At 64.0% G+C, this 56076-nt stretch carries 58 protein-coding genes and 1 riboswitch (1 of these 59 cut by a window edge); of the genes, 28 read left to right on the top strand and 30 right to left on the bottom strand.

Translation table 11 applies throughout. The features are described 5' to 3' along the window. From P9273_RS18310 to P9273_RS18300, 3 genes are all read left to right on the top strand, one after another. Nucleotides 1-1307: the 3' portion of a tetratricopeptide repeat protein gene (locus tag P9273_RS18310; protein ID WP_278050161.1), read on the top strand. The gene continues 2308 nt to the left of window position 1, outside the view; only the last 1307 of its 3615 coding nucleotides appear in the window; the start codon falls outside the window, past its left edge; its stop codon occupies nucleotides 1305-1307. Nucleotides 1308-1478: 171 nt separating this feature from the next. Continuing rightward, nucleotides 1479-1591, bottom strand: a riboswitch (TPP riboswitch). A gap of 216 nt (nucleotides 1592-1807) precedes the next feature. Continuing rightward, nucleotides 1808-2152 carry a hypothetical protein gene (locus tag P9273_RS18305; protein ID WP_041001459.1) on the top strand — a complete coding sequence of 115 codons (345 nt, stop codon included), beginning with the start codon at nucleotides 1808-1810 and terminating at the stop codon, nucleotides 2150-2152. Between the two features lie 150 nt (nucleotides 2153-2302). After that, nucleotides 2303-2512, top strand: coding sequence for a hypothetical protein (locus P9273_RS18300; protein ID WP_041001461.1), 210 nt, complete (start codon nucleotides 2303-2305; stop codon nucleotides 2510-2512). Between the two features lie 201 nt (nucleotides 2513-2713). On the opposite strand, the gene P9273_RS18295 is transcribed toward P9273_RS18300, so the two are convergent. From P9273_RS18295 to P9273_RS18285, 3 genes are all read right to left on the bottom strand, one after another. After that, nucleotides 2714-2968 (bottom strand): DUF2934 domain-containing protein, encoded by a 255-nt coding sequence (locus P9273_RS18295; protein WP_041002713.1) that lies wholly within the window; start codon nucleotides 2966-2968, stop codon nucleotides 2714-2716. Between the two features lie 103 nt (nucleotides 2969-3071). Further along, on the bottom strand, nucleotides 3072-3281 hold the full coding sequence (locus P9273_RS18290; protein WP_041001463.1) for a hypothetical protein: 210 nt from the start codon (nucleotides 3279-3281) through the stop codon (nucleotides 3072-3074). Between the two features lie 125 nt (nucleotides 3282-3406). After that, the gene (locus P9273_RS18285) at nucleotides 3407-3706 is read right to left on the bottom strand and encodes a DUF1236 domain-containing protein (RefSeq protein ID WP_041001465.1); all 300 of its coding nucleotides are present in this window, start codon (nucleotides 3704-3706) and stop codon (nucleotides 3407-3409) included. 213 nt (nucleotides 3707-3919) lie between these two features. On the opposite strand from P9273_RS18285, the gene P9273_RS18280 reads away from it, so the two are divergent. After that, nucleotides 3920-4270, top strand: a complete 351-nt coding sequence (locus tag P9273_RS18280; RefSeq protein ID WP_278050160.1) for a DUF982 domain-containing protein — start codon at nucleotides 3920-3922, stop codon at nucleotides 4268-4270. A 184-nt stretch (nucleotides 4271-4454) separates the two neighbouring features. Here the strand turns inward: P9273_RS18280 and P9273_RS18275 are convergent, their stop codons facing one another. Beyond that, nucleotides 4455-4676, bottom strand: coding sequence for a hypothetical protein (locus P9273_RS18275; protein WP_041002718.1), 222 nt, complete (start codon nucleotides 4674-4676; stop codon nucleotides 4455-4457). 216 nt (nucleotides 4677-4892) lie between these two features. Further along, nucleotides 4893-5192, bottom strand: a complete 300-nt coding sequence (locus P9273_RS18270) for a DUF1236 domain-containing protein (protein WP_278050159.1) — start codon at nucleotides 5190-5192, stop codon at nucleotides 4893-4895. Nucleotides 5193-5441: 249 nt separating this feature from the next. Here P9273_RS18270 and P9273_RS18265 point away from each other — a divergent pair, with 249 nt between their 5' ends. Continuing rightward, complete coding sequence (locus P9273_RS18265; RefSeq protein WP_041001470.1) at nucleotides 5442-6371, top strand: DUF1236 domain-containing protein; 930 nt, start codon at nucleotides 5442-5444, stop codon at nucleotides 6369-6371. A 288-nt stretch (nucleotides 6372-6659) separates the two neighbouring features. Beyond that, entirely contained in the window at nucleotides 6660-7007 is a 348-nt protein-coding gene (locus tag P9273_RS18260) for an exopolysaccharide production repressor protein (protein WP_278050158.1), read from the top strand. 269 nt (nucleotides 7008-7276) lie between these two features. Here the strand turns inward: P9273_RS18260 and P9273_RS18255 are convergent, their stop codons facing one another. Further along, the gene (locus P9273_RS18255) at nucleotides 7277-7684 is read right to left on the bottom strand and encodes a hypothetical protein (protein ID WP_041001474.1); all 408 of its coding nucleotides are present in this window, start codon (nucleotides 7682-7684) and stop codon (nucleotides 7277-7279) included. A gap of 491 nt (nucleotides 7685-8175) precedes the next feature. Here P9273_RS18255 and P9273_RS18250 point away from each other — a divergent pair, with 491 nt between their 5' ends. Further along, nucleotides 8176-8718: a J domain-containing protein gene (locus P9273_RS18250; protein WP_278050157.1), complete on the top strand. Its 543-nt coding sequence runs from the start codon at nucleotides 8176-8178 to the stop codon at nucleotides 8716-8718. Nucleotides 8719-9378: 660 nt separating this feature from the next. On the opposite strand, the gene P9273_RS18245 is transcribed toward P9273_RS18250, so the two are convergent. From P9273_RS18245 to P9273_RS18225, 5 genes are all read right to left on the bottom strand, one after another. Beyond that, entirely contained in the window at nucleotides 9379-10230 is an 852-nt protein-coding gene (locus P9273_RS18245) for a hypothetical protein (RefSeq protein WP_278050156.1), read from the bottom strand. A 322-nt stretch (nucleotides 10231-10552) separates the two neighbouring features. Continuing rightward, nucleotides 10553-10837, bottom strand: a complete 285-nt coding sequence (locus P9273_RS18240; protein ID WP_278050155.1) for a hypothetical protein — start codon at nucleotides 10835-10837, stop codon at nucleotides 10553-10555. A 247-nt stretch (nucleotides 10838-11084) separates the two neighbouring features. Beyond that, on the bottom strand, nucleotides 11085-11501 hold the full coding sequence (locus tag P9273_RS18235; protein ID WP_278050154.1) for a TadE/TadG family type IV pilus assembly protein: 417 nt from the start codon (nucleotides 11499-11501) through the stop codon (nucleotides 11085-11087). Beyond that, nucleotides 11491-11931 (bottom strand): TadE/TadG family type IV pilus assembly protein, encoded by a 441-nt coding sequence (locus P9273_RS18230; protein ID WP_278050153.1) that lies wholly within the window; start codon nucleotides 11929-11931, stop codon nucleotides 11491-11493. The genes P9273_RS18235 and P9273_RS18230 overlap by 11 nt, the downstream gene beginning before the upstream one ends. A gap of 5 nt (nucleotides 11932-11936) precedes the next feature. Next, the gene (locus P9273_RS18225) at nucleotides 11937-13118 is read right to left on the bottom strand and encodes a pilus assembly protein TadG-related protein (RefSeq protein WP_278050152.1); all 1182 of its coding nucleotides are present in this window, start codon (nucleotides 13116-13118) and stop codon (nucleotides 11937-11939) included. 347 nt (nucleotides 13119-13465) lie between these two features. On the opposite strand from P9273_RS18225, the gene P9273_RS18220 reads away from it, so the two are divergent. Continuing rightward, nucleotides 13466-14683, top strand: a complete 1218-nt coding sequence (locus tag P9273_RS18220; protein WP_278050151.1) for a TadE/TadG family type IV pilus assembly protein — start codon at nucleotides 13466-13468, stop codon at nucleotides 14681-14683. A 25-nt stretch (nucleotides 14684-14708) separates the two neighbouring features. On the opposite strand, the gene P9273_RS18215 is transcribed toward P9273_RS18220, so the two are convergent. The 3 genes from P9273_RS18215 to P9273_RS18205 all read right to left on the bottom strand — a co-directional run bounded on the left by P9273_RS18215 (nucleotide 14709) and on the right by P9273_RS18205 (nucleotide 15780). Then, entirely contained in the window at nucleotides 14709-14945 is a 237-nt protein-coding gene (locus P9273_RS18215) for a hypothetical protein (RefSeq protein ID WP_278050150.1), read from the bottom strand. Nucleotides 14946-15017: 72 nt separating this feature from the next. Beyond that, the gene (locus P9273_RS18210) at nucleotides 15018-15233 is read right to left on the bottom strand and encodes a hypothetical protein (protein WP_278050149.1); all 216 of its coding nucleotides are present in this window, start codon (nucleotides 15231-15233) and stop codon (nucleotides 15018-15020) included. A gap of 355 nt (nucleotides 15234-15588) precedes the next feature. Beyond that, nucleotides 15589-15780, bottom strand: a complete 192-nt coding sequence (locus P9273_RS18205) for a hypothetical protein (protein WP_278050148.1) — start codon at nucleotides 15778-15780, stop codon at nucleotides 15589-15591. A 406-nt stretch (nucleotides 15781-16186) separates the two neighbouring features. On the opposite strand from P9273_RS18205, the gene P9273_RS18200 reads away from it, so the two are divergent. Then, a complete protein-coding gene (locus P9273_RS18200; protein ID WP_278050147.1) occupies nucleotides 16187-16567 on the top strand; it encodes a cupin domain-containing protein in 381 nt (126 codons plus the stop codon). Between the two features lie 268 nt (nucleotides 16568-16835). Further along, complete coding sequence (gene dinB / locus P9273_RS18195; RefSeq protein ID WP_278050146.1) at nucleotides 16836-18101, top strand: DNA polymerase IV; 1266 nt, start codon at nucleotides 16836-16838, stop codon at nucleotides 18099-18101. 13 nt (nucleotides 18102-18114) lie between these two features. On the opposite strand, the gene P9273_RS18190 is transcribed toward dinB, so the two are convergent. From P9273_RS18190 to P9273_RS18160, 7 genes are all read right to left on the bottom strand, one after another. Beyond that, entirely contained in the window at nucleotides 18115-18981 is an 867-nt protein-coding gene (locus P9273_RS18190) for an aldose 1-epimerase (RefSeq protein ID WP_278050145.1), read from the bottom strand. A 3-nt stretch (nucleotides 18982-18984) separates the two neighbouring features. Further along, on the bottom strand, nucleotides 18985-19740 hold the full coding sequence (locus P9273_RS18185) for an SDR family oxidoreductase (RefSeq protein ID WP_041001494.1): 756 nt from the start codon (nucleotides 19738-19740) through the stop codon (nucleotides 18985-18987). Nucleotides 19741-19750: 10 nt separating this feature from the next. Continuing rightward, nucleotides 19751-20482, bottom strand: coding sequence for an ATP-binding cassette domain-containing protein (locus P9273_RS18180; protein WP_278050144.1), 732 nt, complete (start codon nucleotides 20480-20482; stop codon nucleotides 19751-19753). Between the two features lie 3 nt (nucleotides 20483-20485). Then, nucleotides 20486-21463: an ABC transporter permease gene (locus tag P9273_RS18175; RefSeq protein WP_041001498.1), complete on the bottom strand. Its 978-nt coding sequence runs from the start codon at nucleotides 21461-21463 to the stop codon at nucleotides 20486-20488. 143 nt (nucleotides 21464-21606) lie between these two features. Then, nucleotides 21607-22584 carry a sugar ABC transporter substrate-binding protein gene (locus P9273_RS18170; RefSeq protein ID WP_041001500.1) on the bottom strand — a complete coding sequence of 326 codons (978 nt, stop codon included), beginning with the start codon at nucleotides 22582-22584 and terminating at the stop codon, nucleotides 21607-21609. Between the two features lie 22 nt (nucleotides 22585-22606). After that, nucleotides 22607-23809 carry a mandelate racemase/muconate lactonizing enzyme family protein gene (locus P9273_RS18165; protein WP_278050143.1) on the bottom strand — a complete coding sequence of 401 codons (1203 nt, stop codon included), beginning with the start codon at nucleotides 23807-23809 and terminating at the stop codon, nucleotides 22607-22609. Nucleotides 23810-23824: 15 nt separating this feature from the next. Further along, nucleotides 23825-24544: a FadR/GntR family transcriptional regulator gene (locus tag P9273_RS18160; RefSeq protein WP_278050142.1), complete on the bottom strand. Its 720-nt coding sequence runs from the start codon at nucleotides 24542-24544 to the stop codon at nucleotides 23825-23827. 100 nt (nucleotides 24545-24644) lie between these two features. Between P9273_RS18160 and P9273_RS18155 the strand changes: the two genes are divergently transcribed. Both P9273_RS18155 and P9273_RS18150 read left to right on the top strand, forming a co-directional pair. Further along, nucleotides 24645-25544: an SMP-30/gluconolactonase/LRE family protein gene (locus P9273_RS18155; RefSeq protein ID WP_278050141.1), complete on the top strand. Its 900-nt coding sequence runs from the start codon at nucleotides 24645-24647 to the stop codon at nucleotides 25542-25544. Between the two features lie 169 nt (nucleotides 25545-25713). After that, the gene (locus tag P9273_RS18150) at nucleotides 25714-26418 is read left to right on the top strand and encodes an SDR family oxidoreductase (protein WP_041002727.1); all 705 of its coding nucleotides are present in this window, start codon (nucleotides 25714-25716) and stop codon (nucleotides 26416-26418) included. Between the two features lie 37 nt (nucleotides 26419-26455). Here the strand turns inward: P9273_RS18150 and P9273_RS18145 are convergent, their stop codons facing one another. Further along, on the bottom strand, nucleotides 26456-26731 hold the full coding sequence (locus tag P9273_RS18145) for a hypothetical protein (protein ID WP_278050140.1): 276 nt from the start codon (nucleotides 26729-26731) through the stop codon (nucleotides 26456-26458). Between the two features lies 1 nt (nucleotide 26732). Further along, complete coding sequence (locus P9273_RS18140; protein ID WP_041001510.1) at nucleotides 26733-27176, bottom strand: SRPBCC family protein; 444 nt, start codon at nucleotides 27174-27176, stop codon at nucleotides 26733-26735. Nucleotides 27177-27577: 401 nt separating this feature from the next. On the opposite strand from P9273_RS18140, the gene P9273_RS18135 reads away from it, so the two are divergent. Genes P9273_RS18135 through P9273_RS18125 form a run of 3 tightly spaced genes read left to right on the top strand, consistent with a single transcriptional unit; the run spans nucleotide 27578 to nucleotide 32083 of the window. Continuing rightward, nucleotides 27578-29005, top strand: coding sequence for a family 16 glycosylhydrolase (locus P9273_RS18135; RefSeq protein ID WP_278050139.1), 1428 nt, complete (start codon nucleotides 27578-27580; stop codon nucleotides 29003-29005). 12 nt (nucleotides 29006-29017) lie between these two features. After that, nucleotides 29018-30763 (top strand): type I secretion system permease/ATPase, encoded by a 1746-nt coding sequence (locus P9273_RS18130; RefSeq protein ID WP_278050138.1) that lies wholly within the window; start codon nucleotides 29018-29020, stop codon nucleotides 30761-30763. 3 nt (nucleotides 30764-30766) lie between these two features. Beyond that, nucleotides 30767-32083, top strand: a complete 1317-nt coding sequence (locus P9273_RS18125; protein ID WP_278050137.1) for an HlyD family type I secretion periplasmic adaptor subunit — start codon at nucleotides 30767-30769, stop codon at nucleotides 32081-32083. A gap of 334 nt (nucleotides 32084-32417) precedes the next feature. Here P9273_RS18125 and P9273_RS18120 read toward each other — a convergent pair whose 3' ends face one another. Then, nucleotides 32418-36263, bottom strand: coding sequence for a BTAD domain-containing putative transcriptional regulator (locus P9273_RS18120; protein ID WP_278050136.1), 3846 nt, complete (start codon nucleotides 36261-36263; stop codon nucleotides 32418-32420). 154 nt (nucleotides 36264-36417) lie between these two features. Between P9273_RS18120 and P9273_RS18115 the strand changes: the two genes are divergently transcribed. From P9273_RS18115 to P9273_RS18060, 12 genes are all read left to right on the top strand, one after another. Further along, the gene (locus P9273_RS18115; protein WP_278050135.1) at nucleotides 36418-37476 is read left to right on the top strand and encodes a class I SAM-dependent methyltransferase; all 1059 of its coding nucleotides are present in this window, start codon (nucleotides 36418-36420) and stop codon (nucleotides 37474-37476) included. Nucleotides 37477-37522: 46 nt separating this feature from the next. Then, nucleotides 37523-37966 (top strand): nuclear transport factor 2 family protein, encoded by a 444-nt coding sequence (locus P9273_RS18110; protein WP_278050134.1) that lies wholly within the window; start codon nucleotides 37523-37525, stop codon nucleotides 37964-37966. A gap of 105 nt (nucleotides 37967-38071) precedes the next feature. Next, the gene (locus P9273_RS18105; protein ID WP_278050133.1) at nucleotides 38072-38959 is read left to right on the top strand and encodes a class I SAM-dependent methyltransferase; all 888 of its coding nucleotides are present in this window, start codon (nucleotides 38072-38074) and stop codon (nucleotides 38957-38959) included. 139 nt (nucleotides 38960-39098) lie between these two features. After that, nucleotides 39099-39977 (top strand): ABC transporter permease, encoded by an 879-nt coding sequence (locus tag P9273_RS18100; RefSeq protein ID WP_278050132.1) that lies wholly within the window; start codon nucleotides 39099-39101, stop codon nucleotides 39975-39977. Next, on the top strand, nucleotides 39974-40816 hold the full coding sequence (locus P9273_RS18095; protein WP_278050131.1) for an ABC transporter permease: 843 nt from the start codon (nucleotides 39974-39976) through the stop codon (nucleotides 40814-40816). Before P9273_RS18100 ends, P9273_RS18095 begins: the two co-directional genes overlap by 4 nt. Beyond that, nucleotides 40813-41955: an extracellular solute-binding protein gene (locus P9273_RS18090; RefSeq protein WP_278050130.1), complete on the top strand. Its 1143-nt coding sequence runs from the start codon at nucleotides 40813-40815 to the stop codon at nucleotides 41953-41955. The genes P9273_RS18095 and P9273_RS18090 overlap by 4 nt, the downstream gene beginning before the upstream one ends. Next, nucleotides 41948-43105, top strand: coding sequence for an ABC transporter ATP-binding protein (locus P9273_RS18085; RefSeq protein ID WP_278050129.1), 1158 nt, complete (start codon nucleotides 41948-41950; stop codon nucleotides 43103-43105). The genes P9273_RS18090 and P9273_RS18085 overlap by 8 nt, the downstream gene beginning before the upstream one ends. A 203-nt stretch (nucleotides 43106-43308) precedes the next feature. Continuing rightward, nucleotides 43309-43557, top strand: a complete 249-nt coding sequence (locus P9273_RS18080) for a DUF1127 domain-containing protein (protein WP_278050128.1) — start codon at nucleotides 43309-43311, stop codon at nucleotides 43555-43557. 245 nt (nucleotides 43558-43802) lie between these two features. Beyond that, entirely contained in the window at nucleotides 43803-44381 is a 579-nt protein-coding gene (locus P9273_RS18075) for an OsmC family protein (RefSeq protein ID WP_278050127.1), read from the top strand. A gap of 65 nt (nucleotides 44382-44446) precedes the next feature. Further along, entirely contained in the window at nucleotides 44447-45673 is a 1227-nt protein-coding gene (locus P9273_RS18070; RefSeq protein WP_278050126.1) for a flavin-containing monooxygenase, read from the top strand. Nucleotides 45674-45685: 12 nt separating this feature from the next. Next, a complete protein-coding gene (locus tag P9273_RS18065; protein WP_278050125.1) occupies nucleotides 45686-46981 on the top strand; it encodes an NAD(P)/FAD-dependent oxidoreductase in 1296 nt (431 codons plus the stop codon). Then, entirely contained in the window at nucleotides 46978-47433 is a 456-nt protein-coding gene (locus P9273_RS18060; RefSeq protein ID WP_278050124.1) for a MaoC family dehydratase, read from the top strand. The genes P9273_RS18065 and P9273_RS18060 overlap by 4 nt, the downstream gene beginning before the upstream one ends. A gap of 18 nt (nucleotides 47434-47451) precedes the next feature. On the opposite strand, the gene P9273_RS18055 is transcribed toward P9273_RS18060, so the two are convergent. The 6 genes from P9273_RS18055 to P9273_RS18030 all read right to left on the bottom strand — a co-directional run bounded on the left by P9273_RS18055 (nucleotide 47452) and on the right by P9273_RS18030 (nucleotide 54876). Then, nucleotides 47452-49011 (bottom strand): alpha/beta fold hydrolase, encoded by a 1560-nt coding sequence (locus tag P9273_RS18055; RefSeq protein ID WP_278050123.1) that lies wholly within the window; start codon nucleotides 49009-49011, stop codon nucleotides 47452-47454. A gap of 151 nt (nucleotides 49012-49162) precedes the next feature. Next, nucleotides 49163-50119, bottom strand: coding sequence for a DMT family transporter (locus tag P9273_RS18050; RefSeq protein WP_278050122.1), 957 nt, complete (start codon nucleotides 50117-50119; stop codon nucleotides 49163-49165). 103 nt (nucleotides 50120-50222) lie between these two features. Next, a complete protein-coding gene (locus P9273_RS18045; protein WP_278050121.1) occupies nucleotides 50223-50504 on the bottom strand; it encodes a hypothetical protein in 282 nt (93 codons plus the stop codon). 204 nt (nucleotides 50505-50708) lie between these two features. Then, nucleotides 50709-51860: an NAD(P)/FAD-dependent oxidoreductase gene (locus tag P9273_RS18040; RefSeq protein ID WP_278050120.1), complete on the bottom strand. Its 1152-nt coding sequence runs from the start codon at nucleotides 51858-51860 to the stop codon at nucleotides 50709-50711. A gap of 18 nt (nucleotides 51861-51878) precedes the next feature. Then, on the bottom strand, nucleotides 51879-53198 hold the full coding sequence (locus P9273_RS18035; RefSeq protein WP_278050119.1) for an aspartate aminotransferase family protein: 1320 nt from the start codon (nucleotides 53196-53198) through the stop codon (nucleotides 51879-51881). 130 nt (nucleotides 53199-53328) lie between these two features. Further along, nucleotides 53329-54876, bottom strand: a complete 1548-nt coding sequence (locus P9273_RS18030) for a winged helix-turn-helix domain-containing tetratricopeptide repeat protein (protein ID WP_278050118.1) — start codon at nucleotides 54874-54876, stop codon at nucleotides 53329-53331. Between the two features lie 119 nt (nucleotides 54877-54995). On the opposite strand from P9273_RS18030, the gene P9273_RS18025 reads away from it, so the two are divergent. Further along, a complete protein-coding gene (locus P9273_RS18025; RefSeq protein WP_052458891.1) occupies nucleotides 54996-55715 on the top strand; it encodes a class I SAM-dependent methyltransferase in 720 nt (239 codons plus the stop codon). Nucleotides 55716-56076 lie beyond the last annotated feature (361 nt).

The raw sequence follows: 56076 nt of genomic DNA, 5'->3' as shown, positions 1-56076 counted from the left end.
ATGCCGGCGCCATCGCCGACTTCGACGAGGCGCTCAAGCTCGATCCCGGCAATACCGACTACGGCGTTGCCCGCAAGGCCGCAGTAGCGGCGAAAGGCGAAAACGAAGCGGAGACGGCCGAAGTCGCTCCGGATCCAGCGGCCTTGGTAGCGGCGCTCGAGCGCGGCGACGCATTCTACAAGAAACGCAAATACGATCGCGCCGCCGCTGAGTATAGCCGCGCCGTGGCACTCGCGCCAAACGAACCGTCGACCTATTCGGCGCGCGCCAGGGCGCGCCTGCAAAAGGGAGACTATGACGGGGCCATGGCCGACCTCAGCCGAGCGCTTGAGATCGATCCATCCTACGCCCCAGCCTATCACGGCCGCGCTCTTATACTGGTGAAGAAGCGCGAACCGGAAAAGGCTATCGCCGATTTCAACCATGCGATAGAGATGAAACCGGACTACGCCCCGCTTTATTTCGGGCGCGGCGGCGCCTGGTACTCTATCGGCGACTTCGATCGCGCCGCCGCCGATCTCGACAGGGCGCTCGAGCTCGATCCTAAATCCGACATGGCCCGCCAGGGTCGAAAATTGGCAGTGGCTGCGAAGGAGAAAGCGTCTCGCTCGAACAAGTCCGGCAAGCTCGCGAGCCAAGCCGGCAAGCAGACGCCCCCGCCCCATGCGTTGACCCGCGCCGACATCGACGCCGAGGTTCAGAAGCAGGACTCGCAGATATTGAAGGCAATCGCCGAGGAGTTCCCGGATGACTACGCCGCGTTGATCGACAACGTCTTGGTCGCGGCGCGCTTGGGCGGCAAGCAGGCGGTGCGAAACACCAGCCGTGTTGCGGTCGCCGAACTGCGGCGTAGGTATGCGCCGCTGTTGCCTTCCACTCCGGACAACGAAGCTTCACAGGCGCTCTCGGCCCAGCTTGCCATGCTCAACTACCTGATGGCGCGACAAACGCCAGCCACCTGCAACAACTACCTGCGCAACGGACCGGACGCAGTCAGCGCGCCTGATCGTGAGTTTCTGGTACATCTGGACAAGATCGGTGCAACGCTGTTCCACGCATTCGGCGCTGCCAAAAGAAGCGGCCTGCCGGCTGCCGGACCTGAGGATGAGGACTGGTCGCTCGTCGCCCAGGCCTTTACCAAAAGCGGCGGCACGCCGGTCGAGATGGAGGCTATAGCGAACGCCAGTCAGGATTTCGCGGGCCTGTGCCCCGCAACCGTGAAATTGTTTTCGGCGGCCCTCTCGCTGCCGGGCGAACCTGGACGACATGTCAAAACCGCCCTGCTCTACGCCATTGTGAAGGATTAGGCGCCGCACGGAATTTTCCGGCAAGGTACCGGCGTGACGCCGCGTTCCTTCGCGCCTGACCGTCCCCTACCCCAGAAACTCATTCGTGAAATACGCGGCCAAATCCGGCTTCTCCTTCAGCGTCTGGCCTTTGCCGTCGAGCAATATCCCCGAGGCAAACAAAATCTATGCGCGGAAAACATGCCCGCCTCGCTCCGCTGGTATTATCCAGATCAGCTTTAGGGTCCGGAGGCTTGCCGCCACCATCTCAGCCCCGACCGTACGGAGCACCCCTGTGGGTGGCGGGGTTAAAGCAATGTTCGAGCGAATGGAGAAGCGGTTTTTGCAAGGCCAATCGGGCCAGAAGCCTCATCTCCCTTTGGGGAGATGGCTGGTCAAAGATTTTTGCGGATTTTTTATAGCCGCTTTTCACCCGCTTTGTCGTTCAAATTGTACGAATCCCGCTTGATTGCTATTCGTACATAAAGTACGATACTTCTTTTCTCTTTGAGGGGACTTGCTTGGACACCGCGAACCATGCCGCTTTCGCCGACCTCTCCCGCCCCTTGCTGTCGCCACTGCCGCTCGCGGAGCGCGAACGTCTTGCCGGCGCCTGGCGCATGGCCAGCCAGGATATCGCCGACGACATCCGCTTCATCCGGCAATATCTGAAAGTGATCGCAGAGAAGGACGAGCGGCTTTCGACCGGCACGCTGGTGCATGGCCGCGCCTATGTGGAGGCTTGCGCGGCCTGGCTGCCGGAGACGGTGGCGCGGTATTCGCGCAATCTGAGGCTGATCAGCGAATGTGAAAACGCGATGATCGCGGCGGGGGTGAGGTTTGCCCGGTCGAGCGACGCGTGGTGAGCCCAGACAGTCGCTACAACCCTTAGGCCACCTGCCGAAAAATGCATCGTTTCACACAATTGCCAATTGGTGGACGCGCGCTAGCGGCCGGTGATTAATTCCTCTCAGGCGAAGGAGGGTAAGCCGCACATCAGGGAGGAATTCGTTTTAATGGACCAGCGCATCGACATCGGCATACAGCCCGACGATCAACCCTACGAAGTCACCTCATTCGCCCGCAAGCACGGCCTGACGATCCCCGTCGCGGACGCGGTTCTTTTCGCCAAGGGTCCCTCGCCGTCGCGGGCCGCCTGCGACACGGCCGCGCTGGCATTCCTGTGCGCGGTCGCGCGATACGCCGGAAATCAAGGAAGGCGATAGCCTCCCCCTACCAGTTGACCTGCAGCCCGGCATTGCCGCCGACCTGGCTGCCGGCCGCCCTGGCGCGCTGACGAAAGGACGCTGCAAATCGGCACGTCAGAAATCAGCGCGACCGGGGGATACACGAAGGGACGCCCTTGCCTCGCCTTCACCTTCCGAGGATCGAATAAAGCTTGGCGGTCAAGCGGTCGCCTAACGGACTCAGCCCTTGGTTTTGGGCTTGGTCGCCTTGGCCTTGGCGGGCTTGGCCGGCTTTTCGGCCTTAGCCGCTACTTTTGATTTTTCGACTTTCGCGGCGGCGGCCTTCTTCGGACTCTTCGCCTTCGGCTTGCCTGCCGCGTCGATCTCGGCCGTCGCCTGATCCCAGTGCTCGAGATGCGCGCCTTCCGGCCGACCAGCCTGCTCCCAGATCTCGTGCGCCCGCTGGCGAATGCGTTCGTGCCTGTCGTCCGTCACTGTCGCCTCCTGATGTCGGTTCCCCGGCGCGAACATTAGCCGAATTTTCGCGCGGCGTCTTCGCTATCACGCATATAGCGACCGACTTTGACGGCAATTTCGCTCAGTGTCTGTCGACGACAACTGCGACGCCCAGATGCGCTGCCTTCTTTGTAATCAACCCGGCCAAATCCGCGTCAGAGCGGTCGGTCCCTGTACGCTGGCGCAGCAGGGAAATTGCCTCTTGCATCGACAGTAGGCCGGTCCTGTGTTCGGCCAGCAGCTTGTCGACCATGGCGGCGATACTCGGTGATTCGACGTGTGGATGATGCATGGCAACGACTCCTTCCGCGCTTCGTTGCCTCCCAAACCGCTGACCATTTTAGCCGTTAAGCCCGGATGCGAGAAGAGCCCGATCCTCCGTTGACGCGAGGATCGGGCTCTTCAGGAAAGCAGGTGTTATTGGATCACCTGGACGACACGGCGCGTGCCGGGGTCGATCAGCACCGTGTGGTCATTGACGACCGCATAACGGTACTTCACATCCGGAACCTCCTGCAGTTCGACAGTATCCGGCACGGTCGAACCGACGCCGAGCTCAAGACCAAGCACGTTCACCGAGGCGATCGGGTGCTTGTGGACATATTCCTTGACCACAGTCTGCTGCTCAGGCGTGACGATTACCTCGTCCGCGGCCGCGACGCCGATGCCGGCCATTAGAGCCAGGCCGGCGACAGCTGGAATGAGGGTGGTTTTCATCGTTTCTCTCCTGTTGCGTTGGGGAGCTCCGCCCTGCCACCGCGGGGGCGGAAACACTGGCAGGTCGAACATTGGAGCTCCCGGGGCAAACGCCCCCGGCAAGGTGTTGTTCCGTCAGCGACGACTAAGTTGATTTAGCGGAACCTTCGCATCCGCCCCGCATTGGAAGGCATTGAAACTCCCAAGACTTTGAAATCCATAGGGCGGCGAATTATGCGATCAGGTTCCATCAGAAGCGACATCGAACTTCGAGCCCCGGTAGCGATCGCGGTCGGCGCCGGTTTCAAGCGCGAGATCACCTCGCTGACCGCGATGCAGAACTTCCTCAAGGAATGGCCGCCGGCTGCTCGGGACGAGAGCTATGTCACGGCGCTGCGTTCCTGCGAGGCGGCGCGGGCCGGAGAGATCGAGCTGGACAAGGCGCGGCAGGCGTTCCTGATCTTTGCAAAGAAGGCGGGGATCGAATGGACCGGCGCCGATCCGGTCGTAGTACTGCGCGAAGCAAAGATCAGGCGCAGCCGGGCGCGCGAAAACCGAGCGCAGAACAGACACGTGCCTGGATAGGCACCAGCGCGCCGAAGCGGCGCAAGGCTGGCTCCTTTTTGGAGTGGTCGCCTGCGCCGCTCTGCGTTGCGGTGGCGCATTAAAAAGACATTGCGGCAGCCGTGCGGCTGCACACCTGCAGACCGCCGCCTTCCGTCTGACGGTCGATTGCATCACTGAACATTTTTTCGGCTGGTAGCCGCTGTCAGGTCGGCGTCGATTCGCCCGGCGCCTCGGCGACGAAGGATGCGGCGATCAGATCGTCCGCCTCGATGCGTAGGGAGCCCTCGCCGCCCCCCATGATGGCCGCGACCTTCTGGAAGGTCTTCATCTCATGCTCAGTGATCCGGGCGTCTCGCATCCTGGCTCTCAGATCGGCGACCCGCATCCCGAGCGAACGGGATGTTCCGATTTCTCGTTTCGACATGTCGGTTAGTCTCCTCCTCGCCCGCCCATACTTGTTCGCCGCCGCCCGAATCTCCACCCTGCCATCGATTTGTGTTGTCTATGAGACAGCGCGGATCCAGAGCCGCTAACTCAAGCGCAGAGGGAAGGTTCCGTTAGCATATGGTAACAAAATAATAATCGGTTAACGGCCCGCCGCCGGACCGGCGACGGACCGTCTGATTTGACGCGATGTCAATTAATCGAGAACCTTGATGATCTTGCGCGTGCCCGGGTCGACGATAACCGTCCGGTTATCGACGACAACGTAACGGTATTTCACGTTCGGTACCTCGTGCAGCTCGACCGTATCGGGAAGCGTGCTGCCGATATTCAACTCGACCCCCGGAACCTTCACTGAGGCCAGCGGCTGCTTGTGCACATATTCCTTGATAACGGTTTCCTGCTCCGGCGCGATGACGACATCCTGCGCGGCAGCCGCGCCAATGCCCGCAAGAAGCAGCAAGCCGGCGGCGGCGGAGGTGAGGTGCATTTTCATTGGTCGTCTCTCCTATGTGGATTTGAATCATCGCCTTGATGCTGGGCCTGCGATTTTCCACAGCGGGTCGGCATTGTCGTAACGCCATTCGCCTGCCCTTGTTCCTGCAAAATTGGACTGGCGCTTGCAAAACAACTGCCGCCGTCTTCCGCGAAATCATCGTCTTTGCCCGGCGCGGCAATTTCGGAACAATGCGTTACGGGCGGGGTTACCCATGCGAAGGGACCGACTTTCCGAGGAGAAAATCCAATGAAACACCTGCTGATCACAAGCATGATCGCGCTCGGCGTCGGTTGCGGCGCCGCGATGGCGCAAACCGAATCCGTGCAGCCGAGCGGCGGCGATAACAATTGCGCGGCCGGCGCGGCCGACTGCCAGAAGGGCGGCAAGGCCGGCGGCCAGGCCCAGGGCGAGATGAAGTCGCAAACTCAGCAGAACGCCCAAGGCAAGGCCGGCGCCAACGCCGAAGAGCAGGCCCAGGGCAAGGCCAAGATGAAAACCGATGAACAGGCCCAGGGTCAGGCCGGCACCAGCACCGACCAAAACGCCCAGGACAACACGCAGTTGAAGAAGAAGCAGCAGGCGCAGGGCAAGACCGGCACCACCGAGCAGAACGCTCAGGGCAGCACCAAGATGCAGACCGAGCAGAACGCCCAGACCAAGACCGGCACGACCACCCAGCAGAATGCCCAGGACAAGACGAAGACCCAGACCGATCAGCAGGCCCAGGGTAAGACTGGCACAACCACCGAGCAGAACGCTCAGGGCGGCAATACCAAGATGCAGACCCAGCAGGACGCCCAGGGCAAGACCGGCACAACCACCGAGCAGAATGCTCAGGGCACTACCAAGATGCAGACGGAGCAGAACGCCCAGGGCAACACCAATGTCGAGACCGACCAGAACAAGACGGCCTCGATCAACAATGTGACGGTGGAGCAGAAGACGCAGATCACGCAGGTCATTCATGAGACCCATGTCGAGCCGGTTCGCGATGTCAGCTTCGAAATCTCCGTCGGCGTCGAGGTGCCGCGCCACAAGGTGCGTCTGCATCGCCTGCCGGCCCGTATCGTCAAGATCGTTCCGGCTTACGAGAGTTATGAGTATTTCGTGTTGGCCGACGGACGCATCGTCATTGTCGACCCGGACACCTATAAGATCGTCGTGATCCTGAGCTGATCCGGCCAGCATAGCGAATAGGGGCCCGCCCAGCCGGCGGGCCTTTTGCGTGGGAGAAAGACATCCGAATACGCCCGGCATCCGCCTGCACATGCACTGCAGTTTGTTAGATATGCGTTGAATCCCGTTGCCGAGGGAACGATCCGGCGCAATTCACAGTTGTCACAACGGAAGTCTTGCGTCCGTCGTCCCTATCGGGGCCGGACGAAAGGGCGATAGGCCCGCCGGCAAATCGTTCAAGCTTGCGGTCCTCCGGGAAAAGGTGCATGGGTCACGATGGGTAGAGACATGGGCGAGATCGTCGACGATCGGATTTGGTCGGGGCGCTCGGTTGGGCAAATGTATTTTCCGCAGTTTCTTGTGGGAATGGTGGCAACGCTTCTGGTCATCCTCGGCTGGACCTTCATGTCCACGGGATCTGTCTGGGTGGCGATCAGCTGGACGTTCCTGGCGGCCGTGGTTCTGCAGGCCGGTTATTTCGTGGCCGTGCTCTGGCTCGTGCACGACGAGACCCGCGTGAGCGACGAAGGCAAGGCGGAAGCAACCTCGGCGCCTGCGAAGATACCCGGCCCGTTCGAACGCGACGGCATCATCCACGCTCTCATCTTGCGGCTTTTCCCGAAACTGCTTCCCTAATCACTTGCGTGGCACCTCGCGGCCGCGACCTATCCACCTTTTTTCCTTTCGAGAGACGGCCGCGCTGCAATAGCCGGCACGTCGTATTCTTTGCTCGAACGCAGGAGCCGGTCTACGGCTCGGCGTCAAGGCCTCGAAGCGCCGGCAACCTGCACGCCGCCGGCGGCCGCCTTTGCCGAAATTACTGCGGCGCAACGCAACGGCAGGCTTGCAGTCGCCGGAACTGCAGCCCGGGCTGGCTGCAATCCTGCCAGGTTTGCCGAGCTAGGCTAGCGCGCGGCAGCCGGTGAGGCTGAGCGCACCGTTTCCGAAGACGAGAAGACGACGAAGCCAAAGACCAGCACTGCGGCGGCGACGATCAGCGAGCCTGTTGCCACGACCGGCTCGATCTCCGGATGGCCTGCCGCCAGCATCCAGTAGAGCGCCGGCAACATGATCACGATGCCGACCGTATAGAGGCCATAATGGATCATGGCGATGCGGCGCTCGGCCTTGGCCGGGTTGAGCGCGTAGTAGCCGCCGAAGATGGCGCTGGTGACCCAGCCAAGAAGGTTGATGTGAGCATGCGCCGGGAAGGCGCCGTGATCGCCCGAAATCGCCATCTGCAGCCCGGCGGCGACGCCCAGGATGAGAAAGACGATGGCCGTCTTGAAGAAGAGGTCCGATACGCGTGGCATTTGTTGTCCTCCCAATGCCTCTGTAAACCCGACTCTACGAAGTCTACATCCTGTAAGCCATATTAGCCATGGCGCACCTAAGTCGGTGCCGCTTTCGGGCGAAAGCTGCAAGGCGGGTCGGCGACTTTGTGAAAAAAGGCTCGCCTCTCTCGAGGCGAGCCAAAAAGAGAGCCGGGCTTGAGATCGGCTCCCATCCAGGTTGCCACCTGAATTTCAAACATGGTTAACGTAGCAGAGTGCGGGATTTATTCCACCGCGATAGCGATTCGATCCCGTAAGCCTTCCAATCCGCGCGGCAGAGCAAGCCTTTCGCCGATCGGGCGCCGCGAACAAAACGCGCCGACCAGGACATCCCTTCCCGTCCGGCCGGCTGGCGAAAACACATGCGCTTCAGCGTCCGGTCTTCAGCCCAGGCGCGCCTTGCAAGCGCGCGACATTTGGGCAATGCTTGGCATGGGGAGTGGTTTCCGTAATTTCGGAAGCACGATTACATGTTCATCGACTACTACGAACTTCTGGAAATAAGCCCGAACGCCAATTCTGAGACCATCGAGCGGATCTTCCGCTACTTTGCCATGCGCTATCATCCCGACAATCGGGAAACCGGCAATGAATCGCGCTTCAGCGAGATCGTGGAAGCCCACAATACACTTCGCGATCCGGTCAAACGGGCACAGTACGATATCCTTTATCGCGAGCATCTGGGCCTTCGCCACGAACTCACGGAAGGAGCGCGCGACGGCGGCGGCATGGAGAGGGATAGCGTTATCCAGGCCAATCTGCTGTCGCTTCTCTATGTGAGGCGCCGGCGGGACGTCAACAATCCGGGCATCGGCGACGAAGAGCTCGAACGCCTGTCGGGCTGCCCTCGCGAGCACCTGGAATTCCATCTGTGGTACCTGAAGGCGAAGGGCTTCATCGGCAGGACCGAGAACGGAACATTCGCCATAACCGTCGAAGGCATCGATCACGCCGGGATGAAACGCGGCGGAGAGCGAGCCGATGCCACCCGCCTCCTCGATCACGCCGATTAGACCGACCGTCAAAAGCCCGCCTACTGGCGCTGAACCAGTGGCGGGCTCGATGAAGGACAGCTACATCCCCCGAGGAATCGACTGTCGTCTTCTTAACTCCCCATAGCTGGGCTCGGTTCGCCGGGGGCGGGGTCTGAAGCCATGCACCATGGCGGGCAAGAACAGGGAGCGCACGGTTACATTGGCGTTCTGCTTCACTAGACTAGATACACGGCGATTGAGGTCCGACGCGCCGACGCATCGGGCCGGTGCTGAGCCCGTCAAGGGTGATTGCGAGAACGCCCCGCCGAGGGCATGACGCAATCCCGTCTGGCTGGCGGCTCGAATATCAAAGGTGTTGCCGGCCGGCCACGTCAACGATAAGTGTATCGGAATGCGATACTTTTGGCGAAAGAAAACCAGCAACGCCCGAACACCCGCACTGCAAGGCCGGAGTCTTGCTTTTCATCGTCCAAGAAAGCACCGGCCATTCGTGAAAACAGGTGGCAACCTGTAGCGGGCACCGACACCCAACAATGCGGCTCCCGCTTTGGCTCCCCTCGTCCGAGGCGAGCCGTTTTTCTTTCTGAGACCGCGAATTCGCGGTCGCCGACATACCAAAAAAGCCGCCGGGCGAGGCCCGGTGGCGTCTTCGTTCACCCTCTGGTCGGTTCGCCCCGCCTATGGGGTTGTCGTCGTTGTGGTCGCCGTGGCGGCGGCAATGGCGTCGATCTTGCCTGCCAGCGTGTCCTTGGCCCAGGCGGTTACGTCGGCATCGACCGGCTTGTTGGCCATGTCGGTGAGAGCTGTATCCAACGAGGCGTCGGTGGGGGCGGGCGCGTTGTCAACCGCAGTCTGAGCATCGGTGACCGCTTGGTTGTCGGCCGTGATTGCCGTGTTCTGCGCGTCGATCTGCGCCTGAACGTCAGCAATCTGCGCATCGAGGGCCGCCTGCTGGTCGGGCGTGAAGCCCGTTGTGTCCGTCGCATTGAGATCAGCGAGCTGCTGAGTGAGGTCGGCGAGCTTGCTCTGGTCGGCGGCCAGTTGGGCGTTCGCCGCGTCGAGCGCGGCCTGAGCGTTCTTGGCCGCCGCGGCCTGTGTGACGTAAGCCTGGATGCCGGCGAACTTCTTGCTCTTGGAATTCATGTAGGCGTTGATGTTGCGCTGCAGCGAGTTCAGCCGGCCGAGCTTGGCGTGGATGTTCTTTTCCTTGGGCGTGGCGGCCGTTGTCGTATCGTCAGTTGTCGTGTCGTCGGTCGAGCTGTCATCCGACACGCTGGCATCGGCGCTCTTGTTGTGGCCCGGAGCCGACGCCGACTTGCCGTGCGAGGCGCCGCTCTTGCCGCTGCCCCCGCCATTTCCATTACCACCGTTGCCGTTGCCGCCGTTGCCGTTGCCGCCATTGCCATTGCCGCCGCCATGGCTGCCGCCATTGCCGTGGCCGCCACCATTACCGCCGGCGCCGGCAAGCGCCGGCGCGGCCGCGAGCGCAAGAATGGCAAGGGATGCCAGGAGTGTCTTTCGCAACGTCATTGTGCTTCTCCGCAGATGAATCGACGCATGGCCCAACCGCTAGGTAGCGTCTTATGAGAATTTCCTAACGGCGTCGGATAAACTTTAAGCAATCGCGGTCGTGAAATGAGAGCATAGCAGCCATCGGTTGGCAGCTTTCGCGAAAAATCGCTCTAACTGCTTGAAATCTAACGAAAATACAAAGGGCTTAGCGCCCTTGGGCCGTTTGGAACAATGAGGGCCCTTGTCCCGCCGGACCATGGTCCGAAGAGGTAAGTGCAGCCGCGAAATCCCCGCGTTCGGGAACATATACATCACCCGGAACTCTGCCCGAAGGTCAGGGTTAAACAAGCGAAGGGACATTTCCAAAAAGGATTGTCATCATGAGCCGAATTCTTCTCACCGCCGCCTTCGTTGCTTTGTCCTGTGGCCTGGCCACAGCCCAGTCGGGCACGTCGTCGGGCACCTCGTCTTCATCGTCCACCACGACCACGATGCCTAGCAGCCAGGGCACGGACCAGACGACGACGAATTCGACCAACCCGAATTCGGCGAAGGATTGCGCGCCCGGGCAGCAGGCCGGCAGCGCAAAGCAGGCAGCGCCTGGGCAGCAGGACACAAGCGCCAAATCGAACGCTCCCGGCCAGATGAAAACGACAACGGAAGGCTGCTAGCCTGAGCGGGCACAGCTAAACAATTCCAGAAAAAGTGCCCAGCGGTTCTGCCCGGAATTGCGCAAAAAGGCTTACAGCGGTTCGGCGATCCTGCGTGTGCCGGACCGCTCTGGCCCTTAAAGCTGTATTCGACGGAAGGAGTCAAAGCTTCGCGCAGTCGGCATCTGGCCTCGACCGCCCATACGGTTTTCCTGGAATTGCCTAACTGCCCACCAGCGGCACGGTCACCGAGGTGGTGTAGCTGATCGGGAAATTGCTGAAATAGGGGAAGCTGATGACGAAGGCATAGCTGGCGTTGACATGCGCCATGCGGAAGCCGCCGCTCGCCGGATCGGTGGTGATGGTGACATTCACATTCTGCAGTCCGAGCGCCTGCAATTTCTGCGTCGCGACCGCCTGGATGTCGGCCTGCGTCAGCGTGTTGTTGAGCTGCAGCGAACGCGCGGAAGCTTCGAGGGCGTAGCGCACGCTTGATATGCTGTTCATCGACCAGCCGAAGGCGAAGATGCCGAACAGGAGCATGATGAGGAAAGGCGCAATCAGCGCGAATTCCAGACCGGCGCCGCCCGCTTCATTAGCCGCAAATGCCGAACGCCGGAGTCTTCGTTCAGCGCACACGGACCACCTGCACATGGCCGATTGCGGTATTGTCTGGGTATGGGCCGAAGGTGAAGGGCGGAATCCAGGTGCCGGACGCCTGAATCTGAACGTAGACGGACGGCGCTTTAGGTCCACTGCATAAGGTCGATGCATCGACCACGGTGGTGCCGCACTTATAGATGCGACTGATCGTGACCTGCGCGTCGGAAGGCTTGTTCTCCCAGCTCGCCAGCGCGACAGTCTGGGTCGCGCTGTCATCGACGGATCCTGCCATCACAAAGTTCGCTGCCGTCTTCACGCCGGCGCGCATCGATAGCGAACTGGCGACATAGGACCAGCCGTCTATGATTCCGAGCAACACTGCACATAGGACCGGTAGGACCAGCGCTAACTCCACCGCGGCTATGCCCGTCTTGTCGCGAACGGCCGTAAGGAGTTGCCTGGCCACAGGTTTCACTCGACGACCGCGACCGACTGTGCCGCCGGAATGTCCTTCATCCCAAGGCTCGAGCAGTCCTGATTGATGGTCGAATTGCCTGACCATTGGATGGTGTCGGCAACGACCTGGGTGCAGCCGTTCTGACCCGAGAAGTTGCCAAGATAATTGACCTGCTGCTTGGGAAAATAGATGGCACCGGTCAAAAGCGAGGTCGCGGTCCCGTTGAAGGTGCTCTGCGCCGCGGTTCCCGTCCTGTCGCCGTAGAACAGCACACCCGAATAGGTTCCCGAGGTCGGCGCGCTCAGTGTCACGGTGGCGTTGCCGTTCATGCTGACGGTGTTGCTGCCGGCCATGTAGATGGTTACCCCGTCGCCCTGGACAACCGCGCCCGCGTTGATTTTCAAATTGCCCTGGACGACATAGACGCCGGGAGAAAGCGTGACATTGCCGTTGAGGTTCATGCCATTGCAGTAGGTTCCGGGCTGGATTGTTTGCGTCGACTTACCACTGTTGACGTTCTGGCAGGAGCCGCTACTCGCGGGCGCCGGCAGACTGGCGAACGGATCGGCCGCCGGCAGGGCCTGAGTGATCGGGGCCTTGCATACCGTAGTCACCGGGTTGTTCAGCACCATGCCGCCGGCCGAAATTAGGCAATCCGCCTGAAGTCCCGCCGCGCCCTGCACTTTGATGGCGTCGTTCGCAATAGAGTTCGACATGATGACGCAGCCGGTCAGCTTGACGCTAGTGCTGCCGGAATAGAGCACTGCCTGCGAGGCCGACTGACTGAGCGCCAGGTTGCAGGCCTTCGAAGCGTCGGTGATCACGGCCACCGCCCTCGCCCGCTCCGGCACCTTTGTCTGCGTGAAGATGGAGGTGAACATCCGGTCGAGATTCTGGTTAAGGATGACCTCCACTGCCTTCTTGGCCGTGTTCGGCCCCGAAGTGGGCGGCGTGTTGACGACGATGGTGCCCCCGCCCAGCCCGTTCGAGGCGGCCGATGACGTGGCAGCCGCCGTGATCGCCGCGGTGTCGGACCCCTGGACCTTTTCCAACGCCCCAGCATAAGCTGCCGCGTCGGCGATCGCCTGCAGCTTCAGGCTCGAATAGTACCAATAGGAGGTTTCGACGCCGAGCCCCGCGCCGCCGACGACGACCGGCAGGGTGAGCGCGAATATGGTCGCGACATTGCCGCCCATGCCTTCGCAAAAGCGTCGAAAAGAAATTCGAGAAAAAAGATGTCTGAAGAAACGACCCGAAGAGGCCATGGCCGAGCGCACCCAAGCTATCCCAGCCGCCACGTCACCATTGCGATGTGAACGAATGCCTAATTATTTCGCTCGATTTGCGCCGGTGGGCCTCCAGCGCTCCCTTGTTCCTACCTTGCGCCGCACGGACTCAGACCTAAGGCCCAACACATATCGGACTTAAGGCGTAACCATCTGTAGAAGCTAATGTTTTAGCATTTTCTGCATTTTATCTTTTTTGCAAATCGCTCGTTGAGACGGCGCGCATATCACATACCGCGTATCGGCGAGGATGACTCATGTTGGGACGTTTTTTGGCATCGAGACGCGGCAACTTCGCGATCGCGGCCGCAGTCGCCATGGTGCCGCTTATGCTTGGCGTCGCGGCATCCATCGACCTGATAGGCACGAGCGACGACGCCGCGCAGTTGCAGAACTCGCTGGACGCGGCTGGCCTTGCGATCGGCACGAAATATCAGGCGAGCATGTCGGCGAGCGACGTGCAGCAGCTCGGCCAGACCTTCTTCGCCGCCAATATGAGCGCAGCCGACGCACAGGAGCTGTCGGGCAGCCTCGCCGCCTTCCAGGCCAGCGCAAGCGGCGGTCCGGGCGCCTATTTCATCTCGCTGTCGTCGAGCATCAGCCGGCCGGCCTTCGTCAGTGGCATGCCGGCCTGGCAGGCGACACGCACCGCCTCGGTCAAGCTCAAACCCGGCGCGCAAGCCTGCGTGCTCGCGCTCGATCAGCACGCCGACGGCGCGGTCAACCTGCAGGGCTCGACCGATGTGACGATGAACGGCTGCGTGATAGCGGCCAATTCGGACGCGCCCGACGCCGTTAGCCGCGGAGGTTCGGCGATCCTCAGCGCCGGCTGCGTCTCGACGGTCGGCGGCACGCAGGGGCTGACGCCGCCCAACGCCACGCTTTCCTGCGGCGCGCCGCAAGAGAAGCAGTATGCCTCGTTCGATCCGCTGGCCGATGTCGTTCCGCCTGCCTACACGCTCTGCCTGCCGGTGCCCAATGGCAAAACGGTGACCCTCTCGCCGGGCACCTATTGCGACAAGACCTTGTCGGGAAAGGTCACCCTCAATCCTGGCACCTACATCATGCGCAACGTCACCATAAAGCCGGGCGGCAACGGCAGCCTGAGCGGCCAGGGCGTGACGATCTTCCTGATGGAGAACTCGCAGCTCACCATCAACGCCAACGAGCAAGTGAACCTCTCGCCGCCGACGAGCGGTCCTTACGCCGGCATCACCATCTTCCAGGCGCATGGCAATACTCAGCCCCTGTTGCTCAACGGCGGATCCGGCTCGGTGGTGAGCGGCTTCATCTATGCTCCGGACGCCGCCATCACCTATACCGGAAATTCGGATATGACAGCCCAGGGCAGTTGCCTGCGGCTGGTCGGCGATACTGTAGCGATGATAGGGAACTCGGCCGTAAAGTCGGATTGCACGGCCGAACTCGGAGGCCGGGCGGCCTATGCGGGCCGGATGATCACCCTGGCGAAATGAGCGCCAGTCTCCCGTCTGCAGGAGATTACGCCTGGTCCACGATATCCGCGCCCGCCTGCTCGTCGAAGAGCACCGCGCAGCCGCGCTCGAGCGCGACCTGTGTCAAGGCGTTGGTCGCGTCCTCATCCGACGAGACGAAATCGCCGGTCAGCACGCGCAATTCCTCGACCGCCTTCGACATCGGCACGACACGCCCGGCCAAAGGGTCGCTCGCGCATGCATCGATGACGCACAAAAGATCGATGAGTTCAAAATTGCCCATGGCGGCCTCCGCCAGCGCCATCCCTTCGCTCAATCAACGGCATGAGCCGCGGACTGGTTCCCCCGCCCGCCTTCATCGGGTGACCTGACGGGCGCGAGCTTGAGATCGAAGCGGGCCGGCAGGCACGGCTCGACAGGCCCTGCGCACCGAGCCTGTCGCGGTCGCGTCGATCGGAAGGAGGATCACCATCTCGGCATCGCGTTGTGGCCAGAGCGACCTGCCGAAGAGGAGGAAGACGCCGCCGATCAATACCGCCAGAAGCAGCGCGGCAAACAGGTTCGCGATCATGTTGCCGGGTTCACGAGGGAAGGAGTGCCTGCCATATCGCAGGAAGTGGCAGGCACTCCGTGGTCAACCGCCGATGAAGGGACTTTGTCCGGCGGCTTGCTACCAAATGAAATTGATGTCCTCTTGTTTCTTACAAATCGATGTCTCGGGCCTCTGCGTTCGATGGGTGAGACTTCAGTCTGAAGATGGTTCCAGACCGTTGATATGCATGCAGCCGAGTGCCCGGCGAAGCGTTGGTTTTCGCTGCTTCACTCTCGGTCCGCGTGTTCTTGGGAACCGCAGGCCGTTTCCTGAACGGTAGATCTCACACCGAGCATCTAGTCGCGCCGTATGTCCGAGCGATTGAGCCCGATACTCAGTCCTCGACGTCCATCTGCTGATGGCCGGGCTGCTGGTGCCATAGCACCTGGCGATAATCCTTCAGTTCGACGACCTGGCTGCAGACCGGACAGACATAGCTGTCGCAGCATTGGCGAAGCGCCGGCGGGCCGCGACGGGCGGCAATGACCGGCGGGCGCGAATAGCCTTTCACGGCTGGATCAAGCATCGGTTTCCTCCTGGTGGTGTTGATTATCCCCGCCCAAAAGTTTGTCCCCTCGCCCGCTATGTCGCGCCGGCGCGGCGTTCGGCCAGCGCTGGAGCAGGTGGGCGTCATGCTGATGGGGATTGCGAAAAGCCGCGACGGTATCGCCTTGATCGTTGCCGAGGGTCGCATCGAATTCTCCCTGTCGGGCGAGAACGGATGGGTCCCTCAACCACCGCCGTGCCAGCGCGAAAACAGGAAAGCACCCGGCGATCAGGTCCGCAATAACTTTCGACAAGAAGCGCCAAAATCTTCAGGGCCGAGCGTGCCTCCAATTATATTAGCGAACCCTCATAACAAGGCGTATGTATGAGACAGCGGTCGCCGACGATCGCAACGTCAGGCGCCGCTTCACACATGGGAGGATGCCGTGGCTGAAACTGCTGTGAATGTGACGAAGCTCGAATCCAAATCGCACAACAATCCAGACGAGGTCCGCGCGCCCGCCAAGACGCGTGTCGAGATCGTCCGGCTGCCGGGCTACACGCTCGCGCGGATGAACATGCAGCCGGGCTGGAAATGGTCGGAATGCGTGAAGCCGGTGGTCAAGACCGACACTTGCCAGGTCTCGCATGTCGGCTATGTCGTGTCCGGCTCGATCACGGTGCGGCTGACCGACGGCACGCAAAAGACCTTCGAGGCCGGCTCTTCCTACACCATCCCGCCCGGCCACGACGCCTGGGTCGAAGGCAACCAGCCGTTCCAATGCATCGAGGTCTTCAGTGCCGAACAATATGCCAAGCCGGCGTAGGACGACTCATAGACCGGCCGCTAAGGCAGGCGATGCCGTGGGATCGGGGCGAGCCGTCGCTCCGATCCCTTTCGCAGGTGCAAACGCCGTTTCATTCATTCGAATGAAGCACCTCATTCGTTTGCCCGTAGACAAACGAAACGGCCTTACGTGTGCTTGACACGAGACTTCTTTTGTTCTCTGTCTGTTCCTGAAATCCGCCCTGTTCCAACAGAGAAATCTAATGCTGCAACGCGGCAGGGCGGCGGGCCGCAGACAGGAGCGCGGGATGCTCGGGACGAACGCCGCTTCAGTTGCCCCCACCATCCTGCATGCCGATCTCGACGCCTTCTATGCGTCGGTCGAGCAGTTGCTCGATCCTTCGCTGCGCGGCAAGCCGATCGCCGTCGGCGGCGGCGTGGTGCTGGCGGCCTCCTATGAGGCCAAGGTCTTCGGCGTACGCGGCGGCATGCCCGGCCGCAAGGCGCGCGAGCTCTGCCCACAGTTGATCTTCGTGGGCGGACGCTTCAGCGAATACCAGCGGCTCGGCGACGCGGCGATCAAGGTGCTTGACGACTTCACGCCGCTGGTCGAGCGCATCTCGATCGACGAGGCTTTCGCCGACGTCGCCGGCTGCACGCATCTGTTCGGGCCGCCGCAAGAGATCGCGCGAAAAATCCGCGAGCGGGTGAAGGCAGAGCTCGGCCTGCCGATCTCGATCGGCGTGGCGCGGACGAAGCATCTCGCCAAGATCGCCTCGCAGGTGGCGAAGCCCGACGGGCTGGTGATGGTCGAGCCCGGCGGCGAGCTCGCCTTCCTGCACGACCTGCCCGTCACGCTGATGTGGGGCGTCGGCCCGGCGACCAGGGCAAGGCTCGCCGAGATCGGCATCGAGACGATCGGGCAACTGGCGCGCACCCATAGCGGCGCGCTGGAGCGGCTGATCGGCCATGCCGCCGGCCAGAAGCTCGCCGCCCTTGCCTGGAACCGCGACCCGCGGAAGCTCGAGAGGCATCGGCGAGCGCATTCCGCCGGCGCGCAGTCGGCGCTTGGCCGCAAGCCCGCGCTGCCGCGCGTCTTCGTGCCGACGCTCCTACATCTGGCCGACCGCGTCGCCAGCCGGTTGCGCGCCAAGGACCGGCCCGGCCGCACGGTCACGGTGCGCGTGCGCTTCGCCGACATGCGCGCGGTCACCCGCTCCGTCACGCTGGAGCAACCGATCCAGGCGACGGCAATGCTCGCCGAGATCGCCGAGGAGCTGGTTCGGGGCGTGCTCGCCGCCCATCCGGGCGAGAGGGACATCTCGCTGCTGGCGATCTCCGTCTCGCATCTGGAGGAAGGAGCCGAACTGCAGCTCGAACTGCCGCTCGGCCTGGCGGACGAGAAGCTGAAGCCCGGCAGCCGCAAGGGTCTCGCCCGCTTCGGCGCCGACCGCGCCATCGACAAAATCCGCCAGCGCTTCGGCAGGGAGGCGGTTGGCTATGGCACGGTGGCGCTGGAAGGCACGCGCTCGGTGCCGGACGGGTTCAGGAAACTGGCGGAGAAGGAGCTGTGAGGTCGGAGCGCCCTCAATTGGTTTCCGCCCACTCCAGCCCCATCGCCGCGCTCATCGTCTCCCCGTGCCCGAGCACCGTCAGCCCCTCGCCGTGATGCGCATCGACGGTATGCGAGACCGGCTCGAAGCAGAAGAAGCCGGCATCCGGCGACGGCGAATAAAGGACGTAGACGTCGAGCTCCGGCGAGGCGGCGAGCGTGACCGCGACGCCCTGCTCCGGCTGGGCGATGGTGGCGCGCCCGTCCCAGCCCTCGAAGGCGTTGTTCACCCAAGCCGGCGGCAGCGGCGTGGCTTGCGCGAAATCCCAGGTCGGGCGCTCACTCACCGGCACGACGCCGACGGGGAGATGCCGCTCGTCCTCCAGCCAGACACGCCTCGCCTTCGCCTGCAGCGTGGTTGTCTCGCCGCGCGGAAACCAGGGATGGAAACCGAGACCGTATGGCAGGCGCAGGCCGGCGCGGTTCTCGACACTGAGGCGCGCCTCCAGCGCGCCCTCGCGCAGCGCATAAGTCACGGTGGCCGCATAACGGTAAGGCCCGATAGCGCCCTCGTCGAGCAGGAGCTCCGCCTCGGTGTCGGTGCGGCGGGCAAGCCGCCAAGGCTTCTGAAAACCGTCGCCATGGATCGGAAAGGCTTCGCCGGGCACATTCGGCGCGACGGCATGGAAGCGGTCGTCGAAAGTGAAGCCGCCGCCGGAGATGCGGTTCGACCACGGCACAAGGAGCTGGCAGCCTGAAGCGCCACCGCCATCCCCCGGCTTCAGGAGCGGAACCGGCGCGGCGCCGGCGGCGAGCGCGTCATAGCGGGCGATCGCCGCGCCCGTTTCAGGCGCCACGACCAGCCTCGCCTGCCCGTCATTCAGCTCGATCACGCCGGCCATCTCTCACCAGCCGCCGTCGACGGCGATGTTCTGGCCGCTGATCATGTCGGAGGCAGGCGAGACGAGGAACAGCACGAGATCGGCGACATTGTCCGGCTCGATGCGTTTCTTCAGGCTCTGGTTCGCGAGGATCCAGTCATTGTATTCCTTCAACCGGTCGCCGAAGACGCGCTCCTCCGCCTCCGAGACCACCGCGCCCGGCGACACGGCGTTCACCCTGATGCCATGCGGGCCCAGCTCGCGCGCCAGCGATTTGGTGAGGCCAAGCATGGCGCCTTTCGACGCGACATAGGGCACGTAGCCATCCCAGCGGCCGTTGAGCGTGATCGAGCAGAAATTGACGATCTTGCCGTAGCCCTTGGCCTTCATGCCAGGCGCGCAAGCCCGCGCCAGCGCGAAGGCGGCCGAGGAGTTGACCCGGATCTGGTCCTCATACTCGGCGAGCGAGAATTCCTCGAACGGCCGGTTGATGATCAGCGCCGCGTTGTTGATCAGGATGTCGATGCCGCCTTGCTTCGCCGCCAGCTCGGCAACCGCGGCTTCCGCCGCGGCCAGATGGTTGAGATCGCAGCCGACGAAGGCGATATCGCCGCCGGCCTGACCGGCCAGCCCGGCGACGATCTCCACCGCATTCGCGGCATCGGGACGGTCAAGCACCAGAACGCGCGCTCCGGCCCGCGCCAGCGTCACAGCCTGAGCCCGGCCAAGCGAGCCTAGGCCACCCGTCAGCAGCACTTTGCGACCAGCGAGCATCGTCATCGGCTCCTCCTCACAAAACGGAGTGGACTTCGTCGATCGAGGTGTCCGCGACGCGCTTGTCCAGCACCACTTCGCCGCGCGCCATCGCCACGACGCGGTCGCAGCAGTCGAAGACGTGGTGCATATTGTGGCTGATGAAGACGCCTGTCACGCCCTGCTCCTTCAGGCCGCGCACGAAGCCGATCACCTTGTTCGTCTCCTTGACCGAAAGATGGTTGGTCGGCTCGTCGAGGATCATCACCTTGGACTTGAAATGCATGGCTCGCGCTATGGCGACGCCCTGGCGCTGACCGCCGGACAGCTCTCCGACGAGCGCGTCGGGAGAGCGCAGATGCAGGTCGACATTGGCGATAGCGCGGATGCTCTCATCAGCCATCTTTTTCTGGTCGAGGATGCCGACGCCGAGGATCGAGAACCGGGTCGGCTCACGGCCGATGAACAGGTTCCTGGCGATCGACATGGTGGGGACCATGGAGTTGTACTGGTAAATGGTCTCGATGCCGAGATCCATCGCGTCGCGCGGGGTTGCGATGCTGACTTCCCTGCCCTCCACCTTGATCTCACCCTTGTCCGCCCGGTGGACGCCGGACAGGATGTTGATCAAGGTCGACTTGCCGGCGCCGTTGTCGCCGACGAGACCGAGCGCCTCGCCGCGCCGGAAGTCGAGAGTCACGCCCTTCAGCGCATGCACGCCGGAATACCATTTGTGCAGGTCGCGCACCGAGATGATCGCGTCACCCACGGCTTAAGCCTCCATCTTGATGGCCTTGGCGCGCTTGCGCATCCAGGCATTGGCGACGACGGCGAAGATGGTCAGGAAGCCGATGGCGAATTTGAACCAGTTGGCGTCGACATGGCTGAGCACCAGCCCGTTGTCGATGACCCGGATCAGCGTCGTGCCGATGATCCCGCCCATCACGGTGCCGATGCCGCCGGTGAGCGACGCGCCGCCGATGACAGCGGCGGCAACCGCCTGCAATTCCAGCCCCTCGCCGATCGAGGGCAGCGGCGAGCCAAGCCGCAGCACCTGCAGCATGCCCGCGAAGCCGGAAAGCACCGAGCACAGCATAAAGCAGACGATCTTGACCCTGGCGGTCGGGATGCCCATCGAGGCGGCGGCCGGCAGGAAGCCGCCGGTGGCCTTGATCCAGTTGCCGAAATTGGTGCGCGAGAGCATCAGCGAGGTCAACACGGCAACCGCCGCGAACCACAGGAACGACATGCGGAACATGTTGCCGGGGCCGACAAAGGAGGTAAACAGCCAGTTGGGCAGGTCGATGGGCAGCAGCGGCGGGAAACCGCCGGAGACGACGACCGTGAGCGAGCGCGCCATGAACAGCATGCCGAGCGTGGTGATGAAGCTGGGGATCGCGAAGCGGATGGTGACGTAGCCGTTGATGAAACCGATGGCCGCGCAGACCAGCAGCCCGGCGAGCAACGCCAGCGGGAACGGGGCGCCATGCACCATCAGCACCGCCATGGTCATCGGCATCAGCGCGAAGACCGAGCCGACCGAAAGATCGAACTCGCCGCTGATCATCAGGATGGTGACGCCGATGGCGACGAGGCCGGCCTCCGGCAGGATGCCGAGGATGCCGCGCAGATTGTCGGCGTTCAGGAACACGCCGTGCGAGCGCACCTGGAACAGGATGATGAGCAGCACCAGAAGGATCAGCCCGGCCAGCTCCGGTTTTTCGAGATAGGTCTTGAACAGGCGCTTCAACGAAAGGCTCCGGTGCGATGATTGAGAAAAGTACTGTGGCGCCGCGTTCCTTCACACCCCCTCTGTCCGTCCGGACAGAGGGGGTGCTGTCCCGCCAGCGTTTCGGTGACGGGCGTCTCGGCCAATCTCAAAGCCATGCGATCTCAGCGCATACCCTGGGCAGACAGCGCCATGATGCTGTCGGCTTCCTTCGGCCGCACGATGCCCTGGCCAGTGTCGATGTCCGAAGGAGCAAGGCCGATCTTCTTGTTCAGATAGGCCTCCATCACCGGCATGAAGCCCTGCATGTAGGGCTGCTGGTCGACCAGCGCCTGGACATAACCCTTCTGCATCTGCTGCAGCACTTCCGGAACGAGGTCGAAGCCACCGAGCAGCACCTTGCCCGGCGCCACGCCCCGATCGGCCAGCACGCGCGCCACGCCGGCGCACCAGAAGCCGGTGTCGAAATAGGCCGTGGTGTCGGGATGGGCGTTCAGATAGGCGCCGACGCGGTCGGAGGTGATGGCGAGATCGGTGCCGCTGTCGATGCGCTCCCACGACACGTCACGGTCTTTATGCGCGGCCTTGTACTCCTCGAGAAATTGCATGATCCCGGCGCCGCGGCTCTCCGACCAGTTCTGGCCGGGGGCCGAAATGCCGACCAGAACCTTGATCGGGCCGTCCTTCGGGAAGCTCTCGGAAATCGCCTTGGCGAGCGAATAGCCGGCCGGCTTGAAGCCCTGGCCGACGAAGGCCTGGCGCGCATTGCCCTTGGCGCCCTCGGTGTCGTCGACATTGACGGCGATCACCAGCACGCCGGCGTCGCGCGCCTCCTTGATGACGTCGTCGAAGGCGTGGTCGTCGACGATGGAGGTCAAAAGCGCGTCAGGCTTGGCGGCAAGGGCTGCGCGCATGTTCGCGACCTGCTGTTCGACCGAGCCCTCGGTCTGGGTGAAGACCATGTTGCAGGTCGCCTCAACCTTGCCGCAGGCATCGTCGAAACCCTTCTTCACCGCCTGCCAGAACGTGTTCGAGGCCGACGAATGATGGGTGAAGACGATGTTGAGCCCGTCGGCGCGGGCAACGGACTGGCCGCCGATCAGGGCGACGCCGAGCAATAGCATTGCGGTGAGTTTCTTCATATCTGTTCCTCCCTTTGGATCTTCAGATGCTTGTCCTGTCGCTGACGCGACGGTGGACGGTGTAGGCGCGGCCGAGGTCCGGATTGAGCGCCAGTCCCAAGCCCGGCCCGGGCGGCACGGTGATCATGCCGTCCTTGACCTCCGGCAGCACGGTCACCAGGTCGCGGTACCAGGTGCGGTAGAAGGCGCGCACGCTTTCCTGGACGAGCGCGTTGGGCGCGTTGAGCGACAGATGCGTCGAGGCGGCGAGCACGACCGGACCGGTGCAGTCATGCGGCGCGACCGGCAATCGCCAGGCCTCGGCCATCGAGGCGATCTTGCGCGCTTCCGAGAGGCCGCCGCACCAGGAGATGTCGAGCATGACGATGCCGGCCGCTCCCGTCTCCAATAGATCGCGAAAAGCCCAGCGGCTGCCCAGCGTCTCCGAGGCCGAGATCGGCGCCGGGCTGGCGGCTGCGTAGCGCTTGAGGTCGCCGAGGCTGTCCATGCGGATCGGGTCCTCATGCCAGTAAGTCGCGTAGGGTTGCAGAGCGCGCGCGATCTTCATGGCCGGCAGGAGCTGCCACATGGAGTGGAACTCGACCATGACGTCCATCTTGTCGCCGACGGCTTTGCGAATCTTTTCAAATGGTTCGAGGGCCGCCTTCAGGTCGGCGGCCGAGATGTCGTTGCCGCGCGCCTTTTCGGCCGCGTGGTCGAACGGCCAGATCTTCATGGCGCTGATGCCGTCCTCCAGCAGTTCCTCGGCCAGTTCGCCGGCGCGGGTGAGGAAGCTGTTGAGGTCGTCATAGTCCCGCCCGCCGCCGATGCCGTAATTGGCCGTCGTCTGGCCCTTGGCGTCCTTGATGTATTCGGTGCCGGCGCAGGTGTTGTAGGTGCGGATCGAACGGCGGCTGAAGCCGCCGAGCAATTGCGCGACCGGCTGGCCGGTCGCCTTGCCGAAAATGTCCCACAGCGCGATGTCGAAGGCCGAGTTGCCGCGCACCTCGGCACCGCTGGACCGGAAGCCGAGATAGCCGACGAGGTCGGCTGCGAGCAGGTCGATCTGCAGCGGATCGCGGCCGATCACCCTGGGCGCGACATACTCGTGCAGATACTCCTCGACGGTGCGCGACAGAAAGAACGTCTCGCCGAGCCCGGTGATGCCCTCGTCGGTATGGACCTCGACCCAGAGCAGGTTCGGTCGCTCCTCGATGCGGATTGTTTCGATGGCGGTGATCTTCATCGGGCTGCCCCCATTCTAGGCGATCCCCGCATCGATGAGCGCCTTGACGCTCTTGTCGAAATGCTCGGCCATGTGCTCGGCGGCCAGTCGCGGATCGCCCTTGAGGATGGCGTCGGCTATGTCCTCATGGCCCTTGATCATCTTGAGTTGGGCTTCGTCGGAGGAGCGGGTGCGCCACCCGATCACCCAGGTGCGGCGGGTGACGCCGCTGAAGGCGGTGACGATCAGCGAAAAGACCGGATTGTGCGAGGCCGCCGCGATCGCCTCGTGGAAGGCGATGTCATGCTCCATGACGGCTTCCGGGTTCCTGAAATTCTCGCGCATCAGCCGGGCCGATCGGCCAATGGCCGCCGCCTCATGGTCGGTGCGGCGCAGCGCGGCAAGCGCAACGGTGCGCATCTCGATGGTGCGCCTGACGTCATAGACCTGCTGCACGCTGATCTGCTGGGTGGTGATGCCGTGCTCGATCACCATCGACATCGCGCCGGTGTCGAGCTTGGCAACGGTGGCACGGCGCCCGGCGCTCATATCGATCAGGCGCATCGCCGACAGCGAGCGGAAGGCCTCGCGCACGACGGTGCGCGAAACATTGAGCTGGCGCGTCATGGCGGCTTCGCTGGGCAGCGGATCGCCTGGCGCAAGGCCCTCGGAACGGATGTGCTGGGTGATCGCCTGAATCGCGGTGCTGACTAGGCCAGGGCTCGGCTCATCCGGTGGGTCCGTCTGCTCTTGCATTCCGCTCCCTCGAAAACCTGTATGACAGGTTATTATTGAATTGCTCATAATTCACGCAAAAGATATGTGTCAAGCGTAATTCCAGACCTGGAGGGACTCGATGAGCGGAACGGAAGCCCGCCTTATGTTCGACGCGCGCGACGTGGTCGGCGAGAGCCTGGTATGGGACGAGCGCGTCGGCAGGCTGGTCTGGGTCGACATCATCGGCCGCCGGATCCATCGGCTCGATCCGGCAAGTGGAGCGCATGAAAGCTGGCCGACGGGCGACCTCGTCACCTCGATCGGATTGCGCGCCGATGGCGGCGCGCTCGTCGGGCTGCGCAAGGACATCGCGCTCTGGGATTTCGGCGGGCCGTTCCGGACGTTCACGACGATCGAGGCCGACCGGCCGGCCACGCGGCTCAACGAAGGCGTGGTCGCGCCGGACGGGTCGTTCTGGGTCGGCACCATGGCCAACAATATCGGGCCGGACGACGCACCGGTGGCGATCACGAGCGATGAGGGCCAGCTCTACCGGATCTGCCCAGACGGCGATGTGAGGCTCCTCAGCGAGGACCGGTTCGGCATCACCAACACGATGGTGTGGCTGCCCGACGGACGCTTCATCACCGCCGACACGATCAAGAACGCGCTCTATAGCTATGACTGGGACCGGAAGGCTGGACGGCTCGGCGAAGCGCGTCCCTTCTTCGCCGGCTTCGAGCGCGGCCTGCCGGACGGCTCATGCCTCGACGCCGAGGGCTATGTCTGGAACTGCCGGGTGGTGGGCGGAAGCTGCCTCGTGCGCATTTCGCCCGACGGCAGACTCGACCGGATCGTCGAGCTGCCCTGCAGCTGGCCGACGAGCTGCGCTTTCGGCGGCGCGGACCTCGACACGCTGTTCGTCACCTCCGCGCGCTTCACCATGAGCGCCGAGCATCTTGCCGCCAACCCTTTCGAGGGCGGCCTGTTCTCGCTCAAGCCCGGCGTGCGCGGCGTTCCGGCCAACCGCTTCGGATGATCTCCCCCGCATGTGACTGTCGAAGGCGGCGATGAGCGCCATTAGGATGTGAGCGGTGCGCGATCCGCCCATCGCTAAGACCGCGTTGGCGCAATCCAATCCAGTTCGCGCCCTCCCCGCTCCATGCTAACAGAAGCACTTTCGGGAATTCCAACACATGGACAGCAACATGGCAGGCGAAAAAGTAGCTCTGGTGACGGCGGGCGGCAGCGGCATGGGGGCGGCGGCGGCGAAACGGCTGGCGGCGGATGGGTTCAAGGTCGGCGTGCTCTCTTCCTCCGGCAAGGGCGAGGCGCTGGGCAAGGAGCTCGGCGGCTTCGGCGTCACCGGTTCCAACCAGTCGAACGACGACCTCAAGCGCCTCACCGACGGCGCGCTGGAACGCTGGGGCCGCATCGACGTGCTGGTCAACAGCGCCGGCCACGGACCTCGCGCGCAGATCATCGAGATCAGCGACGAGGACTGGCACAGGGGCATCGACACCTATTTCCTCAACGCCGTGCGCCCGACCCGGCTGGTGACGCCGGTGATGCAGAAACAGAAATCGGGCGCCATCATCAACATCTCGACCGCCTGGGCGTTCGAGCCGAGCGCGATGTTCCCGACCTCGGCGGTGGCGCGCGCCGGGCTTGCCGCCTTCACCAAGATCTTCGCCGACACCTACGCGGCCGACAACATCCGCATGAACAATGTGCTGCCCGGCTGGATCGACAGCCTGCCAGCGACGAATGAGCGCCGCGACAGCGTGCCGATGAAGCGCTACGGTACGTCGGAGGAGATCGCCGCGACGATCTCGTTCCTCGCTTCGGACGGGGCGGCCTACATCACGGGCCAGAACATCCGCGTCGACGGCGGCATCACGCGAGCGGTGTGAAAGGGTAGCATGCGGTCAAAGAGAACGCCGCCTCGGGTCATCCCGCTCTGCGGGAATTGAGAACCCACAAAAAGGCTATGGCAGCCACCAAGACAATCGAATTGCCGACCACGATATTCCAAAAGCGAGTGGGGTCGTCCGCCAGCGCGACCCAATGCAACTTGCCCCGCACTTCGCCTGTCTTGATGCCGCAGGCAATGTTGTAGATCGCCAGCGCTGCGAGCGCCGCCATCAGGACAAAGAGGTCGTTGTTCTTGTCGCGATCCATCGAGCGGCTTTTATCAGCGCTTGGTGAAGTTTTGCTTACCATCATTTTACTGGTTGATCTCCGGCTCGACGAGCTTGGCAAGGTTGCGCAGCGATTCCTGCCAGCCGAGATAGCAGGCCTCGGCCGGGATGGCGTCCGGGATGCCGGCCTGGGTGATGTTGATCTCGGTGCCGACCGACACTTTCTTCAGGATCACGGTCACTTCGATCTGGCCCGGCAGGTTGGGATCGTCGAAACGGTCGGTGTAGCGCAGGCGCTCGCCCGGGACGAGCTCGACGAATTCGCCGCCGAAGGAATGGCTGTCGCCGGTGGTGAAGTTGCGGAAGGACATCTTGTAGGCGCCCCCGACCTTGCCCTCGAACTCGTGCACCGTGCAGGTGAAGCCGTTCGGCGGCAGCCACTTCGCCAGCGCATCGGCTTCGACGAATGCGCGGTAGACCTTCTCCGGCTTGGTCGCCAGGACGCGGTGCAGTTGGATGGTGCTGGGCATATCTCGATATCCTTCCTTTGTTGATCGATGACCCAAGGACGGGCGGGCTTCGGCCGGTCCGACAGAGGCTGTCAAATTTTTCGTCCCGCCGCTGCCGTGCCGCTCTACAACGGAGGCAATCGGCCGCCCTGCTGCGACAAATGCATCCATTCACGGCTGTTTGCACAATCTTTCGGCAGAAAACCTTGCAAAATTAAGTAAAATTAAGACCGGCTCGCGCGATAATTGTATTAGATTCCGCTTACTCTATCTGCGCAAAAATATCGATAAAAACAGCGGCAATTTTCGCTGTACTAAATGTTTGTTTTCGGGAACGATAGCCCGTGTTGCAAGTTGGTTCGGACCAGGCACTTGAACTTGCAATGAGCCATCCGGGCGGGGCAGCGCGGAAGGATTGTCCGATGAGCTTCGTCGTCAACGCGATAGGCGTTCCTCTTTACTATAGCGGCGCTTCCAACCATTGGTTTTCGGCGTCCTCGTCCGGGCCGACCTTGAACGGCACCACCGGCAACGATTCCATCTGGGGCGCCAGCGGCGTCAACGTCACCATGTATGGCGGCGCAGGCGACGACATCTATTACCTCTATTCGGCGAGCAACAAGGTGGTCGAGAACCCTGGCGAGGGCGTCGACACGATCAACACATGGATGAGCTACACGCTGCCGGACAATGTCGAAAACCTCATCGTCACTAACGCCCACAATTACGCCTTCGGCAATGCGCTGGACAACATCATCACCGCCACGGCGGGCGGCCAGACCCTGGACGGCGGCGCGGGCAACGATGTCCTGATCGACGGCGGCGGCGGTGCCGACACTTTCATCATCGCGAAGGGCAATGGGAGTGACTTGATCGTCAATTTCGCCTCGAACGATACCGTGCGCCTCGATGGCTACGGGTTCACGTCGTTCGCCGCCATCCACGAGAACCTGATTCAGGCGGGACCCAATGTGCTGCTGAACCTCGGATCGGGCGAAATCCTCGAATTCAAGAACATGACGATCGACAAGCTGCAGCCCAACCAATTCGAGCTGCCGATCGACAAGTCCGGCATGACGCTGTCCTTCAGCGACGAATTCAACACGCTCAATCTTCACAATGCCCAGGGCGGCACCTGGGATACCAATTTCTGGTGGGGCGCGCCGAACGGCAGCACGCTCACCCCCAATGGCGAATTGCAGTGGTATATCGACGCCAATTACGGCCCGACCAGTTCGGTGCATCCCTTCAGCGTCGACAATGGCGTGCTGACGATCACCGCGGCGCAGGCGCCGGCCGATATCAAGCCTTTGATCAACAATTATGAATACACATCCGGCATCCTGACCACGCACGACTCCTTTTCGCAGACCTACGGGTATTTCGAAATGAAGGCCGACCTGCCGGAAAACGCCGGCGCGTGGCCGGCCTTCTGGCTGCTGCCGGAAGACGGCTCGTGGCCGCCAGAACTCGACGTGGTGGAAAAGTATGGCCAGAAGCCGAATTCGCTGCTGGTGACCGCGCATACCAACGAAACGGGACAGCACACGACGGTCGGATCGACGGTGAACGTCATGGACACGGCCGGCTTCCATACCTATGGCCTGCTGTGGACACCGGAAAAGCTGGTGTGGACCTATGACGGCGTGCAGGTCGCCGAAGCGGCGACGCCGTCCGACATGAACAAGCCGATGTACATGCTGGTCGATCTCGCGATCGGCGGACAGGCCGGCGCCCCGCCGGACCACCTCGCCACGCCGGCCCAGATGAAGATCGACTATATCCATGCTTATACGCTGGATGAGCTTCAGCAGAGCCATTTGAACGTCACAGGCGAACACACAGCCTAGGCGGCCGAGCCAATGTCACGGGAGAGCGCTCCGGGTGCGATCAGGCAGGCCGGCCTGCGGCCGATGTTTCTGCGCGCCGTAACCGATGTCGGCCTGTTCTCGCTGCTCATCAACCTTCTGCTGCTGGTGGTGCCGCTCTACCTGCTCCAGGTCTATGATCGCGTGCTGCCCTCCTCTAGCGTCGAGACGCTCGTCTATCTGTCGATCATCGCGGTCGCGGCGCTTGGTTTCCTTGGCTTCCTCGACGCCGTCCGCGCCATCTATACACAGCGCGTCGCCGCGACGGTCAATGACAGGCTAGGCGCCAAAACGTTCGCGGCTTCGCTCGGCTTCGGCAATGCGCCGTCGCCGCTCACCGACCTCGCCTCGGTCTGCGCCTTCATCCGCTCGCGCGGTGTCTCGGTGCTCTTCGATCTGCCCTTCGCGCCGGTCTTCCTCGCCTTGCTCTACCTGATCCATCCGCTGCTGTTCTGGGTCACGCTCGGCGGCGCGGCACTGCTCGTCGTGCTGGTCTTCGCCAACCAGCTTGCCATCGGCAAGAACGACGCGCTCTCGGCGGAGTGTTCGGCCTTGGCCAGCCGGGCCGAGCAGGCCTTTGCCCGCAACGCCGACACGCTGCGCGCCATGGGCATGGTGGAAAACGCCGCGCGCACATGGGGGCGGCATGTGGCCGAGGCGCTTGTCCTGCATGACCGCTCGGCCGGCGCCAACGCCGTCTTCAGCGGCGCTTCCAGGGCGCTGCGCATGATGTTGCAGCTGGCTATCCTCGGAACCGGCGCCTGGCTGGTGCTCAAGAGCGAGATGACGGCCGGCATGATCTTCGCGTCCTCGCTGGTGTCGTCGCGCGCACTGCAGCCGCTCGACCAGTTGATCGGCTCCTGGCGGCAGCTCGTCGAGGCCAGGCGCGCATGGACGCGCCTCGGAGGAGCCCTGGCGGCGCAGCCGGTTCAGGCAAGCAAGCTCATCCTGCCCGACCCGACCGGCGCGATCTCCGCGCAGGATGTTTTCTTCATCGCGCCGAATGCCACTTTCGGCGCCGAGCCGATCCTGAAGCGGTTGAGCTTCACGATAGCCGCCGGCGAAGCGGTGGCGATCGTCGGCCCGAGCGGCGCCGGAAAATCCACGCTGGCGCGGCTGCTTGTCGGCGCCACGCAGCCGAGCGGCGGTTCGGTCAGGATCGACGGCGCCGAACTCAGGACCTGGGACGAAAACCAGCTTGGACGGCATATCGGCTATCTGGCGCAGGAAGTGGAGCTTTTCCCCGGCTCGATCGCCGACAACATCGCGCGCTTCGACGCGAAGGCCGACGACGCGGCAATCGTCGAAGCGGCAAGGCGCGCCGAAGCGCATGAGCTGATCCTTTCGCTGCGCGACGGCTACCAGACGGCGATCGCCGGCACGCTGTCGGGCGGCGAGCGGCAGCGGATCGGGCTGGCGCGCGCGTTCTACGGCAATCCGCGCATCCTGGTGCTCGATGAACCCAGCACGCATCTCGACGGCGCCGGAGAGACAGCGCTGGAAGCGGTGCTTGCGGCGGCGCGCGCAGCGGGGGTGACCACGATCGTAATCACGCATCGCCCCGCGATCGCAGCGGCATGCGACCGTGTGATGGTCCTGCGCGGCGGCGTGATCGATGCATTCGGGCCGAGCGCGGAGGTGCTGCGGCAGCCGGGCAAGGCCGCGCAGCGGAGCACGGTGGTGACCGGATCGTTCGCGCCGACCATCCGCGCCGCGCCGACCATCCGCTACGGGTCCTGAACGATGGCGCAGAGCCTCACCTTCGACGGCAGCCCGCGCACCGATTTCCGCCGCACCGCCTTCGCCGGCTACGCCGCGATCGCGCTGCTCGCCGGCGGCTTCGGCTATTGGGCGGCCAAAGCGCCTCTGGCCGGCGCGGTGATCACGCAAGGCACGATCGCGGCGACCGGCGGCAACATCCTGATCCAGCATCGAGAGGGCGGCATCATCAAGCGATTGCTGGTGCATGAAGGCGACCGCGTGCGCGAAGGCCAGGACCTTATCCTGCTCGACCGGACCGCCCCGGAGGCCGATCTCAACCGGCTGACAAGGCAATGGATCGCGCTCAAGGCAAGTGCGGCGCGGCTGGAGGCCGAGCGCGACGGGCTCACCACGCTGGCGCCCATCGCCGAGCCCGCCCCGGCGCCGTTCCAGCAGGAGTTTCAGAAGCTGATCCGCGAACAGCAGAAGGAGTTCGATGCCAGGCTTGCACGCTTCCGATCCGAGCAGTCTATCCTGGCGCAGCGCGTCGCCATGCATCGCGAGTCGGTCAAAGGGCTGAACGCGCAGAAGGCGGCAATCGAACAGCAGGCCGAAGTGGTGAAGAAGGAGCTCGGCATCAAGACCGACCTCCTCGACAAGGGCCTCACCAACCGCACCGAATATTCACAGCTCTTGCGCTCGGAGGCCGACCTCGTCGGCCAGGCCGGCGCGCTCGAGGCGGACCTCGCCTCCGCCAACACGCAGATCGTCGAGGCGGAGGCGCAGACCGAGCGCGCCACCACGCAGCGCGTCGAGGAAGCGCTGACCAAGCTCGACGATGTGAGGACCAATCTCGCCGACATCGAGGAGCGGATGCGCGCCGCGCAAGCGGTGCTGGAGCGTACGACGATCACCGCGCCGGCGGCGGGCATCGTCGTGTCCTCGACCTACAACTCGCAAGGCAGCGTGGTCGCGCCCGGCGAAAAGATCATGGAGATCCTGCCCACGGCCTCCGGCCTTGTGGTGGACGCCAGGCTGCGGCCGAAGGACATCGACCAGGTGCATGTCGGCCAGCCGGCAAAGCTCAGGCTTTCCGCGCTCAACACCAGGCTCACGCCGGAAGTGCCGGCCACCGTCAGCGAGATGTCCGCCGACCGACTGATCGACGAAGCCACTCACGAACCCTATTTCCGCGCCAAGCTGAAGATCACCGACGCCCTGCCCGCCGGCGTGAAGGCCGAGCAGCTTTATCCCGGCACCCCGGTCGACGCCTTCATCAGCACCGGCGACCGGACTTTCTTCGAGTATCTGGCACGCCCGATGATGGATTCTTTCGCGCGGGCGTTCACGGAACGATAGGGCTTCCATAACCCAAACGATGCCATCGGTTGTCTCGCCCCGTGGTTCGAGAACGCACCTATGCTAGCTTAGCCCCGCGTCCATCGCTCGACCCTGAGGGCCAATTCATATTGGATTAATGGCGTAACTTCTCGTCAGTGCATGCGGCGGCGCGGCAGGCCTTGCTTCGATCATAGTACGGAACACGCTCCACAAGAACCGGGCAATCGACATGCTGTCAGGCTTCAGGGGCCTCCGGCTCTTCCGCACATCGCTTCGAACGGGCGGCCGCCTTGCGACAGGCGCGAGTGTTCCCCCGCGCGGCACCCCGCGCGACTACGCCGCCGCGCCGGCTTCAACGGCCGCTTCTATCGCCCGGCCTGCTTCGATAAAGCCGAGCCGCCGTGCCTCTTTGCACAGCCCCTGAAGCTCCTTCCCCAGGGAAGGAGAGAGCATGCCAGCGCCACAGGCCGCGAGCACGCGGCCGCGCGCTGAAGAAGCTTGCCCATGGCAAGGGTTCACCTGCCGTGAACGCGTCGAGGCTCGCCGCGTGGCGGTCGGCGCCAGCCCAGTCGCCGGCAGCCAGGCAGGCATCGATCGCGTAGCGCCGAAACTGGAGATGGTTGTGGCTCACTGCGTTCGACGCCAGCATCGCTTCGCCTTCCTCGAGCGCGGCCTTCCGCGCTGCGGCGTCGTTGGCGGCCACAGCCAGCAGGCCGAGATACCATGGGCCGAGATACGCCATCCCGGTGCTGCGGCTCATGCGCAGTGCCTCTTGCAGGTCGGCGATGGCCTCGCCGTTTCTCCCGGCCAGCCGGTGCACATCGCCGCGAAAGGCCAATGCCTCCGCCTCGAAGCGCGGGGCTTGGATCTTGCGGGCGAGATCGAGGGATGCTTCAGCGCTTGCCAGCGCCCTGTCGAGTTCCATCAACGAAGACCAGGCGAGATAGGCGTTCATATGGGCGATCAGTTCGGCGCGCTGGTGGACGATCTCCCTCGATGCCTCGATTGCCGCCAGCGCCTCTCTGAGCAGATCGTTGATGTCGCCGATATAGAGGCTGGTCGCCACAACCATCGAGCGGTTCGCGACCGCGATGCGGCCGAAGCCGTTGCGCTCACTGATTTCCACGCACGACCGATACTGCCGATGCGCGCTGAGCATCCGGCCGCGCATATATTGCGCATCGCCGATGCCGCCCAACGATGCTGCCTCGATCTCGGTAGATCCTGCCCGGCGCGCGAGTTCGAGGCTCGACCGATGTTGTTCCAGGCAGCCGTCGATATCCCCGCGCGGAAACAGCAGATTGCCGTGGAGAAAATGCGCTCGGGCGGCTTCCTCGTCCAGTCCGGAGCGTTCGGCAATGCTCTCCACGGCCCGTACGTCCGCCAGGGCGCCGTCGACATCATCGGCTATGCGCTTGACCGCTGCCACACCGAGGAGCGCCCGGCAGCGCCCGCGCTCACCGTCCGCCAGGGCCAGCGCCTCGCTGTATGCGACGCCGGCTTCACCGGTGCGACCGAGACTTAGCAGAATCTCGCCGCGACATGAGAAGAGCGCGGAATGGGTTTCGTCACCACCGACAAGCCGCAGACCGCGCTCCACCAGCTCCAATGCTCGCCCATAGCGATAAGCACGATTCTCGCGGCCGGCAGCGTCAAGGAAAGCCCGGGGCGCGGCCTGATCTTCGGCCCGTTCGAGATGCTCGGCGCGCATGATCGGATCGCGCTCGGCAAACCACTGCGCCGCGCGGCGGTGCAGCGCTCGGCGTTCCGCCCGCGGCAAGGACAGGTATGCGCCATCGCGCATGAGCGCATGCGCGAACAGAAGGTCGTTGCCGGCGGGCTTCAGAAATCCGCGCCGGATCAGGGTCTTGTAGTCCTGCCCGGGATTTTCCAGCAGATGGCCGAGGGCATCGGGAGCAAAAAGCTGGCCGAGTACAGCGGCAATGCGCAGCGTGTGACGGTCGCCGGGCGGCAGCATGTCCAGCCGGGCAAGCACGACACTATGGATGGTATCGGGCAACCGGTCCGGCCCCCGGTCGCCGCTGCGAAGCAGTTGTTCGAGAAAGAGAGGATTGCCTCCAGCGCGCTCGACGCAATTGACGGCGAAAGCATCGGTTGGCGCAAGGAATTTACCCGCGAGGGCCAAGGCCTCCTGGCGGTAGAGCGGCGCGAGATCGAGCGTGAGCCTCGGCCCCTCGCCGGCTCGCATTTGCCGGGCCGGCCCGGAAGGTTCCTCTTCCGTGCGCGCAGTGGTGACGACGAGTACCGGGCCCGTCGTTGCCGAGGCGGCAAGCACATCGACCTGCGCCAGCGTCTCAGCGTCCGCCCACTGCACGTCCTCAATGGTCAGGACGAGAGGCCGGCGAGCGCTTGCGCGACCGACCAACTGCAGCAATGTCTGTTCCAGCTCCTTGAGGCGAACCGCATTGTCCATCGCGTCATAGAGCGCCCGCCGGTCCTCGGGTAGGGAATGCTGCAGCAACCGGTACAGGTGGATTTCCAGATCGGCGTCGACGAGGCGGCTGTCGACGGCGATGCGCGGCTCGACTGCGAGACCTTCGACGAGAGCGCGGATTGCATTGCGTTTGGCGCCTGCGCCGAAGTCGAGGACGAGGCCGGTGTGGCACTCGAATCCCTGCTCGACGGCAAGCTTCTGAAATTCCTCGATCAGCCGGGTCTTGCCGATTCCTGCTTCGCCGCGGACATGCACGACGAGCCCGCGTCCAGTTTCGAGACACGTTTTCAAAGCGCCGGCAAACTGCGCCAGCTCGACCTGCCGGCCGACAAAGGCGGTTCTGGCGACACCCTCGGAGGAGAGGCCAGCCGGCCGCCAAGCCTCAATCGGCTTTTCCGAGACCCGGGCAACGATGGTGCGGAGTTCGGCGCGGTCGACAAGGTGCGCGACCGACTGGTGCACCGAGTCCGACAGCAGCACGTCCTCGGCATCCGCCGCTCCGGCGAGTGCGCCGGCCAGATGAATGGCGCCGCCGGTTACCGTGAGCGTGCCCGCGCCGTCCTGATCGAGCCTCGTGACCAGCATTCGGCCGCTCGCCAACCCGATCCGGGCCGGAGGGATGCGGTCTTCCGCCGCCCGAACCGTCCTCACGATCTCAAAGCCAGCCCGCAACGCGCGTTCCGCGTCGTTGCCGTGGGCAACCGGCAAGCCGAAAAAGGCGATGGTGGTGCCGCCAAGCTGCCTGTCGACCATGCCCACGTGGTCCGCGACGACCCTGTGCACGATCTCTGCGAAGCGAGCAGAGAGGGCCCGCTCCCGCTCGGGATCGTCCTCGTCGGCGAGAAACGACAAGTCGCCCATCTCGACAAACATGACTACGAGCTGACGCAGCTCCGATGCCGGTCCCGGCGGCTCCGCCGCGGTGGCAGCTTCCGTGCTGGGGGTCTGAGGCTCCTGACGGGAAGACCTTGCCGCTTCAGCGGGGCCGGCAGCGATGGGCCGGGACTGCTCGCGCCGCCTTTGCTGAATCTCTTGATAGAGCTGCTCGGTTTCCGGCTCGGGCCGCACGCCGAGCTCGCGCTGCAGGATCTCGCGACAGACGTGAAACTGCCGAAGGGCCGCGCCGATCCGGCCCTGACGGACATAGAGCTGCATCAACGCCCGATGAACATTTTCCTGTAGCGGGTCGAGCGGCAGCAGGCGCAGCGCCATTTCGAGCGCTCTCGCGGACGAGCCGGACGCCATCTGGTTTATCAATAAAGCCGTCAGCGCCTTGACGGCCATTTCATTCAGATGCTGCCGCGTAGCCCTAAGCCAATTTTCGAAAGCCGGCGCCTTCGGATTGAAAGCTTCCATGAACGGCCCCTGGTAGAGCGCCGCCGCCTCCTCGTCCGCTCGCGGTGTTCGGGCCGCCATCAGTTGCTCGAAGTGGAGCGCGTCGACGTCGATGCAATCAGGGGCGAGAACGATCCCCTCCCCGGAGACTCCCGCCAATTCCGACCCTTTCAATCCGAGGGCCTTGCGCAGCACGAGAAGTTCCTGGCGCAGGCTGGCCCGCGCCTGGACCTCGCCACGATCCTCCCACAGCAACGCGGCCAGTTTGTCGCGCGACTGCGGGCGACCTCCAGCCATGGCGAGATAGACGAGCAACGCTTGCGCTTTGCGCGAAGCAACCGCGATCTGTCGGCCTTCCGCTGAGAAGACCTGAAGACCGCCGAAGGTGCTGAGCCGGATCTTCGCCATCGCGCTTCGCCCCACCGGCGCAGGATAGAGCCGCCAATGGGCGGACAAAAGATGGCAGTTCTCTTTTTGACGAAGCTTTGACGCTCGCCGCGACGTTCTTTGACGGCACACCGGTAAACCATCCTCCCGAGGCACTGTCACTACGGAGGATGCAATGCAGCTCGACCAGGACAAACTCAACGCCTTTCTCGGCAAGATGCTTGACGACATCGGCGCCGCGATGAACGCGTCGCTGGTGCAATTGGGCGACAAGCTCGGTCTCTACAAGGCGCTCGCCGCGGGCGGGCCGATGACCCCGTCGGAACTCGCCGGCCGGACGGGTACCGCCGAACGCTATATCCGCGAATGGCTGGCGGCCCAGGCAGCGTCCGGATACGTGACCTACGATGCCACGTCCGGCCGGTTCTCGATGGCGCCGGAGCAGGCAACCGTCTTTGCCGACGACGACAGCCCGGTCTTCATGGCCGCGCTCGGCGATGTCGTCGCCGCCACGGTGATGGATGGCGACAAGATCGAGGAGGCCTTCCGGACGGGCCGCGGCGTCGGATGGAACAAGCGCCACCCTTGCCTGTTCTGCGGCACCGCGCGCTTCTTCCGCACCAGCTATCTGCATCATCTGGTGCAGGAATGGCTGCCGGCGCTCGACGGTGTCGTTGAGAAGCTCGAACGCGGAGCTATCGTTGCCGATGTCGGTTGCGGGCACGGCGTCTCGACATTGCTGATGGCGGAAGCCTTCCCCAAGTCGCGCTTCTTCGGCTTCGATGCCCATCCCGGCTCGATCGAGGCAGCGCGCAAGGCTGCCGATACCGCCGGTGTCACTGACCGTGCGACATTCGAAGTTCAGAGCGCCAAGGCCTTCGCCGGCACAGGCTATGATCTCGTCTGCTTCTTCGATTGCCTGCACGACATGGGCGATCCGGTGGGCGCCCTGAAGCATGTGCGCAAGACGATCGCGCCCGACGGCACGCTGATGATCATCGAGCCATTCGCCGGCGATCGCCTGGAAGATAACCTCAACCCGGTCGGCCGCATCTACTATGCGGGCTCGACCATGGTCTGCACCCCGACATCGCTCGACCAGGAGGTCGGCCTCGCGCTCGGCGCCCAGGCCGGCGAGGCAAGGCTGCGCGAGGTGGCGAAGGCCGGCGGCTTCAGCCGTTTCCGCCGTGCCACCGAGACGCCTTTCAACATGATCCTCGAAGCGCGACCCTGAGGTCCGACCAGTTTACCAGACGATCCGCAAACCAAGGAGAAGACCGATGACTAGATTGAAGCAAGTGCTTGCCGCCACCGTGCTGGCCGCAACGGCCGGCGTTCCAGCAGTCGCGATGGCGGATGAAGGAGCCCCCAGCGAAGCGCCGGTCAGGCAGTATCTGAAGGCTTGGTACGCGCGCGACGTCGAGGCGATGCTGAAAACGTTTACCGACGACGCCGTCGTGATACTGCCCGCCCAGGCGCCGATCAGCGGGACAGAAAACCTGCGCGGGCTGCTGACGGCTTTCGTGAAGAGTTTCTCAGAACCGGGCGCGACATTCACGCCTGGCCAGTTCACGGCGAACGGCTCCGTCGCCTATTTCCTCTGGCAAGGCGACACGCCATCCGGCCGCTATCCCTTCGGCGCCGACACCTTCGTGGTCCGGGACGGCCACATCGCATACCTGACGCTCGCTTTCGTCGCCGAACCGAAACCCGCCGAGAACTGATCCATCCCGCGCGCCGGCCCCAGGGCCGGCTCGCGCCAACGACCATTCCGGTTCGGGCCGGCGCCGATGCCGGCTCGCACCCCGCGACAACAAGGAGAAACACCCGTGAGCAGCCCGGCACCGATCCAACAGCCACCGCATTTCGTCGCAACGCGCTACACGGACTTCTGGAACGACGTGCTGGTTCCGAAATTCATCCGCTGGAAGCACATCGTCGTCGACGGCCTGGCGCAGCACAGCGCACAGGTGTTCCCGACGCTGGAGGTAGGCCTCGGCGACAGGGTGATCGATGCCGGCTGCGGCTTCGGTGACACGACGCTCGAGCTCGCCAGGATCGTCGGCCCCTCGGGTTTGGTTGTCGGGCTCGACTGCTGCGAGGCCTTTCTCGATCATGCTCGCCGCGATGCGGCGCGCGCCGGCATCCGCAACGCCGTCTTTCTCGAAGCCGATGTCGAAATCTATCCGTTCGAACCGATCCACGATTTCTGCTTCTCGCGCTTCGGCACCCAGTTCTTCGAGGACCCGGTTGCCGCCCTTTACAACATGCGCGCCGGCCTGCGGCTCGGCGGCACGATGACGATGATCGTCTGGCGCGAGCTGGCCGAAAATCCGTGGCTGTCGATCCCGAAGGACGTCGTCCTGCGCTTCCTGCCGCGGCCGAGCGAAAATGCCCGCACCTGCGGTCCCGGGCCCTTCTCGATGGCCGATCCCGATGTCGTCACACGCCTCCTCGAAGGCGCCGGCTACGGCCGGATTTCCTTCGAGCGCATCGATGCCGACGTGCTTGTCGGCCGCGACCTCGACGAGGCCGTCGAATTCCAGCTCGCGCTCGGACCGGCTGGCGAGGTCTTCCGGGAGGCGGAGGACGAAGCCATCCGGCAGCACGCGCGAATAACCGAAGCGCTCAAGGCCGAACTCAAGCCCTACCGGACGCCCGGCGGCGTCATGATGGGCTCCAGCTCGTGGAAAGTGACCGCGAGGCGGGAGCGCTAGGCGGAGCGCCGGCGTCGTCGATCCTGGCAGGATCGCGAACGTATCCCTGGCTCAATCGCCGCCTGTAGACATCGCGGCGCCAATCACCCAATCTGCCCGCGGGAACAATAAGCGCTTCGAAGAAAGCGCACAGGTGCGCATGAACAATCGCTGGACCTTGTACGATCCACGCCTGGCCTGGATGCTGGTTGCACCGGTGCTTCTGCTGCTGATCTTTTTCCTGATGCTGCCGATCGCGGTGATGGCGGTCTATACGTTGTTCACCTTCGTCACCGCCGGCGTCGAAACCAGCGCGCTGACCACCGCCAACTGGCACGAATTCTTCATCGACAGCTATTATTCCGGCTTCCTGCTCAAAACGTTGAGGGTCGGCGCGATCACCGCGCTGCTGTGCGGGGTGCTCGGCTATTTCCCGGCCTATTTTATCTGGGCGACGAGCTTCAGGCACAAATGGCTGCTCTTGCTCCTGCTCATCGTGCCGTTCTGGATCAGCTTCACGATCCGCACCTTTTCGTGGATCAACATCTTGGGCGAACAGGGCGTCATCAATGTCACGCTGCTCAAGATGGGCATCATCAGCGAGCCGCTGCCGATGCTCTACAACGAGGGCGCGGTGATCCTTGGGCTGCTGCACTTCCTTCTGCCCTACATGATCCTCAACGTCTATGTGAGCCTGGAGGGCATCGACCGCACGCTGATCTCGGCGGCCCGCTCGATGGGCTGCACCAGCGCGCAGGCGTTCCGCGAGGTGACCCTGCCGCTGTCGCTGCCGGGCCTCGCGGCCGGGCTGCTGCTCTGCTTCGTGCTGGCGGCCGGCAGCTATGTGACGCCGCAATTGCTCGGTTCCGGACGCGACGCGCTGTTCGGCAACCTGATCTACGACACCATCATGGGCGAATTGAACTGGCCGATGGGCGCCACCCTGTCGATCGTGCTATTCCTCGTGCTCGGCTTCTTTGCCGCGATCTACACCCGCTACATGGGCATGTCGCAGATTGTCAAAGGGCTGGGCGGATGAAGGCTGCACGACCGAACAAAGAGGGCAGATGGGCCTGGCGACTGACCGGCTTCGTCACGCTCTGCGTCTACATCTTCATGTTCGCGCCGATCGTGGCGACCGTCATCCTGTCGTTCAATGCCTCTATGTTCGGCGGCTTCCCGATGACCGGCTTTTCGCTGCAATGGTACGCCAAGCTGATGAACAATGACGCGGTGCTGACGGCCTTCCGCACCTCGCTCTGGATTGCGCTGGTGACCGCTGCCGTCACCACCGCGATAGGCGTCGTCACGGCGTTCGCGCTGGTGCGCTTCGAGTTTCGCGGCAAGCAGGCGCTGAGCACGCTGGTGATCCTGCCGGCGCTGGTGCCCGAAACCATTCTCGGCGTCGGCCTGCTGGTGTTGATCAAGGCAATCGACCAGCCGCGCACCATGCTGCTTCTGGTGCTCGGCCATATCCTTTTGGCCGTGCCCTATGTGGTGCTGATCGCGCAGGCGCGGATGGTCGGCATAAGACGCGTCTACGAGGAGGCGGCGCTCTCGCTTGGCGCCTCGCGCTTTTCGTCCTTCCGCGAGATCACACTGCCCCTGCTCATCCCTGCGGTAGTCGGCGGCGCGCTGCTCGCCTTCACCATCTCGTTCGACAACACCTCGGCCAGCCTGTTCTGGCGGCCGGCTGGCGTGGAGACCATGCCAACCCAGATCCTCTCCATGCTGAAAATCTCGATCAGCCCGGAGATCAATGCGCTCGGCACCGTGATGATCCTGGTGACCGTCGGCATTCCGTTGCTCGGCGGCCTGATCCTGCAGAGTCTGACCAAGTTGAAAAGACGCGGCGAACCAAAGGAGGAAGCACGATGAAACTGACGACAACGAAACGACTGGAACGGCTGCACGACCGATATGCCAATGGCGATCTGAGCCGCCGCACTTTCCTGACGCTGACCGCCGCCGCGGCGGCCGCCGCCGGTCTCGACATGCCGTGGATGCGCAAGGCGCTCGCGGCTGTCGAGCAGGTCCGCTTCGACGGCTGGGGCGGCACGGTGCAGGACGCGATCGACAAATATGCCTTCCAGCCCTACACGGCCAAGACCAAGATCAAGGTGGTCCAGGGCACGTTCGGCGACGAGAACGAGATCATCACCAAGATCAAGACGGCGAAGCCCGGCGACTTCCAGATCGTGCATTCGTCCGGCGTGAACTATTACATCAAATACGTGAACGCCGGCATGAACTCGGAGATCAACGAGGCCAACATTCCCAACATGGCGAATGTGCTGCAGCCGATGATCGAACCGTTCCGCAAGCTGACGCCGAAGCTCTCGGCCGTGCCCTACGACTACGGCACCACCGGCATTGCCTACAACACCAAGGTGATATCGCCCGAAGAGGCGAAGGAGAAGGGCGCCAGCCTGCTGCTCGACAAGAAATATGCCGGCAAGGTCGGCGGCTATGCCGACATGACCACGCGTGTCTGGTACGCGGCTCTGGCCACCGGACAAGACCCGAACAACATCAAGGACATGGAGACAATCTGGGCCAAGGTGCGCGAGACGCGCGACCTCGCCAAAAAATTCTGGAGCTCCGGCGCGGAGCTGATGGATCTGCTTTCCAAGGGCGAAATCGTGGTGACCGACGCCTGGTCGGGCCGCGTCGCCGCCCTCCAGGACCAGGGTCATCCGATCGGTTATCTCGACCCAGCCGGCTCCTATGCCTGGATGGAGGACATGCTAATCCTGAAAGGCTCGCCAATGGCCGAGTGCGAGGAGCTGATCAACTTCATGCTCGACCCGGCGACCTCGATCGCGGTGGCGGAAGGGCAGAGCTACCCGCCGTCGCTCGACCCGACCAAGGTCAAGCTCACCGCGAAGATCGAGAAGCTGCCGGCCTTTGATCCGACGGGCACCATGAAGGCGCTTACCTTCGCCGATCCGGTCTACTGGGCGACCAACGAGGACGCCTGGACCAAGCAGTGGAACAGGATCTCCAAAGGTGCCTGACAGCCAGGACACGCTATCCAATCCCCGGCCGACCTCGGCCGGGGCAGTCAGCGCGAGCGCGGCCGCCGGGGCAAACAGCCCGGCGGTCGAGTTCCGCAACATCGACATCGCCTATGGCAAGTTCGTCGCGGTGCGCGATTTCTCTTTGTCGATCCGCAAGGGCAGCTTCGTCACACTGCTCGGGCCGTCCGGCTGCGGCAAGACGACGATCCTGCGCTCCATCGCCGGGCTGGTCGATATTTCGGGCGGCCAGATCATGATCGACGGGCGCCGCGTCGACGACGTGCCGATCTACAAGCGCAACATCGGTCTTGTCTTCCAGAGCTATGCACTCTTTCCGCACAAGACCGTGTTCGACAATGTCGCTTTCGGCCTGAAGTACCGCAACGTGCCCAAGCCCGAGATCGCGCGCAAGGTCGGCCAAGCGCTCGACATGGTGCGGCTGCCGGGCAGCGAGAAGAAACTGCCCTCGCAACTATCGGGTGGCCAGCAGCAGCGCATCGCGCTGGCGCGGGCCATCGTCTTCGAGCCGCAGGTGCTGCTGCTCGACGAGCCGCTGTCGGCGCTCGACGCGAACATGCGCGAGGAGATGCGCGTCGAGATCAAGAAGATCCAGAAAGCGACCGGCATCACCGCCATCTTCGTCACGCACGACCAGGAAGAAGCGCTCTCCATGTCGGACCGCATCGTGGTGATGAATGCCGGTTCGGTCGAGCAGATCGGCACGCCGGAGGAGGTCTATGAGCGGCCCGCCACCGCCTTCGTTGCCGACTTCCTCGGCAAGGCCAACATGCTTTCAGGCACGGTAAGCCGGTCCGACGGGCCGATAATTGTCACGCTGGCCAGCGGCCAGACAGTCAATGTGCTTTCACCCAAGGCGCTGGCGCAGGGAAGCGCCGTTACGGTCGTGGTGCGGCCGCAAAAACTGTCGGTGGGTGGAACGAGCGCCAACCGGTTACCCGGCCGGGTCGTGTCGGCCTCCTATCTCGGCGGCAGCGCCATCTACGAGGTCGACATAGGCGACAAGGCGAACATTCGCGCCAACGTCGCGATCGGCGGCCGCGTGCTCAGTGAAGGCGAGGCGGTCGAGCTCGGCTTCGACCCGAACGATTGCGTTTTGCTGGACGAGGACGGACGGCGGATTTCCTGAGGTCGCTACGGCTCGCAAGCACCGGCGACCACCCTCGATTCCGGTCCGGTTCTAATCGACGCGCGACCGGCAGGGCGTCAGTCGCGAAACCTCGATTCCACGGCAATTTCGACGCCCGCTCCAACGCTGGCTCCCCCGGTCGTAAGCCACAAGTCCTCCCATCGACGACGCGAACGGTCGCGCCGCAAAAGATGGAGACGACGATGACGAGTTTGGAACATACCGCTTATGAAACCGGCCGATCGGGCCTCGGCCCGATCGATTTTGCCAGCCGCGCGCTTAGGCTTTTCTATCGCGCGATGAGGATGCGCAGCGACCGCGCCGCCATGCAGGCCATGCCCGACTATCTGCTCAAGGACATGGGCATCGCCCGTTCGGAAATCGACCATTACACCTCGATGCGCTACGCGGCGTCCGATACCGAACGGATGGATATCGGCAACATCAGATGACCCGCCTATGGCGAGCATGACCACGCCGTCGACAAGCCCCGGGCGCTTCCCAACGCCCGGGGTCTTGCGTTCCGGCGCATTCGGTTCAGGCGATGGGCCATGTCGTTTCAAACGATTCTCCACGCCAATTTCCACGGTGGGCCTAGGAAAAATTCCACGGCCGCAACCACTCTCGTTCAAACGCTCCATCGGCAAACAAAGGGCGTCACGGCAACCAAGCCGCAAACCAACCTTTGGAGACGAAGATGCAACCCAACACCAAACCTGCACGGCTTCCGCTCAATGGCGTCGACACGCCGAATCTTCTGGCGACGATCAATTTCGTCGCCGGGCAGCCGGAGCTGGCCAAGTTCCAGTTCCGCGCCCACAACGAGTGGATCGAAGGCACGCACAGCAAGACCGTCATGAACGGCTTCTTCGGCGCCGGCCAGGAGCAGAAGCATGAGAAGCCGCATTATGCCGACGCCGACCATCCGGCGATTCTCTGCGGCGCCGACAATGCGCCGACACCGGTCGAGTGGCTGCTGCACGGGCTGGCGGGCTGCCTGATGGCGGGCGTCGCCAACATCGCCGCCGCGCGCGGCATCAAGCTCACCAAGGTGAAGTGCTCGGTCGAGGGCGACATCGACCTGCGCGGCATCCTCGGCATTTCCGACGAGGTCCGCAACGGCTTTCAGAACATCCAGGTGTCATTCGAGATCGAAGGCGATGCGCCGGCTGAGAAGCTGCAGCAGCTGGTCGAGCAATCGCGCGCCCGTTCGGCCGTGTTCGACGTGCTGACCAAGGGCGTGCCGGTCACCGTCGGCATCAAGACTATCCAGTAGCTGAAGCCGGCAGGCGGCCCGGAGCCGGTCCGGGCTGCCTCCCCTCCTGTCGACGGAAATGAAACATGAGACGCGCGGACGTCGTCATCATCGGCGCGGGCCAGGCAGGCCTTGCGCTCAGCCATTGCCTCGGCCAGGCCGGCATAGACCATGCCGTGCTGGAGCGCGGCCGCATCGGCGAGCGGTGGCGCTCGCAGAGCTGGCGTTCACTGAGGCTGCTCACGCCGAACTGGCTGAACGCCCTGCCCGGCTCGCCCTATAAGGGCGGCGATCCCGACGGCTTTATGAGCAAAGGGACTTTCGTGAAAAGCCTGGAGCGCTACGCCTGGCAATGGCATGCGCCCGTCGAGACCAATGTCGAGGTCGTCGCCGCCAAGCGCACCAGCGACGGCTTTGCCTTGCGCACCACCGCCGGCGACTGGTCGGCGCGCGCCCTCGTCGTCGCGACGGGACATTGCGACCGGCCGGTCATTCCTTTTTCGGCTGAGACCCTTCGCGGACCGCTCAGGATCCACGCCTCGCAATATCGCTCGCCAGGCGAGCTGCCGGGCGGCGGCGTGCTGGTCGTCGGCGCCTCGTGCTCCGGCGTGCAGATCGCCGACGAGCTCGCCCGCGCCGGGCGGCGCGTGGTGCTTTCGGTCGGCAAGCATACGCGCCTGCCCAGAACATGGCGCGGCCAGGATATCTTCTTCTGGCTCTGCGCAATCGGCCTGATGGCGCAGCGCCGGGAGGACCTTGCCGATCCCGAAAGCGCCAGGCGCCAGCCCTCGCTGCAGCTCGCCGGACGGCCGGACAGAGCCGATGTCGATCTCGCCACGCTGCAGGCGCTCGGCGTGGAGCTGACCGGGCGGGTGTGCGGCATCGGCGACCGCGAGATCGCCTTCGCCGGCGATCTCGGCCAGCACATCGCGGCGGCGGAAGCCAAGCAGACACGCCTGCTCGACCAGATCGACCGCTTGGTGGGGACGGCGACGCCATACCGGCCCGAGCCGGTGGCGATGCCGGCGACGTGGGCAGAGCGGCTTTCGCTGACCGACGGATCGATCCGCAGCATCGTCTGGGCAACCGGCTATGCGTGCTCGTTCGGCTGGCTGGAGCCGCTGGCGCTCGGCGCCGATGGCGAACTCGCCCATCAGGGCGGCGTCACCAGCATGCCCGGCCTCTACGCGCTCGGCTTCCGCTTCCTGCGCAAGCGCGATTCCAACTTCATCGGCGGCGTCGGCTCGGATGCCGAGGCGATCGCCGTCGAAATCTCCCGTTATCTCGACTGCAACGGCCGCAAGGCGGCTTGAGGACATTTGAACATGCCAAGCAACCTCATCTCCCTCATGGCAACCCCCAAGCGTGGCCATTACGACGCCATCATCGTCGGAGCGCGCTGCGCAGGCGCAGCGACGGCGATGCTGCTCGCCCGCGCGGGCCTCAAGGTGCTGGCGATCGACCGCAAGCCCTATGGATCCGACACGCTGTCGACGCATGCGCTGATGCGGCCCGCGGTTCTGCAATTGTGGCGCTGGGGCCTGCTCGATCCGCTGTTCAAGGCCGGGACGCCGCTCATCGAGACGACGACCTTCCACTATGGCGACGGGGAGATCACCATCCCGCTCGCCGCCGGTTCGGACCTTCCCGGCCTGATCGCGCCGCGGCGCACCGTGCTCGACCGCATCCTGGTCGATGCGGCGCGCAAGGCCGGCGCGGAGGTCCTGCACGAGGTGGCGGTCGGCGATCTCTTCGCCGACACGCGCGGCCGCGCGCGCGGCATCGAGATCCGCGCCGCCGGCCGTGCGTCCCTTCGGGTCAGCGCCGATATCGTGGTCGGCGCCGACGGTATCGGCTCGCTGGTGGCAAAATGCGTCGACGCCCAGACCTTGCGGCGCGGCGCGGTGTCGGCCGCCCATGTCTATGGCTATGCGCCGGTCGAGCCGGGCGCCGGCTATCACTGGTATTTCCGCGACGGAATCGCCGGCTCCTTCATCCCGACCAATGATGGTCTCGCCTGCATCGTCGCCTCTGTGCCGACAAGCCTGTTCGACCAGCGCTTCCGCCTCGGCCACGCGCGGGCCCGCATGGATGTGCTGGAGGCGCTTTCACCGGCGCTGGCCGCACAGGCGACCCAGGCGCCGAAGGATGCCCGCCTGCAGGCGTTCCGCGGCGTGCCGGGCTATATCCGCCAGGCGCACGGCCCCGGCTGGGCGCTGGTGGGCGACGCCGGCTTCTTCCGCGACCCGATCACCTCGCACGGCATTTCCGACGCCTTGCGCGACGCCGAGAGCCTGGCGCGGGCCATCCTCGACGGCTCGGACGCGGCATTCGCGGTCTGGCAGCAGCAGCGCGACATCATTGCCAACCAGATCCTCGACACCACGGACGCCGTCGCCGGCTTCGACTGGACGCTCGACGACATCGGCGAGCGGCATCGCCGCTTCAGCGCGGTGCTGAAGGCGGAGGTGCAGGCGCTGGCCGGACAGCCCTTGCCGGCTCGCCGCGCCCCTTCCTCTGCATCGCAGCCGACAGCCCACCGGGCGCCCGCCAACCAGGACGAGCCGCCGGCCGCGGCCCCGTCGAACCTCAATCGCAACCGAACCGGAGCAAGACTATGACTTTGCATCTAATGAAGGACGGCTGGGTCGGCGTCATCAACGGGCGTCCAAGAGTGGGCGCCTTCGCTGAGCGTTCGCGGCGCACGCAGCCTCAGGATATCGACGCCTTCGCCGAGATGACCGGCGACCGCAATCCGCTGCATTACGACAAGGCGTTGGCCGAGGCTTCGGTTTTCGGCAAGCTCATCGTGCAGGGCGGCGTCACCTCCGGCATCCTGAACGCGGTGGTGGCGGAGGACCTTCCCGGCCCCGGCTCGGTGTTCCTCGAAGTCTCGTGGAAATTCGTCAAGGCAGTCGGCGTCGGCGAGCTGATCACCGGCCGCGTTGAAGTCACGGACGTGCGTGCCGACAAGCCGATCACCAAGCTGGAGACTTCGGTGCGCAACGAAGCCGGCGAGCTTTGCCTCACCGGCACCGCCACGGTGTTCACCGTGCCTTTGGCCCGGGGCTGAGCTCTCTTCGATCCCTCGTCACGCGCCCGCTGTCTCGGCGATGAAGGCGCGGACGTGGTCGATGAACTCCTCGAAGGCGGATTCACCTTCGAGCAAAATGTGGTTCTGGCTTTCGAGCTCGATGAAGCGCGCGCCGGGAATGCCGGCGGCCATGGTGCGGCCCGACTCCACCGGCGCCACATTGTCGTCCCGCGCATGCAGCACCAGCGTCGGCACGCGCACCTTTTCCAGCAAGTCGCTGACGTCGATCACCGAAAAGGCGTTCTGGAGGCGCCAGGCATCGTCAGGTGAGACGGTGCGCAGCATCAGATCGTCCATCCAGGCGAAATGTTCGTGCGTGGCGCCGGGGATGAACATGGAGCAGAAGGCCTGGCGGAACATCGGGTTCGACTTGCCCCAGCTCTCACGCATCAGCGTCGCCACAGCCTCGCGCGTCGCGATCTCGCCGGCGTCGCCGCGCGCCCGCCAGCCTTTGACGTAGCCGCCATAAAGGATCATGCCCGACACTTTGTCGGGGTGGCGGATGGCATAGGCGATCGAAACAGCGCAACTCTGCGACAGGCCAAGCAAGGTGAAGCGGTCGAGCCCTGTCGCCTCGACCACGCGTTCGAGGTCCGACACCATGGTGTCGAACGAGATGTCGACGACATGCCTCTGCGACAGGCCGTTGCAGCGCTCGTCATAGCGCACCAGCCGGTTGTAACGCGACAGTTCCCGCATCCAATGCCGCCAGATCGGGCTATCCCAGTCAAAGGTAAGATGCGACATCCAATGCGCGGCGCGCAGGATGGCCGGGCCATTGCCGGTGCTGGCATAGGCGAGCCTTGTGCCGTCGAGAGCACGGCAGAACTGCACGGCGCGGCCGGGATCCTGCGGCGACGCAGCGGGTTTCGACGGTCCCTGCGGGGGCGCGGGGGAAGCAGGCTGCGGCGCGCGGCCACTGGCTTGCGCGGCCGCCGACCGGACCTTCTCCTCCAGCATCTCGATCTCGGCGGCGAGGCTGACGTCGTGGGGCACAAGGCGGCGCAGGCGCTGAGCGAACGGCAGCGCGCGTCGCGGCTCATTCTCCAAGCGCTCGACCAGCTCGCGCAAAATGCCGAGCTCGACGATCTCGACTTCGCTCGCAATGGCCTGCCGCCAGGCTTCATAGTCGAAGCAGCGCTCGAGCGAGAGATCGGCGAGAAAGCCGCCGCGGATCGAGGCCAGGGCGGCTTCGAGTTCCTCGGTCGAGTGGGCTGAAAGGTCGGACTTCACCAGCGGCGCCAGCCGTGCATAATCCGTCTCGAGGTTGAGCGCGACGGCGTTGCGACCGGCGCTCAGGACGGATTCGTCGCCGCCCAGCACCTGGCGAATCTTGGACAGGCTCCAGCGCAAGGCGCCGCGCGGATCGTCAGGGATGTCCCAGAATATCTCGCACAGCCGCTCGCGCTGGTGCGGCCCTGCGGTTACGGCGAGGTAGGCGAGCAGCGCCCGCGTCTTGCGCGACGGCGGCAGGTCGAGCGGCTGGCCGTCGCGCGTTACCTGAAAATCGCCAATCACGCGCAGCTTCAGGACTCCGATATGCGGACTGTCGCTCATGCGTCCACGCGCTTGTCGATCGCCATGATCCACCTTCGGCCTTGGCCGACGCTGCGAAGGGGCAGCCAATAGCAAAATCGGCTAATTTAGGAAAGCGTGACACAGAGCGCCCAAGGCACGAGGACCTGAAAATGACGCCCTTCGCCGCTCCTCACGCCTTGGCCGGAGCCGTCCTCGGCTTGATGACCGTGGACAGCACGACCCCGGCCACGATGAAGGCCGCGCCGAGCAGATCGTAGTTGTGCAGGCTTTCGCCGAGCAGCAGATAGGCGAGGATGGCGACGAAAAGAGTCTGGAGATAGAGCAGCATGCTTGCCCGGCTCGCGCCCAGCATCTCAACGCTTTTGTTGTAGAGATAATACATCAAAGCGCCGCCGGGGCCGGCCAGATAGGCAAGCGCAAGCAGGCCGTTGCCGTTCAAGGCCGATCGCTCGTCGTTGACGATTTCCCACAGATGGAACGGCAGCGCCGCCACCGCGCCGGCCCCGAGCAGGAGGACCACCAGCGGCAGGAGCTCGAGGCCGAATTTGGAGCGACGCAGCAGCACTGTGTAGAGCGCCCAGCAGAAGGCGCTGCCGACGATCCATAATTCGCCAATGTTGAAGCGCAGTTGCACCAGCGCCGCGAAGTTGCCATGCGCGACGATTACCAGCATACCGGCTAGTGCTGCTACCGCGCCGAGCGACTTCCAGAGGCCGAGCGGTTCGCCAAGCACGAGGCGCGCGAGCACCATGGTCATGATCGGCGACATCGCCATGATGATGCCGGCGGTGGTCGCATCGGTGTCGTTCAGGCCATTGTAGATCATGCCCTGGCAAAGCGTCAGGCCGATGGCGCCGACGGCGACGATCTCCAGCGGCCGCGATTTGAGGAGCGCAACCATCGCGCCGTGATGGCGGTGCACGATCGGCAACAGGACGGCGCAGGCCAGCAAGAGCCGCCAGAAGCACAGGCCCCAGGGCGGCATTTCCGGCGCCACCCATTTGGCCGCGATATAGACGCCCGCCGACAGCAGCCAGCATAGCACGGCGGTGGGATAGCCGCCCCCGGAGGTGATCGAGATCGCGGCAGATTGCTCCGCCGGATGCGCTATCGGTATCGCCTGCATCGCATGCCTCCGTTCGATGAATGCCAGCCCGGACGTGAGCGGCAGTCTACCTCAACTCGAAAGCGTTACATATGACCGGCGATGGAGGGCCGTCGTCCAAAGATCAATGCGACTTCTCGCCGGCCATATGCAGAAGATCCCAGGCCGAACCGACGCGACCGTGCAACTGCGATGCGAAGCGTTCGGCTTCGACGTCTTCGAGGCCGTCGTCGACAAGAGCCTCGATGCTTCGGCGCAGCAAGGCAAGCTGCATCTGCCGCGCATGGCTTCTATCGGTTTCGCGCATGATGGCCGTGACGTGATAGGCAACTACCGGCTGGCCAAGACAGGAGAGAAGCGCGCCCGATCCTGCCGTCGCCGCGGTGACCGCTTCCTCGATGTTCATTCCGGCGCTCCTCATCTCAAGATGCTGGGCGCCTCCCCGGCAAATGGCGACGGTATCCGCCGCTTCTTTTCTGAATGGTCGCGCGCTCATCGCCCGCGGCCAAAATCAGTATCCTCCAGAACCGTATTAAAGGCGACCGGATAGTTAATCGATGGTTAACGGAGGCGCGCAAATCTTAACCGTCCGGGCCGGCTTGACGCATCCTCAGTGACCGAGGACGTTGCGCTCTGCCGATGGCGCCAGGCTCTGCGAACCGGGCACCGAAACCGGCGCGCCGTGAAGAACCCAGTCGGCCGCGATCTGGCCGATCACCGGCGCGAGCTGGATGCCGTAGCCGCCGGCACCGGCCGCGGTGATCAGCGTGGGCTCCAAGGCATCGATCGGCCCGACGAAGGGCCGATGGTCGGCCGTCACCGGGTAAAGTCCCGCCCAGCCGCGCCCGAGCCGCGCACCCGGCAGGTCGGGCACACGCTCCAAAAGCAGCTCGGCCAGATCGACCTTCGACTGTTCCTCGCACTGGTCGTTGTAATTGTCGGGGTCTTCCGGCGCGATCGAGTTCACCTTGTGGATCTCGGCGATCAACTCGCCCGGCTTTTCGTGGCGGAAGTTCAGGCCACTCCCCTCGCCGTTCACGAGATCCATCACCATCGGCATCGTGTAGCCGAGCGGCTCGTCCAGATGGATGACGACGGCCTCATGGCGCTCGGGCCAGATGTGCAGGCGCTGGCCGAAGCGTTCGGCAACCCGTGGCGCCCAGGCGCCGCCGGCGTTGACCACTACATCGCAATCTATTGGGTTACCATTGGTTTCCAATGTATAGCCACCCGGACGCCGCCGCATGCCGAGCAGCTTGCGGTACTGGCGGATCTCGCCGCCCTTCGTCCGGACAATGCCCGCCAGGAAATTGCACATTTCGTGCGGATCTAGGAAGCCGTTATCGGGCCCGAACAGGCCGCCTTCGAGCCCGTCGGGATTGATGTGAGGAACGAGGTCCCTGAGTTCGTCGGCGCGGATCAGGCGCGATCTCAAGCCCGCCTCGGCTTGCATCTCGACCGATTTCGCAAACAGCTCCATCTGTTCACGTGTGCGCGCCAGCCGAAGATAGCCGATGTGGTTGAAGCCAAGCCCCTCAGCCTCCCATTGACGGAACCGGCGGAACGAATGAACGCGAAGCATGATCTCGAACGGATCGGTGAATTGCGATCCGACGACGCCGACCGACCTGCCGCTCGACCCAGAGGCAATCGATTGGGCTTCGAGCACCGTGACACGAGCGCCCTGTTCGACGAGATTGAGCGCCGTGCACATGCCGAGCGTGCCGGCGCCGATCACCACGACATGAGGAGAAGCTGCCATCTCTTAGTCCGCCTGCTTTCAGGAATGCGCTGCGACGTCGGCCAAGGTCCCGTCGATCGCTTGAAGAATGGCGCCGGCGTCTTCTTCCGTCATCGGCGTCGACAGCGCGAACAAGCCGTAGCTGGCGGAGAGCACGCCGCGGCCAAGCAGGCCCTTATGGAAGACGTCGAATTTCCGGTGCTCGGCCGGACCCGGATAGATGGAGCGGTAATCCGTGACGGGATGCGACGTGAAATGAACCTTGAACAGCGAGCCGAGGCCGACACATTGGCCGGCAAGCCCATGCCGCTCGAATGAGGTGGCGACGCTCTCGCGCAGGAATGCGCCGAGCCGATCGAGATGGGCAAAGCTCTCCTTCGTCAGCGCCCGCATCGAGGCAAGGCCGGCGCGCATGGTGACCGGATTGGCGGTGAAGGTGCCGCCATGCGGCAGCGCGGGCTTGCCTCCGGTCGGATCGAAAACCGCCATGACATCGGCGCGCCCGCCCACGGCGCCCACGGGAAAACCGCCGCCGATGATCTTGCCGAGCGCCGTCAGGTCCGGCTCGATGCCCCACAGCCCTTGCGCGCCCGACCATCCCAGCCGAAACGAGATGACTTCATCGAAGATGACCAACGCGCCCGCCGCATGGGCGATCTCGACCATGGCTTGAAGATAGTCCCGGCGCGCCGGAATGAGGCCGGCACGGTTGGGCATCGGGTCGATCAGCACGGCCGCGATGCTGCCGCCCTCGGCGGCGAAGACGGCGCGCAGCGCCTCGGTGTCGTTGAAGGGCACGGCGATCACGTCGTCCAGCACGCCGCGCGGCGTGCCCTTGGCATAGGGCGTGGACTTCGGCAGGTCGCCCCAATTGGCTGGCGAGGAGTCGAGGCTCACTTCGGCGAAATCATAGGAGCCGTGATAGGCGCCCTCGATCTTGACGATCTTCGGCCGCAAGGTGAAGGCGCGCGCGGCCTTGATCGCCATCATCACCCCTTCCGTGCCGGAGTTGGTGAAGCGGATCTGGTCGACCGAGGGCAGCCGTTCGACCAGCAGCTCGGCAAGCTCGATCTCGCTCAGCGTCGGGGCGCCGAAAGCGGTGCCGGTGGGCAGTTGTTCGACCACGGCCGCCGTGACATCGGGATGCGCGTAGCCATGGATCATCGAGGTGAAGTTGTTGATGCAGTCGTAATAGGCATTGCCGTCGACGTCCCAGACCCTGCACCCCTCGCCGCGCGCGGCGTAGATCGGGAACGGATCGACAAAGACCGTGGTGCGGGTGTTGCCGCCCGGCATCACCTTCCTGGCGCGCTCGAATAGGGTTTTCGATGCGGGCATGGCGTCGGGATAATGCGGCATGGCTCTCCGAAGGCGAATTTGAGCGCAGAGACAGCGACGGCACCGTCGCTTGTCACGATGCTATGTTCCGTCTCCGTATCAGCGCAATCGGCCAGGCGAAGCATCAGAGGCGACCACGGCTGCCCAAGCGCTATGACAGCCCGGCAATGCGAAGGCCGCTGATGTAGAGCGCGCGCTTCTCCGGCTTGACGATCGGATGATGCTCTTCAATCCAGGCGACCGATAGGTTCGGCTGCAGCCGCCGAGCCTCTTCCAGGGCCATGGTGGCCGTGGCGGTGTCACCGGCGAGTGCCGCGGTCGCGGCATAGGTGCGCCAAGCCGTTCCGAAGGCCGGCCGCAGCTGTATCGCCCGGCGCTCCAGGTCGGCCGCCACTTCGAACCGCCCGGCGGTGAAGTGGCAGATACCCATGGTGGAACAGATCGCCGCCTGGATGAAATCGCGCGGGCTGAGGCGCGCGGCGATCCCCAGATGGTGCAGGCCATCCTCGGCCATGTCGCCATAGCCGTATGTCGAGCCGAGAATGCAGTGCGCCAGCGAGAGACCTGGATTGCGCTCGATCGCTTCCAACAGCTCGTCGACGGCCGGGCGGAAGTTGCGCGACACCATGTGGACATAGCCGGCCGACAGATGCCCCCACGGATCGTCCTGGTCGCGCACGATCGCGGCTTGCGCCCGTGCCAGAGCGGCAGCCAGCAGCTCGCGAGGCTTCGACGTCAGGCCGAGCGCCGCACGCGCACCGATGGTCCAGGCAAGCAGGCTGTTGGCGCGCGCATAGTCGGGATCGATGTCGAGCGCCCTGACCAGCAGGCCCTCGGCGATGTCAAGGTCTTTCTGCGATCCCCATGTCCACACATGCGGCATCGCCTTCATGACGAAGCCCCACGCGTCGAGGCTTTCGGCCGGACGGCTGTGCAGGCGCAACCGTTCGGCTTCATAGAGCTGGGGCTCGATCGAGGCCATCACCTTGTGGGCGATCTGATCCTGCAGTGCCAAGAAGTCGCCGGTCTCGATATCGAAGCGCTCGGCCCATACTTGCGTGCCGGCACTGGCATCGCTCAAACTCGCGGTGATGCGCAGGGCGCGGCCGGACTGGCGTACGCTGCCCTGCAGCACGTAGCGCACCTTCAGCTCACGGCGCAGACGGTCGAGCTCTATGTGCTGCGGGTCATAGGCGAAGGAGGCGCTGCGGTCGCGTACATGCAGGCCGCGGAGCCGCGACAGGCCGGTGGTGATGTCTTCCGACAGTCCGTCGGCAAAGTAGGCCTTGTCGGGGTCATCGCCGATCGCTCGAAAGCGAATCACCGCGATCGACGGCCCTTCCTCGAGCTCGACGGCGCCGTTTCGCGTCCCGCCTGCCTGCGGCCGCACATCACCGACCAGCCGATAGCCGACACGCGCCACCGAGACGATGGAATGCGACCCATCGGGCCCCTCGCCCAGCACCTTGCGCAGGGCGGCGATCTGCACCGAAAGGTTGCCCTCCTCGACCGCCTGGTCTTTCCAGGCGGCGTCGATCAGCTCGTCCTTGCCGACCACGCTTCCCGCGGATCGCAACAGGCGTTCCAGAATAAGCATCGCGCGGTAGCCGATCGAAATGGGCACGCCACGCCGGTAAAGCACGCCCGCTCCCGCATCGAGCAGGAAGGGGCCGAACATGTAGCGTTGCTCTTCCATCATCGAACGCTAATGCAATGAGGAGCATTTTGGAAGTTTTCGGAAGTTTTAGAGACGCCCTTCGCTACTTTTAGCGGCCCGGATTTCAGACTGATCGCACCTGAATCGAGAGGAGCGATGCAATGACCGCAACCACCAGAACCGAAGTTGCCGCGAATTCCTCCGCCCGGCTGTTCCAGGACATGTGGGGCATCTACCGCAAGGTTGTCGACAACAACTATCTCAACCACCGCGAAGCGTACGCTGCACTGCGCCGGCTTCTCCAGAATCAGCGGCCGGGCTTCACCTTCCTGGACATCGCCTGCGGCGACGCCTCCTTCAGCGCCGCCGCGCTGACAGGCCTGCCGATCGGCCGCTATATCGGCATCGACCTGTCGCAGCCGGCTCTCAACGAGGCCTCGGCCAATATCGCCGACCTGCCCTGCCCGACCGAATTGCGGCATGGCGACTTCGCCGATTGGCTGACGGCATGCGAGGAGCCAGTCGATCTTGCCTGGATCGGTCTGTCGCTTCACCATCTGCCGTTCGAGCGGAAGCTCGAGACCATGCGCCATCTGCGGCGCCTGCTAGGCCAGGCGGGCACACTCCTGATTTACGAAAACACCTGCAGGACGTCGGAGAGCCGGGCGGGCTGGATGAAGCGCTGGGACCGGCAGCGCAACGACTTTTCGGCGTTCAACGGCCTCGAATGGCTGCTGCTCACCACCCATGTGCACGGCATGGATCATCCTGAAACCGTGTCTGCCTGGCGGGAGCTCGGCCATCGAAGCGGGTTCGACCACATGCGGGAGCACTATTGCTCAAGCTCGGGCCTATTCCGCCTGTTCAGTTTCTCGGCCTAGGCATCCTGGCGCCGGCGCAGTCGACCCATCCTACTTCGCCGCCGCCCCGGCCATCCGGTTCGGATGCCTCGGATGGGTCGGCGTGATGCCGTTATGCTGGCAGAATCCACGGCTGAAAACCGCTCGGCCCCTGGCATTGATCGGCCCGGTGATGGCCGATGGCCGCCGCGTAGAGGCCCGCCTGCGCGGGTGCGCGGCGGATAACCTCTCTGGTTGAACTGAAGTGCTTGCGTTCCCCGTGGTGAAGCGGGCGCAGCCAATGAACGCGAAGCATGATCTCGCTCAGACCGTCCGACATTGATCAACCGGCCGCCGGCAAGCTCTGCCCCAAGACGACCGGGCATTATATCTAGTCCATTTG

The sequence above is a fragment of the Mesorhizobium sp. WSM4935 genome, from assembly GCF_029625735.1.
Taxonomy (GTDB): Bacteria; Pseudomonadota; Alphaproteobacteria; order Rhizobiales; family Rhizobiaceae; genus Mesorhizobium.
Note: the sequence above shows the minus strand (reverse complement) of the source record. Positions and strands in the feature narration are given on the sequence as shown.

Bases quoted from the DNA above. Each gene is read 5' to 3' on its own strand.
- P9273_RS18300 (WP_041001461.1), top strand. From the start codon at position 2,303: ATGGACCAGCGCATCGACATCGGCATACAGCCCGACGATCAACCCTAC.
- P9273_RS18290 (WP_041001463.1), bottom strand. From the start codon at position 3,281: ATGCATCATCCACACGTCGAATCACCGAGTATCGCCGCCATGGTCGAC.
- P9273_RS18285 (WP_041001465.1), bottom strand. From the start codon at position 3,706: ATGAAAACCACCCTCATTCCAGCTGTCGCCGGCCTGGCTCTAATGGCC.
- P9273_RS18280 (WP_278050160.1), top strand. From the start codon at position 3,920: ATGCGATCAGGTTCCATCAGAAGCGACATCGAACTTCGAGCCCCGGTA.
- P9273_RS18275 (WP_041002718.1), bottom strand. From the start codon at position 4,676: ATGTCGAAACGAGAAATCGGAACATCCCGTTCGCTCGGGATGCGGGTC.
- P9273_RS18270 (WP_278050159.1), bottom strand. From the start codon at position 5,192: ATGAAAATGCACCTCACCTCCGCCGCCGCCGGCTTGCTGCTTCTTGCG.
- P9273_RS18265 (WP_041001470.1), top strand. From the start codon at position 5,442: ATGAAACACCTGCTGATCACAAGCATGATCGCGCTCGGCGTCGGTTGC.
- P9273_RS18260 (WP_278050158.1), top strand. From the start codon at position 6,660: ATGGGCGAGATCGTCGACGATCGGATTTGGTCGGGGCGCTCGGTTGGG.
- P9273_RS18255 (WP_041001474.1), bottom strand. From the start codon at position 7,684: ATGCCACGCGTATCGGACCTCTTCTTCAAGACGGCCATCGTCTTTCTC.
- P9273_RS18250 (WP_278050157.1), top strand. From the start codon at position 8,176: ATGTTCATCGACTACTACGAACTTCTGGAAATAAGCCCGAACGCCAAT.
- P9273_RS18245 (WP_278050156.1), bottom strand. From the start codon at position 10,230: ATGACGTTGCGAAAGACACTCCTGGCATCCCTTGCCATTCTTGCGCTC.
- P9273_RS18225 (WP_278050152.1), bottom strand. From the start codon at position 13,118: ATGGGCGGCAATGTCGCGACCATATTCGCGCTCACCCTGCCGGTCGTC.
- P9273_RS18220 (WP_278050151.1), top strand. From the start codon at position 13,466: ATGTTGGGACGTTTTTTGGCATCGAGACGCGGCAACTTCGCGATCGCG.
- P9273_RS18215 (WP_278050150.1), bottom strand. From the start codon at position 14,945: ATGGGCAATTTTGAACTCATCGATCTTTTGTGCGTCATCGATGCATGC.
- P9273_RS18210 (WP_278050149.1), bottom strand. From the start codon at position 15,233: ATGATCGCGAACCTGTTTGCCGCGCTGCTTCTGGCGGTATTGATCGGC.
- P9273_RS18205 (WP_278050148.1), bottom strand. From the start codon at position 15,780: ATGCTTGATCCAGCCGTGAAAGGCTATTCGCGCCCGCCGGTCATTGCC.
- dinB (WP_278050146.1), top strand. From the start codon at position 16,836: ATGCTCGGGACGAACGCCGCTTCAGTTGCCCCCACCATCCTGCATGCC.
- P9273_RS18190 (WP_278050145.1), bottom strand. From the start codon at position 18,981: ATGGCCGGCGTGATCGAGCTGAATGACGGGCAGGCGAGGCTGGTCGTG.
- P9273_RS18185 (WP_041001494.1), bottom strand. From the start codon at position 19,740: ATGACGATGCTCGCTGGTCGCAAAGTGCTGCTGACGGGTGGCCTAGGC.
- P9273_RS18170 (WP_041001500.1), bottom strand. From the start codon at position 22,584: ATGAAGAAACTCACCGCAATGCTATTGCTCGGCGTCGCCCTGATCGGC.
- P9273_RS18165 (WP_278050143.1), bottom strand. From the start codon at position 23,809: ATGAAGATCACCGCCATCGAAACAATCCGCATCGAGGAGCGACCGAAC.
- P9273_RS18160 (WP_278050142.1), bottom strand. From the start codon at position 24,544: ATGCAAGAGCAGACGGACCCACCGGATGAGCCGAGCCCTGGCCTAGTC.
- P9273_RS18155 (WP_278050141.1), top strand. From the start codon at position 24,645: ATGAGCGGAACGGAAGCCCGCCTTATGTTCGACGCGCGCGACGTGGTC.
- P9273_RS18150 (WP_041002727.1), top strand. From the start codon at position 25,714: ATGGCAGGCGAAAAAGTAGCTCTGGTGACGGCGGGCGGCAGCGGCATG.
- P9273_RS18145 (WP_278050140.1), bottom strand. From the start codon at position 26,731: ATGATGGTAAGCAAAACTTCACCAAGCGCTGATAAAAGCCGCTCGATG.
- P9273_RS18140 (WP_041001510.1), bottom strand. From the start codon at position 27,176: ATGCCCAGCACCATCCAACTGCACCGCGTCCTGGCGACCAAGCCGGAG.
- P9273_RS18135 (WP_278050139.1), top strand. From the start codon at position 27,578: ATGAGCTTCGTCGTCAACGCGATAGGCGTTCCTCTTTACTATAGCGGC.
- P9273_RS18130 (WP_278050138.1), top strand. From the start codon at position 29,018: ATGTCACGGGAGAGCGCTCCGGGTGCGATCAGGCAGGCCGGCCTGCGG.
- P9273_RS18125 (WP_278050137.1), top strand. From the start codon at position 30,767: ATGGCGCAGAGCCTCACCTTCGACGGCAGCCCGCGCACCGATTTCCGC.
- P9273_RS18120 (WP_278050136.1), bottom strand. From the start codon at position 36,263: ATGGCGAAGATCCGGCTCAGCACCTTCGGCGGTCTTCAGGTCTTCTCA.
- P9273_RS18115 (WP_278050135.1), top strand. From the start codon at position 36,418: ATGCAGCTCGACCAGGACAAACTCAACGCCTTTCTCGGCAAGATGCTT.
- P9273_RS18110 (WP_278050134.1), top strand. From the start codon at position 37,523: ATGACTAGATTGAAGCAAGTGCTTGCCGCCACCGTGCTGGCCGCAACG.
- P9273_RS18100 (WP_278050132.1), top strand. From the start codon at position 39,099: ATGAACAATCGCTGGACCTTGTACGATCCACGCCTGGCCTGGATGCTG.
- P9273_RS18095 (WP_278050131.1), top strand. From the start codon at position 39,974: ATGAAGGCTGCACGACCGAACAAAGAGGGCAGATGGGCCTGGCGACTG.
- P9273_RS18090 (WP_278050130.1), top strand. From the start codon at position 40,813: ATGAAACTGACGACAACGAAACGACTGGAACGGCTGCACGACCGATAT.
- P9273_RS18080 (WP_278050128.1), top strand. From the start codon at position 43,309: ATGACGAGTTTGGAACATACCGCTTATGAAACCGGCCGATCGGGCCTC.
- P9273_RS18075 (WP_278050127.1), top strand. From the start codon at position 43,803: ATGCAACCCAACACCAAACCTGCACGGCTTCCGCTCAATGGCGTCGAC.
- P9273_RS18070 (WP_278050126.1), top strand. From the start codon at position 44,447: ATGAGACGCGCGGACGTCGTCATCATCGGCGCGGGCCAGGCAGGCCTT.
- P9273_RS18065 (WP_278050125.1), top strand. From the start codon at position 45,686: ATGCCAAGCAACCTCATCTCCCTCATGGCAACCCCCAAGCGTGGCCAT.
- P9273_RS18060 (WP_278050124.1), top strand. From the start codon at position 46,978: ATGACTTTGCATCTAATGAAGGACGGCTGGGTCGGCGTCATCAACGGG.
- P9273_RS18055 (WP_278050123.1), bottom strand. From the start codon at position 49,011: ATGAGCGACAGTCCGCATATCGGAGTCCTGAAGCTGCGCGTGATTGGC.
- P9273_RS18050 (WP_278050122.1), bottom strand. From the start codon at position 50,119: ATGCAGGCGATACCGATAGCGCATCCGGCGGAGCAATCTGCCGCGATC.
- P9273_RS18045 (WP_278050121.1), bottom strand. From the start codon at position 50,504: ATGAACATCGAGGAAGCGGTCACCGCGGCGACGGCAGGATCGGGCGCG.
- P9273_RS18040 (WP_278050120.1), bottom strand. From the start codon at position 51,860: ATGGCAGCTTCTCCTCATGTCGTGGTGATCGGCGCCGGCACGCTCGGC.
- P9273_RS18035 (WP_278050119.1), bottom strand. From the start codon at position 53,198: ATGCCGCATTATCCCGACGCCATGCCCGCATCGAAAACCCTATTCGAG.
- P9273_RS18030 (WP_278050118.1), bottom strand. From the start codon at position 54,876: ATGATGGAAGAGCAACGCTACATGTTCGGCCCCTTCCTGCTCGATGCG.
- P9273_RS18025 (WP_052458891.1), top strand. From the start codon at position 54,996: ATGACCGCAACCACCAGAACCGAAGTTGCCGCGAATTCCTCCGCCCGG.